Source organism: Neptuniibacter sp. 1_MG-2023, assembly GCF_030547185.1.
In the GTDB taxonomy this organism is placed as follows: domain Bacteria; phylum Pseudomonadota; class Gammaproteobacteria; order Pseudomonadales; family Balneatricaceae; genus Neptuniibacter.
The window spans coordinates 1-57,671 of sequence record NZ_JAUOQR010000005.1 but is presented as its reverse complement, the minus strand read 5'-3'; the positions used below and the strand labels follow the sequence as shown (position 1 = coordinate 57,671).

Genomic DNA, 57,671 nt, shown 5'->3' with positions numbered 1-57,671 from the left:
ATAGTGGTACTAATACAGTGACATCATTCATTGGCGGCGGTGGTAACTTTATATCTGAAGGCCAAGATATTCATCGTAATGTTTATAGTATTGGCTTTGGACTTGATATACAGCGCTCGGATAATTTTACGCTTTCATTGTTGCTTGATACTGAGCTAGCAGATGAGTATGAGAGTTATCAAGGCCAAATTGTTGGTAATTGGCGGTTCTGATAACGCGTACTTAAGCCGTACTAAGCCCGGTTAAGTACCGGGCTTTTTAATGGAAAATATTATATTACATCAATGCAGAATAGGTAATCGAGATGCGATGGGTAACACTTTTATTAACGCTGATCGTCAGTATGAACAGCGCTGTCGCTTTAGCGTCGCCGCTTGAAAATGGGATCAAGAAAGCTTCAGAGGGTGACTTTAAAACGGCTGTTGAGTTATTAGAGCCGCTCGCTGAAAAAGGTAATAGTGATGCTCAGTATAATTTAGGAGCGATCTATTATTCAGGGAGATTGGGTGTTGCTAATCCCGCTAAAGCGATTAAATTGTTTAATACTGCCGCAGAGGCAGGTCATGTAGAGGCCGCTCATAATTTAGGTTATATCTTTTACATGGGGGCAGGTGCTAAACAAGATCTGACGTTAGCGTTTAAGTGGTTTTCGCAAGCCGCCAATGCAGGACATATAGAATCCCAGGTGAGTTTAGCAACCCTGTATGTGAATGGGCAGGGCGTGACGAAAGATATTAGTAAAGCGGCCTATTGGTTTGAGCGAGCAGCTGAGAAAGATAACATGCAAGCGGCTTACAACTTGGGTATTATTTTTTCATCGGGTGAAGGTGTAGAAAAGGATTATCAAAAAGCGAAAAAATGGCTTCTGCATGTCGCTGAAAAGGGGCATGTTAATGCGCAGTTTTATTTAGGCAACTTATATCTGAATGGACGGGGTGAAAAAGCAAACCCTATTGTGGCAAAGCAGTGGTATAAAAAAGCAGCGAACGCTGGACATGCTGAAGCGCAATACGCGATAGCTATGCTAGATTTTATTGGTATTGATGGGCAACCCGACTATAAGGCGGCGTTAGCTATGTTCCATAAATCGGCAAATGGTTGGGATAGGAATGCACAGTATTATTTAGGCCATCAATATTATTATGGGCTAGGTGTGAAAAAAGAGGTGATGGAAGCTTATAAATGGTTTGATTTGGCCGCAGCTAATGGACATTCAGATGCACATTATATGCGCTCGATTGTGGCGCATCACTTAACGGAAAAACAGGTTGATACAGCGCATAAGAATGCATTGGAATGGTTTGATTCTAACCATGATAACCCGCACAAGCATTATGATTTAAAGCCTCACAGCCATTGAGTTAATTCCGTTGCATGTGAGTGACTATTTACCTGTTTGTAAACACTAAATAGCCTATAGAAACCAGCGTAACTGCTGGTTTTTTTGTTTATACCCCATTTTATTTAGAGGGGGGCCTCCCCACAACCAAGCAGAAGTGGGGGATATAGGTGTAAATAGAGAACTCGGTTTGTTGGTCGCTTGTGTTTTTTAGAACGGAATATCATCATCGAAGGATGCTGCTTCTGGCGCATAGTTGTCCAGTGGAGGCTGTTCTTGATTCATATGGCTATCAATAGAGGAGCCTGTTTCAACTTTCCAGGCTTGGAGATTGTTGAAGTAACGGCCGTTATATTCCCGGCCACGAATATCAAAAGTAACTGTGACATCCTGACCCACTTGGAGGTTGTCGAGTAAGCTCACCTTGTCTTGAACAAATTCAAGATTAATCTCCTGCGGGTACTTGCCATCTTCAACGATGACGACCATTTCGCGCTTAGTAAAACCGCTGTTAAATGTTTGAGGATCTTGAATTAATTTAACTTTACCTGATAGCTCGTAAGCCATTATTTCTTACCTTTAAGAAGACTATCGCAACGATTAATTAAACCAGAAAAGAGGAACGATTACCTCAGATTCGATCTATTTTTCACTGAATTATATAGTCACTGTTAGGTATATAACGTTGGAATCTCTATTTAGTTTCTCTTGGACGTTGTATCTATTTGGTAATAACGAATTGTATTAATCATAGATTTTTTTGTTATAAATCTTCTCCATCACCTTCACTTGACGTTCACTCTTGTTTAAGCTGAGGCGGATCTATGTGATGGGGTCTTAATGGCTAGTCTGTAGTGATCTTATGGCTTTCGCGAATGCTTCGTGGGAGGGGAGGTCGTTATCCCGTGATCTTGTATATATGTTGGAGAGTATGATGTCCCACATCGGAAAAAAAGTGCCTTTTTTTAATGGAGGTCGAATGGCTGGATTTAGCCAAATGATTCCCGGTTTTTTGCTTTGTATGGTTATAGGAATGGCTGCTACTTTTGTATCTGAACACTATGGCGGCCCAACTATTCTTTACGCGCTGTTGATTGGTATGTCCTTGAACTACCTATCATTGGAAGGGCGTTGTGTATCGGGTATTCAGTTTTCAGCCAAGTCAGTATTAAGATTCGGTATTGCTCTGTTAGGTGCAAGGATTACCTTTGAAGAACTGTTAGGGCTAGGTTTAACGCCCATTGCCATTGTTTTAGTGGGTGTGCCTTCAACGATTCTTTTTGCTGTTGTGTGTGGTCGTTGGCTCAAATTAGGTAAGTCTCAAAGTATTTTATCGGGTGCTTCTGTGGGGATCTGTGGTGCATCCGCAGCATTGGCTGTATCTGCTGTGTTGCCTGATGATGAAGAATCAGAGCGTAATCTGATTTTTACTGTTATTTGTGTAACCGCTTTAAGTACGATTACGATGATCGCTTATCCATTACTGGTAACTCAGCTTGGGTTTACAACCGATGAAAGTGGTATTTTCCTCGGTGCGACTATCCATGATGTTGCGCAAGTGGTGGGGGCTGGTTATATGATGTCTGACGATGTTGGTGATGTAGCGACCTTTACTAAGTTACTGCGTGTTGCTCTGCTTGTTCCAGTGGTTATTGTTATTTCATTGATGTTTGCTCGGAGCGGAGTTGCGAAGAAAGAGGGTGGTTCATCTCTTCCATTACCCGGTTTTTTGATCGCGTTTATGGTTATTGTAGTGATCAATAGTGCAGGTTACATACCTTCTTTGGTTTTAGAGGGTATGACTGAGTTATCACGTTGGTGCTTAATTATCGCGATGGTGGGCCTAGGCATGAAAGCATCCTTTAAAGAGCTTTCCTTAATGGGTTGGAAGCCGATTGTGTTGATGGTTTCTGAAACTATATTTCTAGCTATTCTTGTGGCTATTTGGCTTTTTAGTGTACGCACTTAAATATGTAGGATGTATCAGCTAACCACACCTCAAGTGAGGTGTGGTTACTGTATGCTAAACCTTACTACCGCCGTTAGGTTGGTGAGTAACGTCCTGAATCTACACACCTTAAATCAAGTGTATATGGATATTCTTTAGTGAAATTTTCATCTCCTATAGGTGCAGGTTTTGGTTTGGAGTGATCAGGACCAAACTCTCGTACGACTTGAGCACCTGTGGTTCCTGTTATGCTACCCGGTGTATGACCAAATTCATCGTAGCGATTTACACGACGAGATTCAGCTTCGTGACCGTTAACAGGGTAGGTATCATAGCTTCTTCCCCCTTGGTGGCTTACATGATAGACGCAACCGCCAATGCTGTGGCCATTCCATGTATCAATTAAGTCAAAGGTAAGGGGCGCATGAACACCAATCGTCGGATGTAATGCAGAAGGTGGTTGCCAAGCTCTGTATCTTACACCGGCGACATATTCACCATTGCGTCCAGTATTGTGCAGTGGCACGCGATGGCCGTTACAGGTTAGGACGTAACGACTTTCATCTAATCCTGTTAATTTAACTTGTAGACGTTCTACCGATGAATCTACATAACGAGATGTACCAAAGCTGCTGATCTCTTCACCTAGAACATGCCAAGGCTCGATCGCCCAACGCAGTTCCAACGCAACGTTATCAATTTGTACACGACCATAATGTGGATAACGGAACTCTTCAAACGGTGCTAACCAATCTAGTTGGAAAGGTAGACCGTGGGCTTGTAGATCATTAACGACATCTTTCAGATCAGACCATGCAAAGTGTGGCAGCATGAACTTATCATGTAGTCCTGTGCCCCAACGGGCGAGTGGCTTGTGGTAAGGCTCATCCCAAAAACGAGCGATGAGGCTGCGAATCAAGAGTGCCTGAACTAAAGCCATTCGTGAATGAGGGGGCATTTCAAAACCGCGGAACTCAAGAATACCTTGACGACCGCTAGCAGTGCCCGGGGCATAAAGTTTATCGATACAGAACTCTGCGCGATGGGTGTTACCCGTCATATCGACAAGTAGGTTTCGCAGAATTCTATCCACTAACCAAGGTTGATCAATAATGCCTTCAGGCATCTGATTAAAAGCGATCTCTAGTTCGTAAAGCATCTCATCTCGTGCTTCATCGACTCGAGGTGCTTGGCTGGTTGGGCCAATGAACATACCTGAGAACACATAAGATAGACCTGGATGATGCTGCCAATAGGTGACAATACTACGTAGTAGATCTGGTCTGCGAAGTAGAGGACTGTCGGCTGGAGTGTTACCCCCAATCGTAATATGGTTACCGCCACCTGTACCTGTATGGCGTCCATCAAGCATGAACTTTTCAGTTCCTAGACGGCATTCATGGGCGGCTTGATAAAGGCGTGTTGTATTATCGACTAGCTCTTCCCAGCTATAGGCTGGGTGAATATTGACTTCTATTACGCCTGGATCAGGTGTTACGAGTAGTTTCTTCAACCGGTGATCTTTGGGTGGCTCATAGCCCTCAAGAACAACAGGAATACCTAACTCTTCAGCGGTTTTTTCAATACTCGAAATGAGTAGGATGTAATGTTCTAAATATGAAACCGGTGGCATAAAGAGATAGAGCTTGCCGTTGCGAGGCTCAATACACAGTGCGGTTCTAATGACTTCCGTTTGCGATGTTTTGCTCAAATGAGTTGGGCGAGGAGGTGCCACTTGCTCAATGATGTCCGCCTGACCATCTCGGGTAGGAAGTGGACGAACTAATTCGAACGGATCAGCTTCCGGTTGTACTTTCTGTTCAGTTTCAGCTTGGTCTGGCAGTGAATCAAGCGGTAATCTAAACCCTAAAGGTGAATCACCGGGTATTAAGACAATTTGATCACGGCGCATAGGCCATAGGCTAGAGCGCCAGCCTGAATTAAAGTAATCCCATTCCAGCGGTAAAATAAAGCCCGTTGCTTTGCTTAAGCCACGTTGCATCAGTTGAGCAATACGTTTGCGTTCTAAATCGCCGTCAAAATCTCCTTTGACAGGATCTATATTATTGGGCAAGTTTTGCTCTTTCCATAGATAGTAGATTGCATCTTCATAGGCGGGTTGCATGAACTGGTCTTGCAACTTTAAATTGCTACATAGTTGTTCAAAGAAGCGTTCTGCTGTCTCTAAGTCATGCCCATAATCTTTATCTACACGTGCGAGTAAGGAAGGGTCATGCCATAAAGGTTCACCATCTTCTCGCCAGAAGCAGCCTAATGCCCAGCGAGGGATCTCTTCGCCGGGATACCATTTACCTTGCCCATAATGTAATAGTCCACCAGGAGCGTACTCCTCACGTAGACGTAACAGCAGGCTTTTAGCTAAGCTGAGTTTGTCATCGCCTAGTGCTTCGGTATTCCACTGTGGCGATTCCATATCATCAACCGACACAAAGGTAGGTTCGCCACCCATCGTTAAGCGAACATCTTGTTCATTTAGCTGTTCGTCTACAGCATGACCAAGCTGCATAATATCTTGCCACTGTTCATCGCTGTATGGCTTAGTTACGCGAGGGTCTTCAACAATGCGGGTGACAGAGTTTTCAAATTCAAACTCTACCTCACATTTACTAGTGGCTCCGGTAACAGGTGCGGCTGAAATAGGGTCAGGTGTACAAGCTAGAGGAATATGTCCTTCGCCTGCGAATAAGCCAGAAGTTGGATCTAAGCCTATCCAACCCGCGCCGGGAATATAAACTTCACACCAGGCATGTAGATCAGTGAAATCTTCTTCAGCTCCGGCAGGGCCATCAAGTGGTTTAACATCAGGTTTAAGTTGGACAAGATAACCCGATGTAAATCGTGCAGCTAATCCTATTTTGCGTAGAACCTGTACCATCAGCCATGCGGTATCACGGCAAGAACCTTTCTTTTTCGTTAAGGTTTCTTCGCAGGTTTGAACACCGGGCTCCATGCGGATACCGTAATCAATCTCTTTCTCTAAACTTTGATTGAGTGCAACAAGGAAGTCATTAATCGGTGTGGGTTCTAAGCTTATTTTAGTGACCCATTCATCCAATAGTGGACTTTCTTCTGTACATTCTCGGTAAGGCTTCAGCTCTTTTTTAAGTTGTTTGTCATACTTAAAAGGGAATTTTTCTGCATATTCTTCTACAAAGAAATCAAATGGGTTGATCACTGTCATGTCGGCAATGACTTCAACTTCAATGCTAAATTCATCGGCTTTTTCTGGGAAGACTAAACGTGCTTGGTAGTTCCCAAAAGGGTCTTGTTGCCAGTTTAGAAAGTGACCTTCAGGTTCAACCTTAAGTGAATAACCATGAATATGGGTACGGGAATGCGGGGCTGGCCGCAGACGTAGAACATGGGGAAATAGGTTTACTCTACGATCAAATTTATATTTGGTTTTATGATTTAAAGCTACCCGAATTGCCATTCCTTAATGCTCCTAAACTGAACGTACATTACTAAGTCATTAGATTAGCAGGCAGATATGAAAGTAACGTTGCCATATCATCTGACTTTATGGGTTTTATTAATGAAGCCTTTTTATAACAGGGGCTTTTTCTCAATGAGAGTCTTTATTACTAGTCAAAAAACGACTATGTCTAAATGTTATATCGTTAGTGAATTTATAAAGCAAAAACTAAGCCAGTTGAATTTATAAGGCTTATAAGCATCAGTATAGAATATAAAAGCCTGAGCGGTTATTTATTACTTACTTATGAGGAGGTAAGAGTCAGTCAAGCTTTTCTTAAAGGGTAAAAAGTGGTTAAACACCGATAAATATCGATGTTTAACCTATGCTTATAACGGAATTTAAGGCTGTTTATTCATCTGCATAGTTGATAATTGAAAGCAGTTGAATTGGGACCTCTACGAGTTTCTCTGGCCCGTGTGGTATCTCTGCGTCAAAGGTTAAGCTATCTCCAGCTTCCATCTCATATAGATGATTACCATGACGGTAGACTAATTTTCCGCTCACTAGATAGATAAACTCTTCACCAGGATGGGAGAATGTTGGGAACACCTCTGAAAGGTCATCCATGGTTATCATAAAAGGTTCAAATGCGGTTTTTCCGCCCCTTTTATAAGTTAAGAGTTGATATGTATGGCCCTTTTCTGTTCCGCGTCTGACGACCTCTAAGCCGGATCCTGCTTTAGTAAATTGTGCACCACCATCGGGCCTATCAAAATCATTAAATAGTTTGGATATAGAAAGTCCGATAGCGGAACATAGTTTATTAAGGGTTTCTAAGCTGGTTGATACCTGTGCATTCTCAATTTTACTGACCATTCCTTGGCTAATACCAGAAATCCTGGCGACATCGACTAATTTCAGGCCCTCATCTAGGCGAGCCTTCTTTACTTTCATGCCTATGTATTGGTCCAGATCGAATTGGTTGCCCTTAGAATCTGTCATTAATATTGCTCCATTCTAGTGCCTTGTGCTGCATAAGTGGGCGTTTTTATTAGAGTTGGTTTTTTTAATTTCAGGCACTTTATATTCCCATAAGTAAATATTTTTTACTAGATCCTTATAATTCAACGACTTATCTTAAAGGGAAATAAATATTCCTAAAGAGAAAATCGTTGGCACGCATTATGCTTTCCTGTTAGGCAAGTAAATTTACTAAAAAGAATATTTTATTAGTAGATGACGTATATAATGTTGGAGATTAAGCGGAGTACTAAGAATGTCTATAGATGTTGAGAAGTTTATTAGTGACAACGAGATTAAATATATCCTTGCCCAGTTCGTCGATATCCATGGTGTAGCCAAGACTAAGTCGGTGCCTGCGCATTGTCTGATGGACGTTGTTAACAAAGGGGCAGGTTTTGCTGGCTTCGCTGTGTGGGGTTTAGGTATGGAACCGCATGGGCCTGACTTTATGGCGCGCGGTGATCTCGATACGCTTTCTATTGTTCCTTGGCAGCCTGGTTATGCACGTATCGTTTGTGATGGATACGTTAATGAAGAGCCTTATATCTATGACAGTCGTGTAGTACTCAAAAGACAGTTGGCGCTATTGTCTGATCAAGGTTGGACCCTGAATACAGGGCTTGAGCCTGAATTTTCTCTGTTTAAGCGCGATGAGAATGGAGATCTTCAAACAGTAGATGATTCCGATGTACTTGCTAAACCTTGTTATGACTATAAAGGCTTGTCTCGTTCCCGTGAATTTCTTGAAACCTTAGTGGAATCCTTACAAAAGGTTGATTTTGATGTTTATCAAATCGATCACGAAGATGCGAATGGCCAGTTTGAAATTAACTATACCTATGGCGATGCACTTGAATCCGCTGACCGCTTCACATTTGTGCGTATGGCAGCAGGCGAGATTGCAAACGACCTTGGAATGATCTGCTCATTTATGCCTAAGCCTGCGTCTGATCGTACAGGTAACGGTATGCATTTCCACCTTTCTATTACCGATGATGAGGGTAAAAACCTTTTCAACGATGATAGCGATGTAAATGGTATGGGCTTGTCGAAAATGGCTTATCACTTTACCGCCGGTCTTCTTCATCATGCCAAAGCGCTATGTGCAATCGCGGCACCGACCGTTAACTCTTATAAGCGCCTTGTTGTTGGAGGATCCGCTTCAGGATCTACATGGGCGCCCGCTTATATTGCATACGGTGATAATAACCGATCTGCAATGGTGCGTATTCCTTATGGCCGTCTTGAATTCCGTCTTCCTGATTCCGGTTGTAACCCTTACCTAGTGCACGCTGCTTTGATCGCTGCGGGACTTGATGGTATCGAGCGCGAGCTTGACCCTGGTGAGCCGAAAAACATTAACCTTTACGCCCTGACTCCTGAAGAGCGTGAAGCTGAAGGTATTGAAATTCTTCCACAGAACTTAAATGAAGCTTTAGATGCATTGGAAGCTGACACTGTTTTGACTGAGCGTTTAGGTAAAGAAGTTGTGGGTGAGTTCCTGAAAATTAAGCGTGCTGAGTGGATCGACTATAGCCGCCATGTATCCGATTGGGAAACCAAACGTTACGCAGAATTCTTCTAAAAATTTTATGTGATTGGACAAGATTACGAGGGTTTATATATGTGTGGAATTGTCGGCCTTTATTTGAAAAACAAGGCATTAGAAAGCCAGCTGGGTGCGCTTTTTACACCAATGCTTATTGCGATGACAGATCGTGGCCCTGATAGCGCTGGCTTTGCAATTTATGGTGATGAGGTGCCGGATGGCTCAACTAAACTGACCCTAAGACATATTGATGAGAATTATGACTGGGGCAGTTTGGCGGGCAGTATTAAGGATGATCTAGACGTCACCGTAGATTGGTTTAAAAACAGCAAAGTTGCTGTGTTTAAAGTGGGATGCGAAGCGGAGGTTATTCAGAATTACCTTGCTGAAAAAGAGGCTGACATTCTTATTTTAAGTGCAGGTCAGTCTATAGAGATTCTTAAAGAGGTCGGTTTACCTGAAAATATCGCTGAGACATTTAACTTAGCGAGTATGAAAGGTAGCCACATTATCGGTCATACACGTATGGCGACTGAATCTGCGGTAACAATGGAAGGTAGCCATCCTTTTTCTACAGGCCAAGATCTTTGCTTGGTTCATAACGGCTCCCTATCTAACCATAACCGTTTGCGTGAAGAGTTAAAGCGGGAAGGTGTGACATTCCAAACGGAAAATGATTCAGAAGTAGCAGCGGGTTACCTGACTAATCGCTTACGTAAAGGCGATACGCTGAATGAAGCACTGCAAGGCGCACTTAAAGATCTGGATGGTTTCTTCACATTTACAATCGGTACACGAGATGGCTTCGCTGTAGTACGTGACCCTATTGCATGTAAGCCTGCAGTGATGGCTGAAACTGATGATTATGTTGCCATGGCTTCAGAGTATCAGGCGTTAACAACATTGCCGGGCATAGAGAATGCCAAGGTGTGGGAGCCAGAGCCTGAAACAATTTATGTTTGGGAACGTGATCAGTAAGTGTGGAATTAAGGAATAAGACGATGAAAACAATTGATTTGCAAAAACACACAGTTCGAGACCTTAACCAAGCCTTACATGATCAGGCGGTGGAATGCACGATTCGTGAGTGGGAAGTTCTAGAACCTAAAGGCCAACACAATATTGCCTGTGGACTCGATCAAAATTTAGCGGTCGATATTAAAGGTCATGCTGGGTATTTCTGTGCCGGTATGAACAAAAAAGCTCATGTCACTATTTTTGGTAATGCTGGCCAAGGTGTTGCTGAAAATATGATGTCAGGAACAGTTCGTGTTAAAGGTGATGCCTCACAAGCTGCAGGTGCTACCGCTCACGGTGGGTTGCTAGTGATTGAAGGTAATGCGGGAGCCCGTTGTGGAATCTCGATGAAAGGCGTGGATATTGTTGTTAAAGGCAATGTGGGCCATATGAGCTGTTTTATGGGACAAGCGGGTTCCCTTGTTGTGTGTGGCGATGCAGGTGATGCCTTAGGTGATTCACTGTATGAGACACATATCTATGTCAAAGGTAGCGTTAAATCTTTAGGCGCGGACTGCATCGAGAAAGAGATGCGTGAAGAGCATATTGAAGAGTTAACAGAGCTACTTAATCGTGCTGGTGTAGAAGAAGATCCAAAATCATTTAAACGCTATGGCTCAGCTCGCCAACTCTATAACTTTAAAGTCGACAACGCGTCTGCGTACTAACAGCTGAATCATCGAGGACAGAATTATGAGTGAAGATATTAATGTAAAAGATGGCCTACGCGAGTCAGCGACCTTTGATCGTACAACGATGACAGAGATTCGCCGTGCGGCTGAAACCGGCATTTACGATATTCGTGGTTTTGGTGCTAAGCGAAAGCTCCCCCATTTTGATGATCTGTTGTTTCTAGGCGCAAGTATGTCCCGTTACCCGCTGGAAGGGTACCGTGAAAAGTGTAATACCTCTGTTACTTTGGGCTCTCGTTTTGCTAAAAAGCCGATCGTAATCGATATACCGGTGACTATAGCGGGTATGAGTTTTGGTGCTTTATCCGCTAACGCAAAAGAAGCGCTAGGCCGTGGTGCCTCAATTATGGGTACATCGACCACAACCGGCGATGGTGGTATGACACCGGAAGAGCGTGGTCAGTCCAGTAAATTGGTGTATCAATACTTACCATCCCGTTACGGCATGAATCCTGATGACTTACGTAAAGCGGATGCGATTGAAGTTGTATTAGGACAAGGTGCAAAACCCGGCGGTGGCGGTATGCTGCTTGGTCAGAAAATCACTGACCGTGTAGCTAAAATGCGTACCTTACCTATGGGTGTAGACCAGCGTTCTGCCTGCCGTCATCCAGATTGGACAGGCCCTGATGACTTAGCCATTAAGATCCAAGAACTGCGTGAAATCACTGATTGGCAAGTGCCAATTTATATCAAAGTGGGTGCTACTCGTACTTACTATGATGTGAAATTAGCGGTTAAAGCGGGCGCTGATGTCATTGTTGTGGATGGTATGCAAGGGGGTACTGCCGCGACTCAGGATGTCTTTATTGAGCATGTAGGTATTCCTACATTGGCAGCGATTCCTCAGGCGGTTCAAGCACTGCAAGAGATGGGTATGCACCGTAAAGTTCAGTTGATCGTCTCCGGTGGTATTCGCAACGGTGCCGATGTTGCTAAATGTATGGCATTAGGTGCTGATGCGGTCGCAATTGGTACGGCAGCCTTAGTTGCCTTAGGTTGTAACCATCCTAAATATGACGATGAATTTAAGAAAATTGGTTCAGCTGCTGGTTTCTATGATGATTACCATGAAGGTAAAGACCCTGCAGGTATCTCGACTCAAGATCCAGAGCTAATGAAGCGTTTAGACCCTGTTGAAGCAGGTCGTAAACTCGCTAACTACCTCAATGTATTGACCCTGGAAGCGCAAACTTTAGCCCGTGCCTGCGGTAAAAATGACTTACGTAATTTAGAGCCTGAAGATTTAGTGGCACTAACGGTTGAGTCAGCTGCTATGGCCCGAGTTCCACTCGCGGGTACAAGCTGGATTCCTGGCCAGAAATACTAAATAAATCGAGTTTCAAATAAAGCTACCGCGAGGTGAAAACCCACCTCGCGAGGGCTGCGACATCTCAAAACAGCATTTAACAGACTTTAGGGAGGGTCCGCTCAGGGCCACTTTGAAAATGAAAAGTACAGATACTAAAGAATTTATTCTTAAAACCAATTGTGTCGCAGGTAGTGGAATAGTCGCTGCCGTATCCTCTTTTCTATCTGAAAGAGGTTGTTATATCAGCGAAATGAACCAGTTTGATGATCCTGAAAGCGGTCAGTTTTTTATGCGTATGAGATTCCATGTGGAATCGGGAGAGTATGAATTAGATCAGCTTTCAGCAGAGTTTGTAGCTATCTCTGAAAAGTTCAAGATGGATTGGCGGATGGTGGCCGCGAATGCACCTACCAAGACATTGATCATGGTGAGTAAGTTTGATCACTGTTTGGATGATTTGATGTACCGCTTACACAAAGGTGAGATCAATATGGAGATCACCGCCATTGTTTCCAATCACAAAGATTTACGTCCAATGGCCGAGCGAGAGGGTATCCGCTTCATTCACTTACCAGTGACTAAAGATAATAAACCCGAACAGGAGCAGGCATTGCTAGACGTTGTTGAAGAAACCGGCACTGAGTTGGTTGTTTTAGCACGCTATATGCAGATCCTTTCCGATAATTTATGTAAAGAGTTGAGTGGCCGTGCAATTAATATTCACCACTCATTCCTACCCGGTTTTAAAGGGGCTAAGCCTTATCATCAAGCCCATACCCGCGGCGTTAAATTAATCGGTGCTACCGCCCACTATGTCACGTCGGACCTTGATGAAGGGCCTATCATTGAGCAGTCGGTTCAGCCGGTTGATCACACCTATAGCCCAGAAGCGTTGGTTGCTGTAGGTCGTGATACTGAAACTGTCGCACTGGCGCGCGCTGTTAAGCTGCATGTTGATCACCGAGTTTTCCTTGATGGCAACAAAACTGTTGTCTTTAAGTAGGAGAGGTAAGCATGACCGTGTTAATTAATGGCAAGCTGATTTCTCAGCAAGTGGTCGATAAAACAGCAGAGGAAGTGGTTACTTTTGTCGAGCGTTTCGGCATAGCGCCGGGGCTTGCTGTTGTGCTTGTGGGTGAAGATCCTGCGAGTCAGGTCTACGTGCGGAATAAAGTGAAGCGTGCTGAAGAGGTTGGAATTAGATCGCTGGAGTACAAGTTACCAGCTGATAGTTCACAGGAAACCTTAAACGATCTTATCCAAACACTTAATGCTGATCCTAGTGTGCATGGCATTTTGGTACAGCTGCCGCTGCCTAAGCATCTGAATGAAGAGGAAGTTCTATTAGCTATAGATCCTGCTAAGGATGTTGATGGCTTCCACCCTCTAAATGTTGGCGCATTAGCCTGCGGGGAGGCATCGCTTGTTCCCTGTACGCCTATGGGCTGCATGATTATGTTGGAACATGTACATCCGGACCTTAGTGGCAAACAGGCCGTAGTGATTGGTCGATCCAATATTGTTGGAAAGCCTATGGCTGCTCTGTTGTTACAAGCTAACTGCACGGTAACTATTGTTCATTCACGGACTAAAGATATCGAATCTATCTGTTCACAAGCAGATATTGTTGTGGCAGCTATAGGTCGTCCAGAAATGGTTAAAGCTAGCTGGATTAAACCAGGGGCTACCGTGATTGATGTAGGTATTAATGCCATAGAGCGGGACGGTAAACGTAAGCTTGTTGGTGATGTGGATTTTGCAGATGTTGAGCCTGTTGCCAGTGCTATAACCCCTGTTCCTGGTGGTGTTGGCCCTATGACGATTGCCTGCTTAATGAAAAACACAGTACAAGCCGCGCTAAATCAAGAGTTGAAACGTTAATCTGCTCTGGAATTATTCTCTTCGAGCAGGCTTTTTTTAAGCAGCGGGTACCCAAGTAAAAGCATATATCGAGCTAATAGATAACCTATTGATTCGATTTTCTCACTGAGCGATATGACATTTAAGGAGGGAGAGGAATGCCTTTCTCACTATTAAAATATGGTCTAAATAAAGATTATCCGTTTGAGCAGCATGCGGACTTACCTAAGCCGACCGAGCTAAAACCTCATTATGATGTCGTTATTATCGGCGGTGGGGGACATGGTGTAGCCACAGCGTATTACCTCGCTAAATATCACGGCATCACTAATGTTGCGATCTTGGAAAAGAGTTACTTAGGTGGGGGTAATACCGCCCGTAATACAGCGGTTATTCGTTCAAACTATCTCACCTCAGAAGGGGTTAAGTTTTACAGCGAATCGGTCAAACTCTTTAAGGAGTTATCTAATGAGTTTGATTTCAACATTATGTATTCGCAGCGAGGACAGCTGACACTTGCACATACTGATGCGGCGGTGCGCGGCTTTCGTCAACGCGCAGAAGTTAATAAGCATTTTGGTGGCAAGACTGAGCTGATTGACCCTCAACAGATAAGAGAGCTTGTACCGACCTTAAATATGAACCCAGCAGATATGCCTGTATTGGCAGGTTTGTGGCATATGGATGGTGCAACAGCTCGCCATGATGCGGTGGCTTGGGGCTATGCAAAGGGCGCCACACAACGAGGCGTTGAGTTACATCAGTTGACAGAGGTAACTGATGTTATTGTCCAGCAGGGCAAAGTTACGGGCGTTAAAACGAACCGCGGCAATGTGAGCTGTGGCTGTGTAGTGCAAGCGGTGGCGGGTCATAGTTCGCTTTTAGCTGCAAAAGCAGGCTTTAAAATGCCGATCACAACTTTCCCATTACAGGCGATGGTAACTCAGCCGGTTAAACCGTTTTTAGACCCACTCGTCAGTTCTCCATCCTTACATTGCTATGTTCAGCAAACCGGTCGTGGAGAGCTGGTCTTTGGTGGAGGTTCCGACCCTTATCCTTTGTATAGCACGCGATCGACCATGGATTTAAAAGAGAGCTTATTAGCTAATGCGGTCGAACTTTTCCCCTTTATGGCGAATATGCGTTTGATGCGTCAATGGGCCGGTTTAACGGATATGACATCCGATTACAGCCCGATTATGGGATTGAGTCCAGTGGACAACTACTACCTAGATGCGGGTTGGGGAACGTGGGGATTTAAATCGACCCCTATTTGCGGCAAATCAATGGCTGAGCTGGTGGCGAGTGGCGGCAAGGTGCCTGAGCTTATTAAGCCTTTTTCTATGGATCGTTTTAACGCGTTCCGCCAAGTTAACGAAATGGGCGCGACTGCGGCTAGCCACTGATTGGATGAGGTAAGAATTATGAAAATGATGAATTGCCCATTAAACGGGCTACGAAATATAAGTGAGTTTGTGCATGGGGGCGAGGTGAAAGAGATGCCTGATCCCAATAGTTGCAGTGATAAAGAGTGGGCTGATTACGTTTTCTTCTCTGACAATGCCATCTCTGTAGTAACCGAGTGGTGGTTGCATGCACCTTCTGGTTATTGGTTTATTGCTGAACGGCATACCGGAAGCGATGAAATTTTAAAAACCTATGACCCTTCAGTACTTTTTAGTGAACGTGTTGAGTTTAGTGCACCTGCGACGGAGGTTAAGGCATGAGTGATACCAATATGCGCTTAAATGCCCCAATGGGGTTGTTGCTTAATCGTAATGAGCAGGTTGAGTTTCTTTTTGAAGGGCAGCGTTATCAAGGTTATGCAGGTGATTGTATTGCCAGTGCATTATTAGCTAATGATCGTTGGTTGATGTCTCGTTCTTTTAAATACCATCGTCCTCGTGGGCCTTTAACTATGGCGGGGCAAGATGCCAATACCTTAGTGCAGCTCGGTGGTGATCCAAATGCGTTGGCAGATAGAACGGCCATTGCACCGAATATGCAGATCGAAGGGCAGAATTACAACGGTACTCTAGATAAAGACCGTGATGCTATTCTGGGTAATTTTGGCCGTTTTATGCCTGTAGGTTTCTACTATCGCTCATTTTTTAAACCTATGGGTGTTTGGGATAAATGGGAAGGTTATATTCGTGAAAAAGCGGGTTTAGGTAAGTTAGATCTGAACTTTAAGCCAGAATATTATGATAAAAAATATCTCTTCACCGATGTTATGGTGGTTGGCTCAGGCCCTGCGGGTTTAAGTGCTGCGCTTAAGGCAGCGGACGGTGGTGCTAAGGTTTTATTGGTTGAAGAGATGCCGTTAATGGGTGGCGCTTTAGCCTATAACCGTTTTGATATAGAGGGCATCACGGCTGATCGCTTACGTGCAGAACTGATCGCAAAAGTAGAAGAGCATGACAATATCACCGTTATGGTCGATACCGTGTGTAATGCATGGTTTACCGATAACTATTTACCTTTGATTCAAGGTAAGCGCCTATTCAAGGTGAGGGCCAAAGAGTGCATTATCGCCTCGGGTGCTTACGAACAGCACGTTGTATTCCGTAATAATGACCTTCCGGGTGTTGTTATGTGTAGTGCAGCTACGCGAATGATGAAGCTTTATGCCATTAAACCGGGTGAGAGCTCTGTTGTATTAACCGGTAATGATGATGGCTATTTGACGGCCTTAGAGCTTAGCGATCAAGGGGTGAATGTTAAAGCGGTCGTTGATATGCGTGAAGGTGTCGCAACGCCTCAGTTAATCGATGCTTTATCTGAACGGGGTATTAGCTTACATCAAGGTTATACCGTGTACGAAGCGCTTGCGGAAAAGGGCAATAAACGCATTAAAGGGGTAGATGTTCGTAAAATCACCGCTAAAGGTGAGGTCGGTAACGCCAGCCGTATTATTGACTGTGATCTGCTCTGTATGTCGGCCGGTTATATGCCTGCTTACCAGCTGTTATGCCAAGCAGGTGCACAGCTTAGTTATGCGGATGAGTTGGCTGAATTTACTTTGTCAAAGCTGCCGGAGCATCTACATATTGCCGGTTCCGTGAACGGTATACACCAGTTAGATTCAGTAGTCGCCGATGGGCAACGGGCTGCTCAGCTTGCTTTGAATAACTTAAATCTTAGTGATGAACTGCCTGGCAAAGTTAGCTGTAGTGTTAAGCCGAATTTTGATTGGCCGATCTTTAGCCATCCTAAAGGTAAAGACTTTGTCGATTTTGATGAAGATCTACAGGCGAAAGATATAGTTAATGCTACGCGTTTAGGTTATCGCGATGTACAGCTGGTTAAACGTTTCTCCACAGTGGGTATGGGGCCTTCACAAGGACGGCACTCTGCGCTACCGACGGCTCGTTTAGTTGCAAACTCAACAGATAGAACGGTAACTGAAACCGGTGTGACAACGGCCAGACCTCCGTTTGCGCCGGAGAAACTTGCACATATTGCCGGTCGTATATTTGATCCTTACCGTCGCACACCTATGCATCATCGACACCTTGAATTAGGGGCCAAAATGATCCCTGCAGGTAACTGGAGGCGTCCGGCCTTTTATGGTGATCCCAATAAGCGAGATGCGTGTATCCATGCGGAATCGGTACATGTGCGGAATAAAGTAGGTTTGATCGATGTTAGTACATTAGGGGGTATTGAGTTAAAAGGCCCTGATGCGGCAGAGTTTATGAATCGTATCTATACCTTTGCTTTTTTAAAGCAGCCAGTCGGTAAAACACGTTACGCCGTTTATACCAATGAGCATGGTGTCGTTATTGATGATGGTGTTGCCTGTCGAATAGCTGAGGATCACTTTTATGTGACCGCGACGACCAGTGGAGTCGATCGTGTGTACCGAGATATGACCAAGTGGAATGCTCAATGGCGTTTAGATGTAGATATTCTGAATGTGACTTCAGCTTATTGTGCCGTGAACTTAGCGGGGCCTGACGCTCGTAAAGTGCTAGAAAAGTTAGTCACAGATACCGACCTTTCGCCGGAAGGTTTTCCATTTTTGGCATACGGTGAAGCTGATGTAGCAGGTATTCCTGCACGCTTGCTCCGTGTGGGCTTTGTGGGTGAATTGGGGTATGAGATTCATGTGCCATCCCGCTACGGTGAAGCTTTATGGGATCTGCTGATGGAAGCGGGCGAAGCGTTTGATATCAAACCTTTTGGTGTTGAAACCCAACGTTTATTACGTCTTGAAAAAGGCCACGTTATTGTTAGCCAAGATACGGATGGAATGAGTCATCCAGGAGAGCTATCAATGAATTGGGCGGTTAATAGGAAGAAACCTTTCTTTGTTGGTTGTCGCTCAGTGGATATTGTTATGGCGCAGCCTCAAACACGTAAATTGGTCGGTTTTACTTTACCGGCAGAGAGTAAAAAACCTGAGGAGGGACATCTTGTATTAGAAGGTGATGGGATTACCGGTAATGTCACTTCATGTGAATACTCTCCAGCGATGAAGAAAATAGTGGGTTTGGCTTTTGCTGGTATTAATTCAAGCGAACCTGGCGACAAAATTAGTATCCGTGTTGATGGTCAGATTGTCGAAGCAGAGGTGGTTAGTCTGCCGTTTTATGATCCAAACAATGCAAGACAGGAGATGTAGTGATGGAAGAGATAACGAAGAACATTATTACGCCAGAGACTTATCTTGCCCGTAGCCCATTGTATAGAGTACATGAAGCAGCGGGTGCACACTTTGAAGCGTGCGCTTCTGCAGCTCAAGTTGTCTCTTATGGTGATCAGTCTGAACCTCTTACTGCCTTAATTGACCTGTCGGTACAGCATAGGTTTGGAATACGAGGCGCCAATGCTATAGCCGCGTTGAGTGCGGCGGGTTTATCGGTTCCGGAAAAGCCAAACCAATGTTTGAATTCAGCTAATGGTGAGACTGTATTGCGTCTTGGCAAAACTGAGTTTTGGGTATTAGGGGCGATGGAGAGCGGTACCTGCTCGGCGGATTCTAGTGCATTTGCCGATTGTTATCCGGTTTATTGCCAAGATAGTCATGCATGCTTACTACTGAGTGGTGAGCATCTGCCTGATATTATGGCCAAGCTTTGTGGTGTCGACCTGTCTGAATCGGCGTTTCCTAAAGGCTCTATAGCGCAAACCTCTGTCGCAAGAATTAATGCGATTATCAGTCATCTACCGGATAAAGAAGGTACTCACTTTGTCATTTTGTGTGATAGCGCAGCGGCTGAATACCTTTGGGCTTGTCTGTTGGATGCAATGGATGAGTTTGGAGGTAAAGCAGCGGGTCTGAATTATCTTTTTTAAACTTAGGTTTTAAGTACTGCTTGTTAAAAATAAATTAGTAACCCCTTGGCAATTTATACATGTTGTTGAGGTGGATCTATTACCCCCAAATCGATTACTGGTTCCCAGCTGATGTCGATTTAACCCCCAACCGGCGCTCTGCCTCTGTGCATAGTGTCGGTTTTTTTATGTCTGCCATTTTATTTTTAAAAACCTACCCCTTTTGGGGTACCCAATGAAGAGAATTGTGTTGGCGTGGCTAATGGTAAATATTGTTCCTATTGAAACCTTAATTAATCGTCACCAGAAGGTGGCGGTAAATCTTAATTGGATTGTTACTTGGAGGTCATTATGGAGCCTGAAAGTGTTTCTGTTGTTACAAGTAAGCCTATTTATAGATCTGAGATAAGTGATGCTCCTTGTGCTTATAGCCTGTTTATTTGTGAACAATTAAGCACTGCTTTTTCAGACCTATATCAGAGCAAAACCGTAGCTAAAAGAGACCTTGTTGATGACGGGGATCTAGAAAGTGTTAAGGATCAATTAGTGACGTTGTTAGCCGATGCACCTGCGGCCACCTTGGTTTACTTATCAGGTACAGAAAAGTACATGTGGTTAGTGGGGGAGCAGTTAAAAGCTTTAGGCGTGACAGAAGATCAGATGGTTATGCTGCCGCCTTTGAATACGGAACGTAGTGTTTTTTGCTGCCACTGTTATACGGTAACCGATCATGTAGTAACAGCCCCAGCAACCTGCGCAGGATGCGGAAAACTGTTAGCTGTTACCGATCATTTTGCTAAATCACATGCCGCGTATTTTGGTTATCAAGTCAATGCAGAAAACGCGACTGAGATCCCAGAAAGTGTGGAGTTAAGCTAATGAGTAATCAAATAAAAGTAGAAGTAGCCAGTATTTGCCAAGTAGCTCCAACCATCCGCGAATTTACCTTAGAAGCTATAGATGATGAGCTCTATCCTTTTTCGCCGGGTGCACATGTTGTTGTTGAGATGCCGAGCGCAAAGAAGATATATAAAAACGCATACTCCCTGTTGAGTGACCCTGCGGATACCAATCGTTACCGTATAGCGGTTCGTTTACAGGAGACGTCTAGGGGCGGCTCTATCTATATGCATGAGCAGGTAAAGGTTGGCGATCAATTACTAATTAGCCCACCTTCAAATTTGTTTTCTCCCTTCTGGCTAGCTAAAAAACACTTGATGTTAGCTGGGGGCGTTGGGGTGACACCGTTTATGTCATATATCCCTGAAATGCTTCGTCGTAACACTGATTTTGAACTTCATTATATGTATCGCAGTTTGCAAACAGGCGCTTATAAAAATGAGCTTTCTGAGCAGTTAGGCGATAAGTACTTTGGTTATGACTCTGACCGTCATACGCGCTGTGATGTGACAGAACTCTTAAGCCAGCAGCCTTTAGGCACGCATATCTATATTTGTGGCCCCGAATCGTTAATTCAGGCGGTGGAGGAGGCAGCACAAACCTTAGGCTTACCTGCCAGTGTTATTCATTCAGAAGAGTTTGCGGCACCTAAACCAGGGATGCCCTTTATTGCTGAAATTAAATCCAGTGGGAAGCAAGTAGAAGTCAGTGCTGAAGATAGCTTGCTAGAAGCGCTAGAAGCATCGGATATTTCCGTACCTAACTTATGTCGAGGCGGCGTTTGTGGTCAGTGTGTTTGTACTGTTGAAGAGGGCGATATAGATCACCGTGATCAATACCTCTCGGACGATGAGAAAGCAGCAGGTAACGCAATTATGCCCTGTGTCTCTCGTGCTGCGGGTGAACGTCTGGTCTTAGATATTTAAGGAGAACTAATAATGCGAGTTGCACCCAAAGAAGTTGAAACGTTCCGTGATGATTTTACCTACTCAAACAGCCCTGAGGCGATAAAACGTTTTCCTTTTCCCTTTCCTGAAGATGAGTACCGCTATTCCGTTAATATGGAGCCACATACTCCGAAAGGTGGTGAGGGCTCAGCCTATGAGCATTTTCTTGATATTGATGAGCACTACCTATCAGAAATGACTGAGCGCAAGTTAGTACTTGATGCTATGCCCCATCGTTGTCTTGCGATGGATCATATGGAGCTTGCGTGTTGGGATATGCTTGAGCGGTTAATGACGTCTTTAGCTGAGGACTACTCTGATTACTTCAAACTGACCATTGAGGGTGATCAGTGGACATGGGAAAATAAACTACTCAATATTCACGATACTTTTACCTTTGGTGATAGTAGTACGTTACCTAAACCACCGCTGGAATATATTGGTTGTCAGGTACAGGGTGACTTTGCGCTTTTAGATCAGCGCGATGGCGATCTTTTTCTCGATGCAGGAATGGTCACTTGTCCAGCAGATTGGTCGCTCGCGTTTGATGCTGGTATGAGCTTCAAGGAGTGGCATGGTCCTGTACCCATGGCTCACAACGAAGGTATTTTTGAGCGCGCATTGAAATATCTGACGGCCATGCAAGTGGGGAGTCCCATCCGCCGTCTAAACTGGACATTAACCGTCAATGCTCGGATGGACACTTCGCCTGAGACTTATCATGAGTGGGGCCATGAAAGGACCTCTGTGACACCCGATAACGTAGGTGAAAAAGTTTATCTGCGTGTTGAGGTACAAGTGATGGATCGCATGCCGCGCAGTAATGCACTGATGTTTATTATCCGTACTTATCTGATTAGCTTGGAGGATATTGCCACTAATCCAGAATGGGCAAAACGGATGCATCGGACGATGAAAACACTACCCGCACCGTTGATCGAGTATAAGGGATTAAGCCGTTATCATTCGATGGTGGTTGATTACCTATCTCAATTTGATCCTGCTAATTAATCAGGATCTCCATTATAGCCCTCTTTTGAGGGCTCTATTATAAAGAAAAAATGCGTCTATCAAGGCGATTAGTGATGGGCTGAAGAGCTGATCTATTTCTATCTGTATGAAAGAATATTTATTTAGAGGGTGAACTCAATGGGATGGGTCTATTTAGCGATAGCTGGATTGATAGAGTGTGGTTGGGCTATAGGTTTAAAGTATAGCGATGGCTTTACAAAGTTGTGGCCTTCATTGATAAGCGCAGTGCTTGTAGTTGTGAGTTTAGGTCTCTTATCTGTCGCTATGCGTACTATTCCTGTTGGTACAGCTTATGCTGCATGGTCAGGGATTGGTGCTGTGTCTTTAGCGACTTATGGGATTTTCTTTCTTGGGGAATCTGGCAGTATCACACGTATTATCTGTATATTACTGATTGTAGCGGGTATCGCAGGGCTTAAGTTTTTTGAGTGAGAATGTTTTTATCAATACTGGGGAATAAACATTGAAAGAGATTAAAGTGGATCTGGTTGATTACACATGTAATCAAGACACTAAGGATATGATGGATCTGCTGGCGTGCTATGCGCTCGATATTATGGGGGGAGGTGATCCTCTCAGTGAATATACTAAGGTTAACTTGGCGTCGGAATTAGCTAAGTTGCCTCACGCCTTCTCTTTTATCTGTTACGTGGATAAGAAGCCAGCTGGTCTTATCAATTGCTTCGATGCTTTCTCTACCTTTAAGTGTAAACCCGTTATCAATATCCACGATGTAATTGTGCTGCCAGAGTATAGAGGCTTAGGGCTTAGCCAAATAATGCTAAAAAAAGTGGAAGAGATGGCTAAATATAAAGGTTGCTGCAAACTTACACTTGAAGTTCTCGAGGCTAATCAGCCCGCACAAGCAGCCTATACAAAATTCGGGTTTTCTGGTTATGAGTTAAATCCTAAGATAGGTAAGGCCCTTTTTTGGGAAAAAACACTTTAATAGACCTCTCTCCTATTTAGCTGAACCTAAGTTCAGCTACCTTTCTCGCGCCATATAAAGTATGCAAAATAAAGTAATGTTGATCACATATTAAAACCTATTCATGAAAAAGTTTTATGCTAATGTTAAGTGGGCTTATAAGTTGTCCCTTAATGTTAGCCTTACTCAAGTGTGTAGGAGGTGTTATGTCTGACCGTAATCAGAGTGAAATCCCACAGGAAGCGTTCGATTGGTATGATGATTATGCCCATGGAGGTATGGATCGCCGCACCTTTTTGAAAAAGTTAGGAACATTAACGGCTGTTGGTTACTCAATGACTGTATTGACCTCTGCGTTATTACCTAACTATGCCTTAGCTGAACAGGTCTCTTTTAATGATCCTGAAATATTGGCGACTTATGAAACCTTTGATTCGCCTTTAGGCCACGATGAAGGGCAGGGTTACTTAGTGGTACCTAAAAACATCTCAGGGCCGTTGCCTGTTGTGTTGGTTATCCATGAGAATCGAGGTCTTAATCCCTATATTAAAGATGTTGCTCGCCGTTTAGCTAAAGCTGGTTTTATCGCCTTTGCGCCGGATGCTCTGTTTCCTTTAGGCGGCTACCCAGGAAATGATGATGAGGGTAGGGCGATGCAGAAAAACCTTGAGCGTTCGAAAATAGAACAGGATTTTTTAGCCGCGGCTAAATTTATCAAAGCCCATCCGAACAGTAATGGCCATCTCGGCGCGGTAGGGTTTTGTTTTGGCGGTTATATTGTGAACTATTTAGCAGCCGTTGAATCTAATCTCCTTTCTGCAGGCGTGCCGTTTTATGGCACGCCTGCAGCAGCGGAACTAAGAGAGAATATTAAAGCGCCGTTGTTGGTTCAATTAGGTGAGTTGGATGAACGGGTTAATAAGACGTGGCCTGATTATGAAAAAGACCTGAAGCGTTTACATGTTCCTTATGAAGTACATGTTTATAAAGGCGCTAATCATGGCTTCCATAATGACTCAACTGCTCGGTATGATAAGCCAAATGCTGAGTTAGCATGGCAACGAACCATCGAATTTTTCCAAAACAAGTTAAGTTAGTTTAGCTTATTAAGATAATCGTAAAGGTAAAATAAAAATGATAAAAGTAAGTGTGATGTACCCAAATAGTTCAGATGCGAAGTTTGACATGGATTACTACAATTCAACCCATGCACAACTTGTATTAGACCGTTTAGGCGATACGCTAAAGAGCTTTACAGTTGATGCTGGTATCGCTGGTGGAGCACCAGGTGAGGCCGCTGGGTTTATTGCTATGGGGCATTTGATATTTGATTCTGTGGATGCATTTGAAGCCGCGTTTGGTCCTCATGCTGAAGAGTTGTTAGGTGATATACCTAATTTTACTAATGTGCAGCCTCAGGTTCAGATTAGTGAAATTAAGCGTTAAGTAATCTCTACATTAACGCTTTTTTTGTATAAGCCTGATCTGAACTTAAATGTCCAATCAGGCTTTTTTTAACAGAGTAGCTTAGAGTTTAATCGTAAAGTGTTTAAATACTTTCTCTTCTATCTCCCAAACTCCAGTAAAGCCAGCTTCAATAACAAAAGAGTCTCCAGGCAATAGCGTAACGCTCTCTTCGCCATCGGGTGTTATTGTTACTTTACCTTCAATAAGATGGATATATTCCCAGCTTTTGTATTCAGCTCGGTAGCTACCTTCTGTTGCTTCCCAACATCCCGCAATCATACTGCCATCTTCTGATGTGTATTCGATCCAGGTTTTCATCGTAGGTGTGCCAGATATTTTTTCCCAGCCTTCTAAATCTGTATCAATAGAGGTCACTGTTTTATCGATAATCTTTTTTATGTAGCTCATTGTGTGATTCTCATAAATTTTAAGTGTTGGCGAATGTCTTTCCTGTACAGAAAGGCAACCTAGGGAGTGCGCTATTCATAGGTTGCTTTGTTTTTACTGTACGTTGCGAGTCCTGTTATTTAGCCCGCTTTTTTTACTTCCATGGTCTCTGATAGATAGGCCTCTAATGAATCATCCAAAGCGTCAATCCATGGTGTATGGTGTGGAGGAGACATAGTGCCGGTCATCAATGAGCGGTATGAGTGATCACGGAAAGTCATGATGTTTTCTTTCTTATGGTGTTTCCATTCAAGGAAGGTCTGTCTAACACCTTCAATATCGAAGGTTGGGTAATCGGTTGCTTCGATCAGTTCTAGAATGTAATCCCCTTGGAAAGTGAACATATCTTCAGCTGTTTCTTGAAGGAGTTCCCGTTCGCGCCACTCCATTGAGTTTTTGGTCATCTCCTCTTTGGATGGCAGAGGGATTCTGTCCATAATAATGTCGCGGACATACCAGGCCTGAGCATCAAACATATTGAATGTGTACCACTGATCTTGCATGCCGAGGTAGAACATCTGCGGATTATTTTCCCAGACAACACCTTTATAGAGATCTAAAGGCCATAGGCGATTGTCTGTTTTAAGGCGAAGGTCTTCAGGTAAAAATGGGAAATGGTGGAGGTAGCCGGTGCATAGAATAATAGCGTCGATCTTGTCTGAACTGCCGTCTTCAAAGTAAGCGGTGTCTGTATCAACATGAAGGAGATTGGATTTCTCTTCCCAATTTTCAGGCCATTTATAACCCATAGGATTTGTTCTATAGCAGCTAATGAGTTTTTTTGCGCCGTATTTATAGCATTGTGAACCTATATCTTCGGCGGAGTAGCTACTACCCACAAGGAGGATTGTTTTATCTTTAAACTCTAAGGCATCGCGGAAGTCGTGAGCATGGAGTATACGCCCGCCAAATTTCTGGAACCCTTCAAATTCAGGCACCCGAGGTGTAGAAAAATGGCCCGAGGCACAGATCACATAATCAAACTCTTCGGTATAAACTTCATCGGCATTATGGTCATGTACTGTGATAGAGAAAGTCGAAGTATCAGAGTTAAAGATAACGTCGCGTACAGGGGTATTAAAGCGGATGTAATCACGTACCCCAGCTTTTTCTACACGGCCTTTAATGTAATCCCACAATACCTCACGAGGAGGGTAGGATGCGATCGCTTTACCGAAATGTTCTTCAAAGCTGTAATCTGCAAATTCTAAACACTCTTTAGGTCCGTTAGACCATAAATAGCGATACATGCTGCCATGTACAGGCTCACCATTTTCATCGAGTCCTGTCCTCCAAGTGTAGTTCCAAAGGCCGCCCCAATCGCTTTGTTTTTCAAAACAAACGATATCTGGAATCTCGGCTCCTTTTGCTTGTGCAGATTGGAAGGCTCTAAGTTGTGCTAGCCCACTTGGGCCTGCACCGATAATGGCAATGCGTTTAGTCATAAGTTTCTCCATGAAACGTCAGAATCAATGAGGAGGCTGTTGTTGATACAGCGTTATGATCTAAATTAATCAGCTTTTGGGGTTTGGAACATTCCCTTCTGTGGGTAATCAAAAAGGGGTAAGACGGTAGATATAAGTTGTCATCAGGGTTTTGGGACTGTTATTTTGTGTTTATTCAAACTGGAACACAAAGCCTTCTACGCCTAGAATCATGCCGCTTTCAGAATAGAGTCCGCGTCCTTTTTCTTTGACAGTGATGCACTTACCGTTTGCTTGGTTTAAACGATATTGCAGCTCAAAAACCTGTTGGGTTTGTAGGCAAAACTGTACTTGATTCCACACATAACCTGCATCCTCTTCGTGGATTAATTCGCCATAGGATATTTGTGGTTGGTTGATAAGCTCTTCAGAACTAAGGCCTGTGAGTTCTTTGCAGCCGCTACTCACATATTCCATGCTCCAACTGGTATTATTTCGAGAACGGTAAAGCATGGCAGGTAAACGGTTTACTAAGCTTTGCAAACTTCGGTGGCTGGCGTTACGTATCTGTTCGTTACGGATCTGAGGAGTAATGTCACAAAGGGTTGCACTGAGCGGGTAATGTTCATTAGGTCTCAGTTGTTGCACTCTCATTTCGCACCAATGAATATTGCCATCGGCGCTAATGATCCGGAACCAAACGAGCTCGCTTCCATGGCTATTGAAAACTTTACGAATAATGTCGTTCCAGATTTTTACATCTTCAGGGTGAAGGAAGTCCGTAAACAGTAAATTATGGGAGCTGCTGGCGGCGACGCCGGTGATTTTTTCCCAGCAGGTATTTACTAGAGATATGCGGTGGTTTTGATCGATGATCATAACTACATCGCCAAGGCTGTTGAATAAGGTCTCATGAAGATTGCTGTCATCAAGATTAAAGCTGTTGTCCTTATTAAAAACAGATTGAGGCCATTTTAGTAAGTTCATGGGATTAATCCTTATCCAGATCAAAATGCTCTTTCGCGTTATTTGTATGGGCCCAGGCTGCTAACTCTAAACGTGAATGAAGGTTTAGTTTTCTTAATAGGTTTTTTACGTAGACTTTGACGGTGCCATCACTGATACCTAATTCTCGGGCGATCAGCTTGTTATTAAGTCCTTGGGCAATATAGGACAACGTTTCTAGTTCGCGCTCGGTCATTTCCGAAAAGATGGCATCCGCTTGATTAACCTCTGTTTCGTGAGTTTCGCGTAGCTGGTGGGCTAATGAGGTTACCGCGTCTTCGTTGAGGGCGGTCTGGCCATTGAGAACATTGACCAAATGTTTAATGATCTCATCGGGTGGGGTATCTTTTTGTAGATATCCATTTGCACCACTTTTCAAGGCGGAAAAAAGCTGATCATGATCGCTACAGGCGGTTAAGATAATAATTTTTAGTTGATCATCTGTTTTGCGGATGAGCTGTAATATATCTAGACCGCTGGTTTCAGGCATTTGTAAATCAAGCAATAGAATATCTGGATAAAGGTCATCCAATTGTTCTAAAAGGTCGGTTGCGCCATCAAACTCGGCAATAACATTAAATTGCTCGCTGTCATTTAGCAGCTCTACTACCCCCCGCCGAAACAAAGGGTGGTCATCTACTACAATCACTGAATGTATGGGATTACTCATGGTTATCTCCAACCTTCAATGTGAGTATGACCTGTGTTCCTTGGTTGGGATGGGGTTGGATAAGGAGTCGTGCATCAATTCGTTCTGCTCGTTCATGCATGATTTTTAAGCCAAAGCTGTCGTTACGTGCGTTTTTGGTATCTAAACCTATACCGTTATCTTCTATAAATATCTCTATTTGCGTACTTAATGTTTCTTTAATGACAATACGTGCGTGGGTGGCGTGTGAGTGCCTGACGATGTTGGAGAGGCACTCTCTAACGATATAAAGCAGCTGCATAGATTGTTTAGGGCTTGTGATATTTTTCTTTAGCCGGTTGTCGTATTCAAAAACAATAGCTGATTGCTGTTCAAATTCTGATACAGAATCGGAAATCGCCTGGGTTAAATTATCGCCCTTCATTGATAAACGTGATGAGGTGATTAATTCTCGTGTTTGACGGTAGGCATAATGGGTATAAGCCGCCAGATCTTCTGTGACGGGCTTTAATTCATGGTAGGTATTGCTTTGGCAGAGGCTATCTAGCTTAGCGCTTTTAATTCTTAAATAACCGAGTACTTGTGCTAGAGAATCATGTAGTTCCGCTGCATGGATGGCACGTTCTGATGTAACCGCTTTACTTATCTTTTTCTCTTGCTGCGCCCATGCTGAAAAGCCTTTTTTTAAAGCGTTTTCTACGGCAGTGAGCTTCCAGCGGACCTGGTTAGCGCTAGGTACTTTATTGGGGAAGATAGCTAATAGCCAAATATTCATCTCTTTACTTTCAGTTAATTTATAACCATAGAGCGGTTCGGGAAAACAGTGGTTAGATAGCGCATCTAGATAGAGTGTGTCGTGGATTAAATCATTGTGCCCATTAGTAAAAAAACGATGTAACGCATGCAGTATTTTACTGTGTGGGGTGCTATCAGATGGATGGTGGACAAAGGTTTCTGCGGTACTCGGTGAACTGAATACTATCTTTAGGCGGCACTGCTCATCGGCTGAAAAGCTTTGGCTTAGTTGTGCTTCAAGCTTCTTTAATAAGGGAGGTAAGGTTTTATTGATTTCGTCAGTTGTTGCTATATCAAAAGCAATATCGCCTAGGGAAAACAGATCCTCACTTACAGGATTGGATGGTTGGCTGGGGTTTTCAGTGTAAGCGTTAAAAAATTGTTCTAGCCATGTTTTGATGTTTATCGCCATATGTCCTCCCCTTGATTCCAATCGTTTGTGTTGAGGTCGCTTTCCCCACTCTCTGGTTAAGCAGTATTTATGCCACTTGAATGCCTGTTACCGCAATTACCCCCAATGGAGTATGCCTTCAAGAGGATTGTTTGAATTCTAGTGATGGTAAATATTTATAACCACCAGGAATTATAAAAAAGACAACATTCGATTGAGATATGCGTGCACTAGAGTCGACCTTTAATAGACCCAGCGCACCAATCTTGAACTTTAAAAGACGGTTTTAGTAAGGGTGTGGAGATGTTAGTAAATCAGAAAAATGATCTGCCGGATGCTTGCTATCTTAATATGCAAAATGACAATAGCGTTCGATTATTTCGTGTTGAGGCCCATCAAGCCATCCGATTAGATCTGAAAAGGGGCGATCATTTTCAGATTTTTAGCCAAGATGGTGAGCAGTTGGCGGAACTGATTGTGCGGGATCGTCGAGGCTCGTCTGCAAATCACCTTTTAGCAACAGCCTTAGATTTAGATGGGGTTAGTGGCTTACCTGCTGAGGGTATCAATGCTCAAATTGCTGAGAATAAATTGGCAGGGCAGGCGTTACAGGCGCAACTCAAGGGTTGGGGTATTAATGATTATCATCTATCTCAGGTGATCTCCGTTGGAGCCGAAAGAGTAGGGGAGGGGCAAAGTACGACACCCGAGCCTACATACTTTGAGGCCTTAGATGATATCAATATTATCGTTGCAGCCGCTGGTTTATCTATGCCAATAGAGGGCCATGTACCGGTTACTGAGTTAGAAGTTAAAGTTAATTATTTAGATGCATCAGCAGCATTACTTCCTGAACCTTTGGCACCATCTCAATTGGAACTGCGTATTCCCCGTGCAAGTGCACGTGTCTATGAAGTTAAAGCGGGAGAGTGGATCCAAATTATTGATGTTGCGGGTAAGCAGTGTTCAGATTTTTTAGCTTTTGATAAAGCGGCGTTAGAGCAAGGGGAAGAGTTAGCTCTCGATGCTGTTGCGACTCGGACCCTGTTAGGTATGAGTAATCCTCAACCAGGTATCCATTCCCGTTTTTTAGGGGCCGATATGCAATCAATGGTCGAGGTGGTACAAGATACTGTTGGTCGCCACGATAGTTTTTTAATGGCCTGTAATCCGAAATATTATGAAGATAGCGGTTATTTTGGACACATTAGCTGTAGTGATAATTTCAACCGTGTATTGGCTCCATATAAGGTTAAGCCACGTCCAGCTTGGCCTGCAATAAACTTCTTTTTTAATACCCATGTTGAACCGTGCGGATCGGTATCAATGGATGAGCCTTGGTCTCGAGCCGGAGATTACGTATTGCTACGTGCCACCCGTGATCTGATCTGTGCATCATCAGCTTGCCCCGATGATATTGACCCGGCTAACGGTTGGCAGCCTACTGATATTCATGTGCGAATTTACTCCGCTGATAATCATTTCCCTCGTTCTATCGCTTACCGGACCTCTCCTCAGGAGCTACCACGTATGACTAAAACAACAGGCTTTCACAGTCGTGTTTCTGCACTGACTAAACAGATGACTGAGTACCGTGGGTACTGGGTCGCTTCGGAGTATGAGGGATGGGGGGCTCAAGCTGAATATTTAGCCTGTCGGGAACGGGTAGCCGTAATTGATTTAACGCCTCTTAGAAAGTTTGAGGTGACAGGGCCAGATGCTGAAGCCTTTTTACAATTTGCTTTAACACGAAATGTTAGGCGCTTAGCTATTGGTGAGATCGCGTACTCTGCTATCTGCCATGAAACGGGTGGAATGATTGATGATGGCACTATCTTTCGTATGGGTGAACAAGCCTTTAGATGGGTTTGTGGTGATCCGTACACCGGCTTGTGGTTAAAGAATCAAGCGCAAGAGCAAGGTTATAAAGTAAGTGTTAGGAACTCCACTGACCAATTACATAATATCGCAGTTCAAGGCCCGAAAAGTCGTGAGTTATTGAGCCAGATTATTTGGGCGCCTGAATGTCAGCCGAGTATGGATACTCTTGCTTGGTTTCATTTCATGATTGGTCGATTAGGTGGGCCCGATGGCATCCCTGTAATGGTGTCCCGCACAGGTTATACCGGTGAATTAGGGTTTGAGGTTTGGTGTCACCCGGATGATGCCGAAGCGGTTTGGGATCAAGTATGGGAGACAGGTCAGCCATACAAAATTGCACCTTTAGGTTTTGACGCTTTAGATATGTTGCGTATTGAAGCGGGCTTAATCTTTGCTGATCACGAGTTTTGTCCTGAAACTAACCCTTATGAAGCGGGTATAGGTTTTACCGTACCAATGAAAACTAAAGCGGAGAACTTTATTGGCCGTGAGGCGATGGCCCGTCAAACACCAGAAAGTCGACAACGCTTAGTTGGCTTGGTACTGCAAGGGAATGAGCCGGTGGCTCATGGGGATCTTATCTATCACGGTCGTTTTCCTGTCGGCGTAGTGACCAGCGCTACTACATCGCCCTTATTAAGCAAACAGATCGCACTTTGTCGCGTTGCGCCAGATTTTGCAGCACCTGAAACACTTTTAGAGGTCGGCAAGTTAGATGGCCTCCAGAAACGGCTGCCCGGAGAGGTGGTTGGACTTCCTTTTTATGATCCCGAACGAACGCGTGTTCGTTCATAAATTCACGTTATTTGAAAACGCATTTTAACTAATTGAGGTATTTAACATGTCTACAGCGATGACTTACTACCAGCAAGCGATTAAAACAGAACTCCCGAGCATGGAAGTACCGGGTAGTAACGCATTTATCGGCGATATAGCGGTGTCTGATGATCCTGATAAAACAATTGCTAGCGGTTTTTTTCGTATGGAAAAATCAGATGAGCCTCTGGTCTATGAGTACACATATCACGAGATGAAAATCATCGTTGAGGGTGAAATGATCATCACCGATAAAGAGGGTAATACGGTACATGCGAAGGTGGGTGATGTGCTTTATTTCCCTAAAGGTAGTGTTATTACTTTCCAGTCTCCTAGCTACGGTATTGGTTTCTTCTGTGGCCAGCGTAAAGAAGGCGAGGCTTAGTTTTTTAGCGTCCTATTTTTGAATCATCTTGAAGCGCGTTGAGTTAAAAATGATCAATTCTAGTGCTTCTTCTTTATGCCTAATACCGTAATTAATTTATAAGTATTTGAAATTAAATGAAAATATTGTATTGGGCATAAATTATGCATTTCCTGATAGGAAATAAAATTTACTGAAGAGTAACTTTATATCCTTCGTTACTTAAGGGATTAAGCAGGTCAACGAAGGTGATTGGATAGGCTTAACGGTAGGGTTACATACCGTTAAACCTATCAAATTACAGAATTGTATAACCTAATAGGGGGGTCTTATGGACCAGGTCGAAACTGCTCAGAAAATTGCAGAACTGCAAAACCTGATTGAGATGTCCGGCACAATCAATATGGAAGTATTTTATTGGTGGTGTACCGGTTTGATGGTAATTATCCATGCGGGTTTTTTAGCCTACGAGATGGGTGCTTCCCGTTTAAAAAATGCCCTGGCTTCAGGCGTTAAAAATATATTGGCGTTTGCCTTTATTATTCCTACGTTCTTTTTCTTTGGTTGGTGGATCTATTTGGCCATGTACAATGGCTTTACTCCAGACTTTGAAGCGGGTGCAGCAGGCCTTCCTTGGTCGAGTAATATGGGACCTAACCTAGCGGATAATGCGAGCGGTATTTTCTGGGGAGCCTTTGTATTGTTTGCAGCGACGACTGCTTCAATCTTCTCCGGTGCTGTGATTGAACGTATCCGTATGAGCTCGTTCATTATACTGGCCATTATTCTTGGCTCTGTTGTATGGATCTTGGCGGCATCTTGGGGATGGCATCCACAAGGCTGGTTAACAGTTGATTGGGGTTTTCATGACTTCGGTGCAGCGGGTGCAGTTCATATGGTCGCAGGGTTCTTTGCTCTAGGTGTAACCATTAACTTGGGTGCACGTATTGGACGCTTCGCGCCTGATGGCACGCCACTCGCAATTACAGGTCACAGTGTACCGATGAGTATTATCGGTCTGATGTTGATTATTGTTGGCTTCTTCGGTTTCCTTGGCGGCTGTATTATCTATACAACCGGCGGTCAGTGGACGACTATCTTCGGTACGCCAACAACGTTGTCATCTATTAGCTTCAATACATTAATGGCTTTCTCGGGCGGTATTATCGGTTCTTACGTGATCACACGTCAGCCATTCTGGATGATGTCTGGTGCACTAGCAGGTATCTTCTCTGCTGCGCCAGGTTTAGATCTGTACTACCCACCATTAGCCTTCTTGATGGGTATAACTGGCGGTATTGCTGCGCCTCTAGCTGATAAATTCCTAACTAATAAATTTAAGATTGATGATGCTGTAGGCGCCTTTGCTGTGCATGGTGTCGGTGGTCTTATCGGTATTGTTGGTTTAGGTATTTTCAGCGGCTTCCCTAATGTTATTGAAGGTGCACCTGCGATTAGTTTCATGGGTCAGCTTAAGAGCGCATTAGTGATGGCTTCTCTAGGGTTTATCCCAGGTTTTGGTTTGTCATATGTGATGGCCAAAATGGGAGCTTTACGAGTACCACCAAAAGCAGAAGAAGCGGGTTTGGATTTAGTCGAAGTTCCATTAGCGGCTTATCCGGAATCAGTGCCTGCAACAGCACAAGAGACTACACCTACTAACACTTCAACTGTTACTGTTTAAGGAGATTTATTATGAATGTAAGTCCTATTACGTCGTGGGAAGGTGCTGAAGCAGTCTTTACTTTCGCTGATAGCCCAACAGCCATTATGGTTATACTTTCACTATCTATTGCGGTAACTTTGGGAACAATTATCGCTTCAGTTAAACATGAGAACGATACTTATATAGATTATAAGTGACCTTGTATGACTGACTAGGATTGTTGATTCCGTCCTAGTAATAAGACATCTTAGCAAGATGGCTGAAAGAAATAGCGCCCGCTTTGTGGGCGTTATTTTGTTATGACTGGAGGGGGAGATAACAGATGAGTTATTCGATTTCTGCTGGAGGCAACCATTGGGTGTTTCCTGATCTGAAGACAGTAATGGCCAAAGCCAGCCCTGATCGTTCGGGTGATCGTTTAGCCGGCGTTGCGGCTCAAACATCACAGGAACGAGTAGCGGCACAGATGGTATTAGCTGACCTTCCTCTGAAAACCTTCCTCACTGAAGCACTCATTCCTTATGAAGAGGATGAAGTGACCCGCCTGATAATCGATAAGCATGATCAGACCGCTTTCCGGCCCATCTCCTCTTTTACAGTGGGTGATTTTCGTAATTGGTTATTATCTGATTTAGCGGATACTACCCAGTTAAAAAATATATCTTTAGGTTTAACGCCAGAGATGGTTGCCGCTGTATCGAAAATTATGCGGATTCAGGATCTTATTCTCGTCGCTAAGAAATGCTCAAATCCTACGGCTTTTCGCAATAGGATTGGTTTACCTCAGCGATTATCTACACGTTTACAACCAAATCATCCGACGGATGATCCTACAGGCGTGGCGGCCAGTGTACTTGATGGGCTTTTATATGGCAGTGGTGATGCGGTTATTGGAATAAACCCTGCAACTGACAATATAAGTTCAGTTATCACGTTGATGAAGCTATTGGATGATATTATTCAACGATATGATATCCCTACTCAATCTTGTGTATTAACTCACGTAACAACCCATTTAGAAGCGATTAATCGCGGCGCTCCTGTTGATCTGGTTTTTCAATCGATTGCGGGAACTGAAAAAGCTAATAAGAGTTTTGGTATAGATTTAGCTGTCCTCAAAGAGGCACATTCTGCGGCCCTGAGCCTAAACCGTGGCAGTTGTGGTGACAATGTTATGTATTTTGAGACGGGGCAAGGGAGTGCTCTATCGGCGGATGCTCATTTTGGTTTAGATCAGCAAACCTGTGAAACTCGTGCTTATGCAGTGGCTCGTGAGTTTTCGCCACTGTTGGTAAATACGGTGGTCGGGTTTATCGGGCCTGAATATCTTTATAACGGTAAGCAGATTATTAGAGCGGGTTTAGAAGATCATTTTTGTGGCAAGTTGTTGGGTTTACCTATGGGCTGCGATATCTGTTACACCAATCATGCGGAAGCGGATCAAGATGATATGGATATGCTGCTGACGCAATTAGGTGCAGCAGGCGTAAACTTTATTATGGGTATTCCCGGTTCCGATGACATTATGCTTAATTATCAAACCACCTCGTTCCATGATGCCCTGTATATTCGTAAAATATTAGGTTTAAGACCAAGTCCTGAGTTTGAGCAATGGTTGATAAAAATGGGCATAACGACTGAGCAAGGGCTGTTGTTAGATGGTTTACCTGCAGCATTTTCGCACCTACAAGCGCGTATTGGAGGTTGATATGGCCGACTCTAAATTATCATCTAATGGTTTATCCAATAAGTTGTCTGAGGGATATTTAACCGAGAATGATTGGGCTGGGTTAAAACGTTATACCGATGCTCGGATCGCTTTAGGTCGTGCCGGAACGAGCATCCCCACTCAAGCGATGCTCTCCTTCCAGATGGATCATGGGAACGCGAGAGATGCGGTTCACCTTCCTTTAGATGTAGATAAATTGTGTAGTGAATTGCAGGATCAAGCGATTACGCCGATTTTACTTAAAAGTCGGGCGCAAGGGCGAACTGAGTATTTGCAACGGCCTGATTTAGGGCGTCGGTTGAGCGTAGCTTCTGCGGCTACCTTAACGTCTTTCGCCGAGACTATTGAACCATCGATGCAGGCTTGTATTACTATTGTTGATGGCTTGTCATCGTTTGCGATTCAGTCCCATGCCGCTAACTTTTTTAAGCAGATTAGTTTACGACTTAAAGAGGAGGGCATTACGCAAATGCCCCCTTGTCTTGTCGAGCAGGGACGGGTCGCTGTTGGTGATGAGATTGGCGACATTCTCAATGCTCAGTTAATGATTTTGTTGGTCGGTGAACGACCTGGATTAAGCTCTCCCGATAGTCTCGGTGTTTACTTCACCTATAAGCCTAAACTAGGTTTTTCTGATGCCAATCGAAACTGTATTTCAAATATCCGGCCCGCTGGTATGTCTTATGAAGCAGCGGCTGATAAGCTTATCTGGCTCATTAAACAGTCTTTACAGCTTGATTATTCAGGGGTCGAGTTAAAAGATCAGTCTGATTCTATTGAATCCCTTGAAGAGCCAAAGTTAGGTAATTTCTTACTCGATTAGAGAGGAAACCGGATTCAGAGAATCCGGTTTGTTTTATGACTAGAAAGCTCAACGGCGATGGCCTTGGATGTGGGGGTTCTACTGTCGACACCATAGCTATCTAATGGCACTAATGGATTAGTTTCAGGGTAATAAGCTGCAATATTACCGGCAGGTATACTATAACCTACCAGTTTGAACCCTTTTATCTCTCGGGTACGACCGTCATCCCAAAGACTCTTAATATCGACTAGCTGCCCCTCTTTAAATCCAAGGCGTTGAATATCTGCTGGGTTGATAAACAGTACATCCCTTTCACCTTTAATACCTCTATAGCGATCGTTCATTCCGTAAATAGTGGTGTTATATTGATCGTGGGATCGAAGGGTTTGTAAGACTAAGACTTTCTCATGTAAAAGTTTGGCTGACTTATCCGGTAAGATACTGTCCGGAAGAGGGTGGCTGTGAATAATCGCTTTGCCCCCTTGAGTTACCCAATTTCTGTCTCTTGCTGTATTGCCCAAATAGAACCCTCCGGGTTGTTCAATTTTGCTATTGAATTCGGAGAAACCAGGAATGGTTTGAGCGATTAATTCCCGTATGGCACTGTAGTCCTCAACTACCTTCAACCAATCAATAGGTTTGCTGCCTAACACAGCATTCGCTATACCTGCGATGATGGCCGGTTCTGAGCGCATCTCTGTCGAACTGGGTTCAAGTACGCCGGCTGAGGCGTGCACCATGCTAAAGGAGTCTTCAACGGTTATCTTTTGAGGGCCTTTTGCTTGTTGATCTATATCGGTTCGGCCAAGGCAGGGCAGAATAAGTGCATCTTTGCCGGTAATGAGATGCGAGCGATTTAGCTTAGTGCTGATCTGTACGGTTAAATCACATTGGCTTAGGGCGTGCTCTGTTACTGCTGTATCAGGAGAGGCTGCAGCGAAGTTACCACCTAGGCCGATAAATACTTTACAGTCGCCTGACTGCATAGCCTCAATCGCTTCGACTGCGGAATGGCCGTGTTGGCGAGGCATCGCTATTTTAAATTGTGCTTCTAATGTGTCTAAAAACTGATCTGATGGGCGCTCGTTAATCCCCATCGTTCTATCGCCTTGTACATTACTATGCCCTCGAACAGGACAGAGGCCCGCGCCTGGGCGGCCTATATTGCCTCCTAATGTCATCCAGTTGATAAGCTCATGGAGTGTGGCAACTGAGTGATGATGTTGCGTTAAACCCATAGCCCAAGTGCTAATGACCTTATCCGCTTCAATGTAGATGCTAGCAGCCTTATCAATCTCATCCCGTGTCAGGCCTGACTGATCAAGAATCTTTTCCCAGGGTGTCTCTTTAACCGTTTGTAAGTACTCATCCATTCCTTGGGTATGTTCATTAATAAAGGCCTGATCAAGGAGTGTGCCTAGCTTGCTTGCAGAACCTAATTCGAGGATTGATTTAGTCATGCCTCGAATCGCTGCCATATCACCCCCAATTTTGGGTGATAGGTAGAGGGAGTTCATCGTTGTGGCGTTATTGGTAAGCATCTCTACAGGGTTTTGCGGGTGTTGAAATTTTTCCAGTCCACGCTCTTTGAGTGGATTAAAAATCACAATTTTAGCACCACGTTTGATTGCACTACGCAATGTATCCAACATACGAGGATGGTTAGTGCCGGGATTTTGGCCAAAGACAAAAATTGCATCAGCATCTTCGAAATCATCTAAAGTAACGGTGCCTTTACCAATCCCAATACTGCTAGTTAACGCAAATCCGCTGGCTTCGTGACACATATTTGAGCAATCAGGGAAGTTATTGGTACCAAAGCTTCGACCAAAAAGCTGATATAGGTACGCCGCTTCATTACTGGCGCGTCCTGAGGTGTAAAGCTCAAGCTGATCTGGGTTATCAAGTTTATTTAGATGATCGGCTATTAATCGATAAGCTTCGCCCCAGCTAATCGGTTGATATTTATCGCTCTCTTTGTTGTAGCGCATAGGGTGGGTTAAACGACCTTGATACTCAAGGTAGTAATTACTTTGCTTCTTTAGCCAACTCAGTGTGTATTGGTTGAAAAAGTCAGCACCGACCTGTTTAGAGGTGGCTTCCCAGTTGACGGCCTTTGCACCGTTTTCACAAAACTTTATTTTGTTGGGTGTTTTTTCTTCTCCCCATGCACAGCCGGGGCAATCAAAACCATCACTTTGATTGGTATTTAGTAGTGATTTAATGTTTTTAACTGCATTTTTGCTGCCTAACAAATGGCGTGTTGTGCTTTCTAATGCTCCCCACCCCCCAGCAGGGGCCTTATAAGCAGGCGATGTGGAAATATCAGTCTTTTTATCGCTCATGAATGGAATCCTTTAGCTTATAGAATAGGTGGCTGGGAAAAGGTTTTTAATTCGCCCTTACGGGTGATTTGAATAAGATTGAGGTTGTAGTGGTGTGCCATTTGAGTCGCTAAGTGGCTCGGGCTGGATATATGGATCAGTGTAGATAGCTTTGCTTTAACCGCTTTTTGAATCAGTTCTACACTGCAGCGGCTGCTCATTAGAATACTGAAGCCATTTAGTTTGATGTTGTTTTTTAGTGCGAAACCAATGGTCTTGTCCAGCGCGTTATGCCTACCAATATCTTCATGACATGTTACAACTTCACCTTCTGGGGAGAGCAACAATGCTGCATGTACCCCTTTTAATTTCTGTAGACTAAACAGCGTATTAGGTAGGTGAAGTAGCTGCTTTTTTGGTGGTAAAGCAGAATGCGGAAGGCTGTTTAGATCAGGGATCGCTACGTCGAGAGCTGCTGTTCCGCAAATACCACAGCCGGTTAATCCTTGTCTAAAACTATGCTGTTTTTTATAGCGTATAGATTGTCTCGGACTAATTTTCATAGCTATGTTGTAGGCGGGCAGCTGAAAACCCTCTCCTTGTTGCAGCGCGACGTTATGCTGGTAAATATCGAGATCTCGAAGATCCGAATAATGATCAATAATACCTTCACTAAATGCAAAACCGATTGCGAAATACTCAAGGTCGATGGGAGTCAACATCATTACCGCGTGAGAAATATCATTGACTGATATGGCGACAGGGATCTCCTGCGCTAGATCGCTTGCAGTATAGGGGTGTTCAATGTTGAGTAAGTTTGCGGAGTTATGTGGGCTAGATTCCATAAGCCAAAAATAGATTTGTCTGTTTCATATAATATATACATGAATCATAGCGAATGGGGTAGTAATTTAACAGTGGTAAATATAGTTTCCTAATAAGAAATTAAAAAATTATATCTACTTATGGGTGTAATTCCGGCTGGGCTGAATTACTGTCGCTGATAAGAAGGCGGCTTTAGTGCTACAAGTCGCCCACCTTCTGTGGCTGAAGCTATCAAATTAAGCTTTTAACGTTATTGTTCTAAGCGTCGGACATCTACAGATACGCTTAGTTGATGGCTATTGCCACCATCAAATATAACGCCTTTAAGTGGCGTGACATCAGAATAGTCACGTCCCCATGCCGTTGTAATATGCTGCTCTTTCGGTATGTCGTCATTAGTTGGATCGAATTCGAACCACCCTTCGCCGGGGGAATAAATAGCAAACCATGCATGGGATGCGTCGGCACCAACTAGTTTTTCTTGGCCAGGCGGAGGTAGTGTTTCAAGATAGCCACTAACGTAACGTGCGGGGTAGCCTAACGCCCGTAAACAGCCAATCGCTATATGTGCGAAATCTTGGCAAACACCACTTTTTCGTTGTAACACTTCATCTAAAGGGGTGGCTACCGTTGTAGAACTTGGATCGTATTTGAAGTCGTTAAATATTTTCGTGGTGAGCGCGCGAGCAGCAGATAAAAGAGGTATATCATCCTGAAAAAGTGATTCAGCGTAGGATTTTAAGTTAGCGTTTGGGCGGATCATCGGTGAATCTAAGATATATTCTTTGGCCTGAATTGTATCTGCATCTTGGTTGTACATAAGCATATCGCGTGCAGCTTTACAGCTGATGCCAAGCTCAAGGGCAAATGCAGCTCGTTCATTTTGGCTATTAATCTCTGTTGTTACGTCGATCACAAGTTTTGTGTGAGGTTTTTGTAGAGAGAAATAAATATAGTGATTGCCAAAGTAGTCGCTATGTTGGGCCATGTAATTAGGTTTTGGTGTAATAACCACATTACTCGGTGCGCAGTTTTGTTCTAGCGTGTCCCGTGGAAGCAGGTGAGCCTGGTTGTAGCATAGAGATACTGGGCTATGGTATTTATACTCGGTAATATGTCTTATTTTATAGATCATATGGAGATAATTTCCTGTGTTTCTGCCAGCTGTTGAGGCCCTGCACTATGGTCAAAATATTGGTCGCTAAGAAGGACTGAAAACTCTTCTACTTGCTTGCGGACATCAGTTAATAGACGGTCTAACTCAATGCGTTTTTTACTTTGAGGATCCGCTTTTGCTAAGTCATTTAAATCAGCGAGCTGAATCTCATTAAGTGATTTAATAATCGTTTTTTGTGCAGGGTTTAAGCCGGGTTTCTGCGGTGATATTGCCTGCGGTAGTTCTTCAAAATGTGTTTGTAGACGCTTAATCTGGAAAAAGACTGAACGCGGATTTGTTTCATCAAGCATCAACAGTTCTAATCCGTGGGCTATATCATTATAGGTTCTATAACGACGCCTAAAGGTGATTAATGCCTCGACGCTTAGCAGAACAGCCTCTAACATTTGCGGTTGATCTGCATTAGCTAATTCAGGTGTTAATAGGGATTGAATTAGGCGCGATGTTTGTAGTGAACGTTCGACACGACGGCCAATTTCTTGGAATTTCCAGCCTATACCTCTCAGCATGCTTTCATGACTGAGCCCAGAGAGGGCTAGTAGTGTTGTCACTAATGGATCGAGTGTCTCTTCCGGTGCTGAAGGCATGCCGCCGACATAGGCACGTTCTAAGTCATAAAGGTTATCACGTAGATCGTTGACGATACGGTGAGTATCTGCCGAAAGCATCTCTTTAACCTCTTCTGAACAGGTTAAGACAGACAATAAGCAGGATTTAATGCTATCAGGACGTTGTGTATCTAATATGAGTTTAATTAATTCCTGATCTTGATTTAATAACGCGCTGCTTGCCATAAAGCCCGGCAAACAGTTTGTTTGTTTAGAGAGTGCTTGTAATAGCAGATTTTTACTGGCCGTCGGAAGAGGGTCAATACTATTTAACTGCATAAAGACAGTACGTATTAAGCGTATGGTTGATTCCGCCCGTTCAGCATAGCGACCTAACCAGAAGAGGTTTTCAACGACACGGCTAGGTAGATTTGATTCTTGCGCGATGCTTCTATCTTCGACCAGAGATAGTTGTTTTTCAGGCTCTGAAGCTAATATCCATGTATCTTTACTTTGCGACCCGACTTGATTTGATACAAAACTATCTTGTCCTGACAGCCCTACGCGGGTGAGCCCGCCAGACATAACGGCGTAGGTACTTTCACTTGCAACGGTAAATGTACGGAATATAGAAGGGCGTGTTTTTAATTGCTGCTCTTGCCAAGCGGGTATATATGACGGCGATATATAGCTTTGCGCCACAAAGTTATAGGGTGCTTTTTCAATACGTGCGAGTACTTTTTGTTTATCTGAGTCTGATAAAGTGTGGCCGTGTATGCTTGGGCTTTTTGTTTGTCGCATTGCCGGTTTTATAATCAGAGAGTCAATATTCTCTTTGATATAAAGCATATCTTGCGGGTCACCACACCACCATGTATTTACAGAAGGTAGTTTTAGCTCATGCCCAAAAAAATGCTGGCTAATTGCAGGCATAAATTTCAGGAGGGCTGGTGTTTCTAATATGCCAGAACCTAAAGGGTTAGTGACGACAACATTACCAGCCCTTACAACTTCAACTAGGCCTGGAATGCCAAGATAGGAATCTGATTTAAGTTCGACTGGATCACAATATATATCGTCTACACGGCGCAGAATAACATCGACTTTACGAAGACCATTGAGTGACTTTAACCATACATGCCCATCTCTAACGGTTAAATCACTGCCTTGAACAAGCGGATAGCCGAGATAGTTTGATAGGTAAGTATGTTCAAAATAAGTTTCGCTATAAGCACCAGGTGTCAGAATTACAATTTGTGGATCATCACCCGAGGTTGGCGATAGAGCGTTCAAGGTCACGCGTAGCGACTGAAAGAATAGGGCTAAACGGTGAACTTGACTGTCGCGAAAAAGGCTCGGTATTACACGGGTGAGTACAGTTCTGTTTTCTAGCGCATAGCCAGCGCCACTGGGAGCTTGAGTACGATCACCAATAATAATCATATTACCATCGGGACCGCGAGTCATATCGGCAGCATGTAGTGTTAGGCTGCGTTCTCCAGGCATTGGTATGCCTTTGCATTGGCGGAGAAATCCAGGGTGGCTGTAGATGACTTCAGGAGGGATGACCCCTTGTCTTATGAGTTCTTGAGGCCCATAAATATCTTTTAGAACTAAGTTTAGGAGTTCTGCTCGTTCTATTAAGCCTTGTTCAACTTGGCTCCATTCGTCACTGGAGATCAACATAGGAATGGGATCAAGTTCCCAAGTGTTTTTTCCTAGTGGATCACTGACTAGATTATAAGTTGCACCATCATCACGCAAAATACGTGATGCTTTTTGGTAACGGTCTTGTAAGCCGGATGAGCCGAGTGCATTAATACTATTGAGTAGATACTCCCAGTGCGCACGAGGCTGACCAAACTCATCATAAGCTTCGTTGTAATGCCCATTAGGCGATAAAGACCAATGTAAATTTTGGCCTTGAACGCCCTGAGTTTGCGATTGCGATTGCGTCTGCTTGCTTTGCACTGGTTTACTCTTTAATTAACAAATTCGGGCTCATTATAGCCCCTATCTGATGATAAAGGGCTATGCCTGGCAAGCAAACTGATATTCTTTTTGAACTAGTTTCTTAGGAGTAACAATTTCTTCCTGTGGATCACCCATATTGAAGGCAAACCAATTGGTCATAAGGGCAGTATGTAGTTCGGAAATACTGATCTGCAGTTGATTGAGGTAATCACGAAACTTCTCATCAAGTGGGTTGCCATTGGCAAGAGAGTAATGAAGCTTTTTAAACTCGCTCATATCTTTCAGAATATTTTTTGAACGAGGTAGTTTTTTGGCTGCGGTTTCCATCTCATTAATGCAGAAGTTAATGGTTCTAGGGAAATATTCATCTTCTAATAGGAAGCGGGCCACTTTTTTTGACTCAATGGCGGTACGAACGCTTCGTCTGTAGTTCATATAACCACTGAGTGAGCGTAAAACATTCCCCCATACCACTTGGCTGAGATTGATTCGGGTACCTTGATTGGGTTGTAGCATAATGGATACGCCCGCATCGAGAATACGGGTTGTCATATCAGCCCGTTCAAGGTTACGCCCGAGGGTCATAAACTGCCAAGAGGCATCACGGCTCATAGCGCCTTCAAAAAGGCCGTTAATCTCTTGGCAACGTTGGATGATATTGTTGAGAAACTTATGACGATCCGTGCGGTTAATACCTTGGCGGATATTGTTGCGTGCGTATAAGTCTAATTCGTTTATCTGCTCCCATGTATCTTGTGGGAGTACATCTCGAGTGGTTCGGATATTTTCTTTAGCGTGTTTTAATGAGGATAGCATTGAGCTTGGGTTGGTATCATCAGCCAATAAGAATTTAACAACGTTGTGCTCAGTTTGTACTTTGTAGCGTTCTGAAAATGTATCAGTACAGCTATTTATTCTAATAAGATTAAACCAACTAATATTGGTATCACGGGGTAAATCGAATAAAAGGTTATCGTATACCCCTACTAATCTTGCTGTATTTTCGACACGTTCTAGGTAACGTGCGCTCCAATAAATTCTTTCTGCAACTCGAGATAGCATAATCATTTATCCTCTGTATCGACGATCCAAGTATCTTTACTGCCACCACCTTGTGATGAGTTGACAACCAATGAGCCTTTTTTCATGGCAACACGGGTAAGGCCTCCCGTGGTGACATAAGTATTTTTTCCTTGGAGAATGAAAGGGCGCAGATCTAAATGCCTAGGTTCCATTGTGTTAGAGCTAATTAATGTTGGAGCTGTAGATAAGCTTAGTGTAGGTTGAGCAATATAGTTACGTGGGTTTTCTTGAATTAACTCTGCAAAGGTTGCCTGCTCTTTTTTAGTCGAGTGAGGCCCAATGAGCATTCCATATCCGCCAGATTCATTGGCTGGCTTAATCACCAGTTCATCTAGATGCTCTAAAACATAAGCTCTTTGCTCTGGATCTTCACAGAGAAAAGTTTCTACATTAGGCAATATTGGCTTCTCATTGAGGTAATACTCAATAATTTCAGGTACATAGGCATAAATAACTTTGTCATCGGCTACGCCCGCGCCAGGTGCATTGGCCAGTGCAACGTTGCCTGCTTTCCAAGCTCTCATCATGCCCGGAACGCCTAGAACTGATTCTTTATCGAATACTTCTGGGTCGATGAAAAGATCATCAATACGACGATAAATTACATCGACTCTTTCAGGGCCGGAGATTGTTTTCATATAAACACAATCATCATCGTCAACAAACAGATCGCTGCCTTCAACGAGCTCGACCCCCATCTGTTGTGCTAGAAAGGCATGTTCAAAATAAGCGGAGTTAAAAATACCTGGTGTAAGGACAACAATTTCTGGCTCTTCTATCTCTCGGGGTGAGAGAGATAGCAGCATATCAAATAGTTGTTCAGGGTAATCATCTAAGGGCAAGATGTTTTCTTTTTCGAACATTTCAGGCAGGACACGTTTAGTTATTGCTCTGTTTTCGAGCATGTAGGAAACGCCGGAGGGGACCCTTAGGTTATCCTCTAAAACGTAAAATTGTCCGTCGGCATCTCTGACTAAATCGGTTCCGCATATGTGCGCCCATACACCATGTGCTGGGTTCACGCCTACGCACTCAGGTCTAAAGTTTTTTGACTCTTTGATTATATGTTCAGGAATGATGCCATCTTTAATTACATTTTGATCGTGATAGAGATCATCAATAAACATATTGAGGGCTTTCAAACGCTGTTTTAAACCATCTGCAGTTGTTTTCCATAGAGGAGCAGGAATTGTGCGGGGGATGATGTCAAAAGGCCAAGCTCTATCTATGTTTCCTTCTTCAGTATAAACGGTAAATGAAATCCCCATCTCTTGAATTGTCACCTCAGCCATTTGGCGGCGTCTATCAAGATCTTTTTCGTCCATTTCGGAGATATGTTTCACTAATTTATTTGCGGAATCTCTAGCACGTCCTGTGGGGGTGATGAGTTCGTCATAATGCTGCTTAGATTGATAATTATCCCAAATCATACCTATACCCAGATTATTGATCTTAATGTTGAGCGCTATCGAACGTTAAATACGCACCAATTTATACTGACTGCACCAATATTGTGCTTAAACCGTTTGCATATCTTATCTAAGCGTTTAATTCGCCGTATATATAGGGATCAGCAAGTTTCAGGCCAGTATTGGTGCATGATCATATATGGGGCGTTTGGCAAAATGATGACATGATCGGTAAGCCATTATGATTATAGGACATTCTCAATATTACGTTATGTTTACTCAACTATTTGTTGAGTAGGTAGATAATGATGCAGGTTAGTAGAGCGGTTATGGCTTGCCAAACGAGTACGGGGTTGCGCTCCATTAAGGGGGGACGGCTTTTATTAAGGAATGTTTTGTTGGGGTGTCTAAGGTCAAATATGAACTCTGATAGCTCTTCATATCGTTTATAGGGATTTGGATGTACAGCTTTCTTGAGTGTCTCATCGATCCAGGCGGGTATTTCTCTATCCTCGTCTAAGACCGAGTTGTAGTTGAGCTTCTTTTGCGCAGAGGGAGTGCGGGACTTAGAAACTTGAGTGCCGTAAGGGAAACGACTAGATAGCATGTGATAGGTTAAGACACCGAGTGAATAGAGGTCTGAGCGGCTAGTGCCTATGTCGCCCAAAAAGTATTCTGGGGCGGTATAGAGTGCTGTGCCTAGTATTTCGCACTGCTCCTGAGTTGCAGAAGATTCTACAATGCCGGCTATTCTAACTGAACCAAAGTCAATGATTTTTACTGTGCCGGATGGATCGATCATAATGTTATCGGGTTTTATATCTTGATGAAGAATATCCATTCTATGCAGAGCCCGTAACCCTTTTGCAACTTGCTCTATAATAGCTCTGACTGCTTCAATACTTGGTTTAGGGTTATCAATCATCCACTGTTTTAATGTTTGTCCTTCTATATATTCAGTCGTGGTGTAGAGGAAGTTCCTTTTTCTTGTTTGCCTGCCTGCTTTTAACACGTGGGCGCTATTGACGCGGCGAGCGACCCATTCTTCCATTAAAAAGCGCTCAAGGTAATCGGGATCACCGCGTAGATCTATCGATGGGATTTTTAGAATAACGTGCTCATTAGTTTCATCATCTACCGCAAGGTAAACATGACTGCGACTGGTTGCATGTATTTCGCGAATAATCTTATACCCATCAAACTGTTCGCGGGCCACGAGTATGGGGGGGAGAGGGAGATCATCAACCTGAAGTTGTATCTCATTTGTATCTTGCTGTGGTACAGAATCAATACGGATAATTTGGATAGTTAAGTTATCCTCACTACCCAATTCAAATGCATGTTCAACAATGTTTTTGGCTGCTTGGTTTAAGTCGTTACTGTTTTCTTTTAATGCGTTGTCTATAAAGGTGGCGTCTACATGCTCATAAACGCCATCGGTTGCTAAGATGAAGATGTCGTTTTTTACGATTGGTACCGATAAAAAATCAAGTTCTAGTTGTGGCTCAATACCGAGTGCACGACTGAGGTAGCTTTTGTTTTGGGAGATCCATAATCGGTGGTCTTTAGTGAGTTGCTCTAAAGCATGATCATGAAATTTATAGATTCTAGAATCACCAATGTGAAATAGATAAGCCGTCGTACTTTTAATGATCATTGCACTAAAGGTACAGACATAACCTTTATCTTTATCGTAGCGGAAATCGCTGTTTCTCGTTTGTGCGTAAAGCCAAGCGTTTGCTGCAGATAGCACTCTCTCGCCTGATGTTTGTACTGACCAAGCATCGGATGTGCAGTAGTAATCATCGAGAAAGCTTTTTATCGCTGTTTCGCTTGCTATATGACTGACTTGGCTACTACTGATGCCATCGGCAACGGCGCAAGCAATACCTTTAAGGTTCAATTGGGCATTGGTTGGGATAACAAAGCCGTGGAAGTCCTGATTGCTCTCTTTGCGGCCTTTGTCAGAATACTGCCCAATTGATACTTTAAGTTTGGCTATCATCATATCCACCAAAAAGCCCCTTCATGTAATGATAGGGGCTTTTATTATTTTATGTATCGTTGCACAAAACGCTAAGCAAAAAAGTACAAGAAATTAAGCGATAGTACGTTTTTTGGCTGTTTTAATATGAGTTGTGTACAGGGTTAAGCCAGTGAATGCTAAGCCGCCGACTAAGTTACCTAGTGCTGTAGGAATTTCGTTCCAGATAAAGTAATCCATAACTGAGAAATCACCACCCATAATAATGCCTGATGGGAAAAGGAACATATTAACTACAGAATGCTCGAACCCCATAAAGAAGAACAGCATAATTGGCATCCACATTGCGATGACTTTACCGCTTACTGATGTAGATATCATTGCGCCAACAACACCCATAGATACCATCCAGTTACATAGCATACCGCGTATAAAAATAGTGAACCAACCGGCTGCGCCATATTCGGCATAACCTAAAGTACGGGCTTCACCTACGCTGGCAATTTTTGCACCGACAGCACCAGGATCTGTATTAAAACCATAGGTGAAAACAAAGGCCATCATGACAGCTACAGTTAATGCGCCAGCAAAGTTACCAAGGAAAACAAGTCCCCAGTTTCTTAATACACCGTTGACGGTTACTCCAGGACGTTTATCAAGTAAGGCTAGAGGAGTGAGGACAAAAACCCCTGTAAGTAAGTCAAAGCCCATAAGATAAAGCATACAAAAACCAACGGGGAACAACATGGCGCCAATTAGAAAGACACCAGTTTGAACGGCGATAGTAATTGCAAATACAGCAGCGAGCGCCAAAATTGCGCCTGCCATATAGGCTCGGATCAATGTGTCACGTGTTGACATATGAACCTTAGATTCACCAGCGTCCACCATCTTCGTGACAAATTCGGAGGGGAGTAAGTAAGCCATATTTATTGCCTCATTCAATGTTTAGAATTTTTTAAATCGAGTAATTACACGTTTTTTTGGCCAAAAAAAAGCGCACACTATCTATCTCTCTTAAAGAGTAGCTAGTGGACGCCATTGTCCTAGTTCACTGTAATATTGGTTCGTTAGAGAACCATCTGAATTTATTTAAAGCATAAGCTGTGCCTATTTTATTATTATCTTTTAAAACAGATGGTTATGCTTGTTTTTAATTTATTTATTTATGTTTTTTCGAGGTAAATAAAATAATAGTTGCTAGCTAATAGTGCTTGCTTGAGGTTTGTGCGCTTTTGTGGGGCAAGGATTGGGTGTTGCTTTGATATTGAGATTGATAGGTAGGGAGTATTGGTTTATTAAGACTTGTAAGGCGTAATTTTCGCCTTACAAGTCATAGGGGAAATCTATTTAAATACTCTATAAAAGCTTCACTTCATTGATTGAAGTGCGGCGATACGTTGATCTAAAGGAGGGTGGCTTGCCATGAGTGCCATCAACCCAGATTTCATATGGCTGCTTATTCCAAATGCGGTGAGCTGTCCAGGCATCTGATCTGGCATATCATATTCAGCTTTTAGACGTTGCAAAGCACCGATCATTGCGTGGTTGCTTGATAGGTGCGCGCCAGCTGCGTCTGCTCTGTACTCGCGATAACGGGAGAACCAAGCAACAATAAACGAAGCCAGAAAAGCGAAGATCATTTCAAAGATAAATACAGTGATGTAATAGCCGATACCGCTACCTGCTGGGCTGTTATCGTTACTGTTCTTTAAAAAGCTATCTACAGCGTAACCAGCAATACGAGCGAAGAACATAACAAAAGTATTAATAACCCCCTGCACTAAGGTCATAGTTACCATATCACCATTGGCAACATGGCCAATCTCATGGGCCATAACTGCTTTTACTTCTTCTCGTTGGAAGCGCTGTAGTAATCCTAAGCTTACGGCAACTAAAGCATTATTTTTATTCCAACCGGTAGCAAATGCATTAGCTTGTTGGGCAGGGAAGATGCCAACTTCAGGCATTTTTATACCTGCTTTTTCGGACAGTTCAGCTACTGTATCAAGTAACCATTGCTCATCAGCGTTACGGGCATGAGTTATGATCTCCGTACCTGTGGACATTTTGGCCATTTTTTTGGATAGGAAAAGGGAGATAAAAGAGCCAATAAAGCCAAATACAGCACAAAAAATAAGTAGGCTGGTTAAGTTTAGGCCGGAACTTGAGATGTAGTGCTCCACACCGAGTAAATTCAGTGTGATACTGGCTACAATTAGTACGGCAATATTAGTGAGTAGAAAAAGGCCGATACGCATCATCTGTGTCTATGTTCCTATGATAAAAAGTTGTTACTTAGATTAGGGCGCAAGGGAAAAGTTTCAAGTGAATTAATCCTGTTTGTTTGCATAGTTTTTTCGATTGATTAGGTAAATATAATAACTTTGATCATCGCTGGTGTAGAGCGCAACACACGCATATAATGCGTGATTTTTTTGATCCTCATTATCTAGGAATCTTAATGCATACAATCTTGAGCGAAGTTAAAAAGCAGTTGTCTAATTCAGACAATGAAGCGCGTAGAATTTTTCACGGGCGTGGGCACTGCTTTGAAGGCTTTGAGCATTTGGTTATTGATTGGTTTCCTCCTTACGCGGTTGCTAGATTTTATCGTGATGTAGAGCCTGATTGGATTGAAACGTTAAGTGAGGCACTTAAAGCGCTGCCGGAGATTAAGGGACTGGTCGTGCAGCGACGCTCGCGTGGCAAAGGGGCAAACCAAGATGTGGCTTGGGGAGAGGTTCCAGAGTTAATGGAAACTCAGGAACTTGGATTGTCTTATTATGTTAAGCCGCAACGCAATCAAAACAGTGGCTTGTTTTTAGATATGCGTGAAGGCCGACGGTGGATTAAAGAGAATGGGAACCAAAAGCGTGTGCTTAACCTTTTTTCCTATACCTGTGCCTTTTCTGTTGCTGCTATTGCTGGGGGTGCAGATCATGTTGTTAATGTAGACATGTCTAAAGGGGCGATAAGTACTGGGCGTGATAACCACCGTTTAAATCGTATTAAAGGTGATAGAGTCACGTTTCTGGCTTATGATCTATTTAGATCTTGGAAGCGTGTACGTCAACTGGGGCCTTATGATGTGATTGTTATAGATCCACCTAGTTTTCAGCCAGGCAGTTTTGTCGCAGAAAAAGATTATCGTAAAGTGATCCGACGTTTGAGTGATCTTACTGAATCGGGAAGCCAAGTTTTGGCATGCCATAATGACCCTAAAAATGGCACTGAGTTTTTAAAACAGCTGATGTTAGACGAATGCCCAGACTTTACGTTTGTTGAGCGTTTAAGTAACCCTGAAGACTTTCCAGAAGCTGAGTTAGAAAAAGGGTTAAAAGTGTTGTTGTATGTTAGGGAGAGATGAGTGGAATTAATTTGTATTGATCTAGAAGCAAGTGGATTGGGCGCGGAGTCTTATCCCATTGAGATTGCTTGGATTAATGATAAAACCGGTGAACAGGATAGTTTTCTAATTAATCCTGAATCAGCTGCTGGCTGGCATTATTGGGATGAGCATGCGGAAGAGGTGCATGGTATAGATCGTGATGATTTGGTCAGCAAAGGTTTAGATATAGTTAATGCCTGTAAGCGTATGAATAAAATGCTGACAGGAAAAACGTTGATTAGCGATGCCTTTGAATTTGATCTGTTTTGGCTAAGCCGTTTATTTGAGGCTACAGGTATTCAGCCGAGTTTTAGAATGGCGGGTTTAGATCGAATATTAAATAAAGAGCAGCGTATTCAGTTCAGCTTTTTAGCAAAAGCACAGTTAAGACGTCATCGTGCGTTGCAGGATGTTGAAGATATTATTAAATGTATTAAAGCGGTGACGCTACAAGGGCCTGAAACTGCCTGATCGATTTTGATTGGTATAAAAAAGCGACAAGAATAATCTGTTATCCGTCGCTTTATTTACCGCGATATAAATTAAGCTAGACTGCTTAAGCCTGAGTCTAAAATCAGCGCTTCTTCGAGCACATCGCAAGTATTAGATGAAATTCCAGCTAAAACGGCTATATCTTCAGGAAATTTTGCTTGTAAAATTTCCGCCGATTCACCTTTGTGTGTGGCTAAATGCACTAATGTCGCTAAGTTTACAATAGCTGCAAGAGGTGAGGGGTTGTCAGCGCTGGCAGGATGTTTATATTGCAGTACTGCTTCGCCTAGTTCTTTAGGAAACTTCCACATATTAAGCAGTGCTTGCCCCGCTTCTTGTGAGGTAAAGCCAAAACACTCTTTCTCTGCCTCATCACGACTACAGTTCGATTCTTCAATTAAAGCTTGGATTGCTTGAGCTTTTATGGGGTCGGCTAGATGAAGTAAGAGTTGCCCGATGTTATGAATTAATCCAGCAGTAAACGCTACGTCAGGGTTAATTTGAGAACCTTGTTCCGCAAACCATTTTGACAATGCGGCAACTTGAAATGCATCGCTCCAGAATTTTTTAAGGTCGATACCTTTTACTTCTTGAACTGAACCGGCGATGCCTGATGCAATGACGAGTGTTTTGAGGCGAACCATACCTAGCATGACTACAGCTTGCTCAATGGATGACACTTTGCGGCTTAAACCAAAATGGGCGGAGTTGACGAGTCGAAGAATTTTTAAAGAGAGGGTTTGGTCGTTAGATACTTTTTTAGCAATTTCACCGTAATCAGCTGCGGGATTGTTTAACTGCTGTATTAGTTGTCTAACTACGTCTGGAACGTTAGGTAATCTATCCGTTTGTTTGAGTAGTTCACGAATCTCCATAATATCCCTTAGAGCTCAGATTTTTATTAGGTACTTCAAGCGGAGGTTAAATATATTTTGATGTACGCTATTTTTATTAGTCGGGGAGGGTTCACAAGAGGGCGGTGCTGAGAAAAAGCGGCTAAGTTAGCCGCCTTTTGATTTCTCATTGCTGATTGAGAACTAAGCCTTCAATCTGCTCACGAATCTCTTCGTATTGCCCCATCTCTTCAGGCATGAAGTACAGCTTGTAAAAGCAGCGGTCAATTAAGCGCGCTTTTTTATCATTAACTGTTTCTTTGTATGAACCGTACAGGTAATTCATCTGGAGGTGAATTACACGAGTGTGAGGTGGTACAGTCACTTCATGGTGTTCAAGATCAAAGCGAACCTTGCTTTCTTTAATCGTGTAAAACGATATTTCTGCTACATGCGTAAGGTTAATAAGAAAGTTCGATGTAACAGGCACTAAGTGACGCTGCTCCAAACCATTATGTTCCATGTAGATGCCGCAGTTTTTTCTTACCTTAATAAACATGTTTAGTTCCACTAATTCAAAAGGCTTATTTATATTACGATTTTAGTATAAGACGGTTTCGTGACAATGTCTTTACAAAATAGGCCACTCAATGAGTGGCCTAGTTGATTATTGCTTATAGGTTTTCAGAAAAACCCCAATACGTTCAATAGCATCTTCAAGCACATCTTCTCTAGGTAAAAAAACTAACCTAAAGTGTTGAGTGTCCGGAACATTAAATCCGCTACCTTGAACAATTAATACTTTTTGTTGAAGGAGAAGATCAAGCGCCATTTTTTCGTCATTCTGAATCGGGTGTATTTCTGGATCCAGCTTTGGAAATAGGTATAGAGCCCCTTCGGGTTTTGCGCAGCTGACCCCTGGAATGTCGTTAAGCATCTCCCAAGCTAAGTTACGCTGCTCATATAAACGGCCACCGGGAGTGATTAATTCATTAATGCTCTGGTATCCACCTAAGGCTGTTTGGATTGCGTGCTGCGTAGGTACGTTTGAGCATAAACGCATGCTTGATAGCATATCTAAACCATCAATGTAGTCTCGTGCATGATACTTAGGCCCGCTGACAATCATCCAACCAGAGCGAAAACCTGCGGCGCGGTATGATTTTGATAAACCATTAAAAGAGATAAACAGAACATCTTCCGCCAGTGAAGCGAGCGAAGTGTGTTCCACCTCATCATAAAGGATCTTGTCGTATATCTCGTCAGCAAAAACAATAAGGTTATGTTCGCGAGCGAGATCAACGATCTGCTCAAGCACTGCTTTGGGATAGACCGCACCTGTAGGGTTGTTTGGATTGATAACCACTATGCCTTTGGTGCGCTCAGTTATCTTGTTGCGGATATCTTCGATGTCCGGTGCCCAGCCTTTTTCCTCATCACAGTGGTAGTGCACTGGGGTCCCGCTACTTAAACTAACTGCGGCGGTCCATAGTGGGTAATCGGGTGCAGGGATTAGCATCTCATCTGAATCGTTAAGCAGGCCTTGCATGGCCATGACGATCAGCTCTGATACACCATTGCCTATATAAATGTCTTCTATGCCTACATTACGGATTCCGTTTTTCTGACACTCTTGCATCACCGCTTTACGGGCGGAAAACAAACCTTTTGAATCGATATAGCCTTGGGAGGCGGGTAGGTTGTAAATTACATCCTGTACGATCTCTTCTGGCGCATCAAATCCCCATGGGGCTGGGTTGCCAATGTTTAATTTAAGAATTCGTTGGCCTTCCTCTTCAAGGCGTTTTGCTTCTTGAAGAACAGGTCCGCGAATGTCATAGCAAACATTGATTAGCTTGTTTGATTTACGGATTACTGGCATTTTTATGTCCTGCGGAACATCAGCTGGAATCTATAGAGCTGTATGTTGTCCTATTACAATGTGGCTAAATCGGTATGATTAGCCTCTAAAAAAAGAGAATAATCATACGCCTTTTATTTCGCGAAACCTATAGATACAGGGCTCTGTAGCATTATTAGTTGTAGATTATTTAAGGTTCTGGAGAAGTTATGAGTGATAAAAAAGAAAAAATAAGTCGGACAGATGATGAATGGCGCGAAGTTTTATCGCCAGCTGAGTTCAATGTGTGTCGTGAAAAAGGAACTGAACGGCCATTTACCGGTGAATATTATAATAGCCACCAGAAGGGTACTTATTTATGTAAATGTTGCGGTGAGGCTTTATTTAGCTCGGAGCATAAATACGATTCAGGCTGTGGATGGCCTAGTTTTTTCCAGCCTAATATGGAAAGTGTTGTAGCAGAACATCATGATGTTTCTCATGGCATGGTGCGAACAGAGGTTACTTGTGCGCGGTGTGATGCCCATTTAGGGCATGTTTTTACTGATGGGCCGCAGCCTACAGGGCTTCGTTATTGCATTAACTCAGCCTCATTGGATTTTGATGAGGAGTCTGTTTAAAACCATGAAGAGTTTTCAATGGATTTATGAGCATGCAAAGCAGCATAAGCTGGAGGATGATATAGAGTTTTTACTCCCTCAGCCTTTAGAAACAGAAGAGCTTGCTTTGATAGCAGATGATCGCTTGTTGAGTGTTATGTCACGAAGGGTGTTTCGCGCTGGATTGAAACACGCTTTAGTTGACAGTAAATGGCCTGAATTCGAGAAAGCTTTCTTTGGCTTTGATCCTGAAAAGATTAGTTTGATGAGTGATGAGCAGCTCGAAAAACTGATGCAGAATGATAAGATTATTAGGCATTGGGGTAAGATTAAAGCGACTCGCAATAATGCGTTAATGGTCCATGAGTTAGCTCTAAATAAGGGTAGCTTTGCACGATTTTTAGCTGATTGGCCCACTTCAGATATTGTTGGTTTGTGGGCTTACCTTAAAAAACATGGTCAGCAGCTTGGTGGTAATTCAGGTGCTTATTTTTTAAGAATGGTGGGGAAAGATTCTTTTATTCTAACCGATGATGTGGTCGCAGCATTGAAAGCTCAAGGGATTATCGATAAAAAGCCGACGGCCAAACGTGATCTGCAAAAAGTGCAGGATTGTTTTAATCTTTGGCAAGTAGAATCGGGGCGGCCTTTAAGTCAAATTAGCCGTTTATTATCATTTACTGTCGGTTGGTAGTTGTTGCGTTTTAGTAGGGATATCAGAGACTTTACCCCCTGAGATCCCTATTTTTAGGTTTAGTTGAATTGAATAAAGTCCAGCAGTTGTTTGTCATTCACGACTAGATTCATATTTTCAGTCACTAGCTCATTAATTATTTTAATATTTTCTTGTTCTGATGGAGTGCCAACAAATGTGTGCTGTTTCTCATTTGTATAGCTGCCTGTGTAGCGTTTACTGCCTTTTGTTAGGTCTACATTAATTTTCATATCTAAATTAACGATTTGCTTGAGTCCATGTTTTTCTACTTGGTAATTTAGACTGATAAGATTCACTTTCATTGTATATTCGCCTTTAAAGAAGCGGCGAATCCCCATATCCTCTAAAGCGTGTTCGGTGGAGTGTTTGAGTAGGGCTACACTGTCTTTTAGGATGATTTCAGGGGATGGTGTTTTGTCTGTTGCTCGGTAACCTACGACTTTGTTTGCTCTTAGATCTTGGGCTTGGACGTCTATACGTATCTCTTTATCCAGCTTTCGCGAGACTTGCAGTTCGGGGTGGATATCTATCACTTGTGAATTTAAGGATGCGCAGCCTGTGAATAGCATTAGTAATGCTGCAGGAATCATCATTTTTAAAGAATAAGTCGATAGCATTAAATTACTCCATATCCGTTATAGGGCGTGGGCTTAGGCCGTTAATAAAAGCGGCTAAAGTATCTTCTAGTTTTCGTATTGGTGGTTTGCCTGGTTTCTCTAGCCATACTTCACCACTGTAATTATCGACGCTGATAAAGTAATCATTATCAGGTTCTGGGCATGCAATAAAAAAAGTCAGTGGCCGTTTTTGCTGTCGTTTAGAGAGTGCATGACCTATTAAGTTGCCTCGTAGCCGTTCTAAATCTTCTTCATTCCAGGATTGCAGTAAGCTTAAATCGCCATCCGCTGATTTTGCAGGGATAGGATCAGACCAGTAGCGACTGTAGTAATCAATAATATCTTGATGTATCTCTTCTTCAAGTGCTGCGCTTAAACGAGTAAACATATCATTGGCTTTTAGTTGGCGTGTTGGACGCCAATCGACTAAAGATCCGTCACTGCCTTTATTTAGATAGCAAAGGGAGGGCCAGTCCTCATCAAATCTCATCTTTGGAGGTGTGGGCTGTATGGCTATCAATTTGTTAATAAACTGATCCATTGCATAACTAACAGAGCTTTCTGACATGCGATACCTTAGTTGTTATTCGAACGTTATTAAGTGTTACTGATCGGGTTAAGTTAAACGCTATTTTAACGTATTTGATTTATAAATACCGATATATGGGGATTGGTGCTCAGAATGAGTATATTGGTTTATTAGCTAGAGGTTAGGTCTGGGTGGATAGCTTGGTTTACTATTTATGGGAACATAATGATTTCATTAAAGTTTCTATTTAACTTACTGATTTTGTACAAAGAATAAGCAGTAATGATCTTTTTCTTTTTTTTTATTTGAAACGTTTGACATGCACATTAAAACCCGTAAAATTCGCACTCCGTTTGAGGCGCTAAGTTAATGTCTTTGGCGGGTTTGGGATCACGGTCGTCACTTAAGGTGGAGATCGAGGTCGCGGGTTCGAGTCCCGTAGATTGTGGAGTGGTAGTTCACTTCGTTGGGATAGCGGTCTGTCACTTAAGGTGGAGATCGAGGTCGCGGGTTCGAGTCCCGTATTACGGAGTGGTAGTTCAGTTGGTTAGAATACCTGCCTGTCACGCAGGGGGTCGCGGGTTCGAGTCCCGTCCATTCCGCCA

At 43.2% G+C, this 57,671-nt stretch carries 52 protein-coding genes and 1 tRNA gene (1 of these 53 running past the window's edge); 31 read left to right on the top strand and 22 right to left on the bottom strand.

Annotated elements, in window-relative coordinates; all coding sequences use genetic code 11:
- Together Q4492_RS07615 and Q4492_RS07610 are read left to right on the top strand one after the other, a co-directional pair.
- A protein-coding gene (locus Q4492_RS07615) for an autotransporter outer membrane beta-barrel domain-containing protein (protein WP_303416647.1) crosses the window boundary here: on the top strand, positions 1-212 show its end. The gene continues 1,426 nt to the left of window position 1, outside the view; 212 of the gene's 1,638 nt are visible here — the last part of the coding sequence; its start codon lies beyond the left edge, outside the window; its stop codon occupies positions 210-212.
- 92 nt (positions 213-304) lie between these two features.
- Positions 305-1,360: an SEL1-like repeat protein gene (locus tag Q4492_RS07610; RefSeq protein WP_303416646.1), complete on the top strand. Its 1,056-nt coding sequence runs from the start codon at positions 305-307 to the stop codon at positions 1,358-1,360.
- Positions 1,361-1,549: 189 nt separating this feature from the next.
- Here the strand turns inward: Q4492_RS07610 and Q4492_RS07605 are convergent, their stop codons facing one another.
- Positions 1,550-1,906, bottom strand: coding sequence for a DUF3127 domain-containing protein (locus Q4492_RS07605; protein ID WP_303416645.1), 357 nt, complete (start codon positions 1,904-1,906; stop codon positions 1,550-1,552).
- Positions 1,907-2,318: 412 nt separating this feature from the next.
- Between Q4492_RS07605 and Q4492_RS07600 the strand changes: the two genes are divergently transcribed.
- On the top strand, positions 2,319-3,308 hold the full coding sequence (locus Q4492_RS07600) for a YeiH family protein (protein WP_303416644.1): 990 nt from the start codon (positions 2,319-2,321) through the stop codon (positions 3,306-3,308).
- A 73-nt stretch (positions 3,309-3,381) separates the two neighbouring features.
- Here the strand turns inward: Q4492_RS07600 and Q4492_RS07595 are convergent, their stop codons facing one another.
- A complete protein-coding gene (locus Q4492_RS07595; protein WP_303416643.1) occupies positions 3,382-6,741 on the bottom strand; it encodes a DUF2126 domain-containing protein in 3,360 nt (1,119 codons plus the stop codon).
- Positions 6,742-7,134: 393 nt separating this feature from the next.
- Positions 7,135-7,728, bottom strand: coding sequence for a cupin domain-containing protein (locus tag Q4492_RS07590; RefSeq protein WP_303416642.1), 594 nt, complete (start codon positions 7,726-7,728; stop codon positions 7,135-7,137).
- Between the two features lie 274 nt (positions 7,729-8,002).
- On the opposite strand from Q4492_RS07590, the gene glnT reads away from it, so the two are divergent.
- From glnT to Q4492_RS07505, 17 genes are all read left to right on the top strand, one after another.
- Positions 8,003-9,334, top strand: coding sequence for a type III glutamate--ammonia ligase (gene glnT, locus Q4492_RS07585; protein ID WP_303416641.1), 1,332 nt, complete (start codon positions 8,003-8,005; stop codon positions 9,332-9,334).
- A 39-nt stretch (positions 9,335-9,373) separates the two neighbouring features.
- Positions 9,374-10,276 carry a glutamine amidotransferase family protein gene (locus tag Q4492_RS07580; RefSeq protein WP_303416640.1) on the top strand — a complete coding sequence of 301 codons (903 nt, stop codon included), beginning with the start codon at positions 9,374-9,376 and terminating at the stop codon, positions 10,274-10,276.
- Between the two features lie 23 nt (positions 10,277-10,299).
- Positions 10,300-10,983: a protein glxC gene (locus tag Q4492_RS07575; protein WP_303416639.1), complete on the top strand. Its 684-nt coding sequence runs from the start codon at positions 10,300-10,302 to the stop codon at positions 10,981-10,983.
- Positions 10,984-11,008: 25 nt separating this feature from the next.
- Positions 11,009-12,337 (top strand): FMN-binding glutamate synthase family protein, encoded by a 1,329-nt coding sequence (locus Q4492_RS07570; protein WP_303416638.1) that lies wholly within the window; start codon positions 11,009-11,011, stop codon positions 12,335-12,337.
- Between the two features lie 118 nt (positions 12,338-12,455).
- Positions 12,456-13,322: a formyltetrahydrofolate deformylase gene (gene purU / locus Q4492_RS07565; RefSeq protein WP_303416637.1), complete on the top strand. Its 867-nt coding sequence runs from the start codon at positions 12,456-12,458 to the stop codon at positions 13,320-13,322.
- A gap of 11 nt (positions 13,323-13,333) precedes the next feature.
- On the top strand, positions 13,334-14,200 hold the full coding sequence (folD, locus tag Q4492_RS07560) for a bifunctional methylenetetrahydrofolate dehydrogenase/methenyltetrahydrofolate cyclohydrolase FolD (RefSeq protein ID WP_303416636.1): 867 nt from the start codon (positions 13,334-13,336) through the stop codon (positions 14,198-14,200).
- A gap of 137 nt (positions 14,201-14,337) precedes the next feature.
- Entirely contained in the window at positions 14,338-15,585 is a 1,248-nt protein-coding gene (locus tag Q4492_RS07555; protein WP_303416635.1) for an FAD-dependent oxidoreductase, read from the top strand.
- A gap of 18 nt (positions 15,586-15,603) precedes the next feature.
- Positions 15,604-15,906, top strand: a complete 303-nt coding sequence (locus tag Q4492_RS07550; protein ID WP_067866880.1) for a sarcosine oxidase subunit delta — start codon at positions 15,604-15,606, stop codon at positions 15,904-15,906.
- Complete coding sequence (locus Q4492_RS07545) at positions 15,903-18,806, top strand: 2Fe-2S iron-sulfur cluster-binding protein (RefSeq protein ID WP_303416634.1); 2,904 nt, start codon at positions 15,903-15,905, stop codon at positions 18,804-18,806. The genes Q4492_RS07550 and Q4492_RS07545 overlap by 4 nt, the downstream gene beginning before the upstream one ends.
- Before the next feature lie 2 nt (positions 18,807-18,808).
- The gene (locus Q4492_RS07540; RefSeq protein WP_303416633.1) at positions 18,809-19,480 is read left to right on the top strand and encodes a sarcosine oxidase subunit gamma; all 672 of its coding nucleotides are present in this window, start codon (positions 18,809-18,811) and stop codon (positions 19,478-19,480) included.
- A gap of 330 nt (positions 19,481-19,810) precedes the next feature.
- Positions 19,811-20,338 (top strand): dimethylamine monooxygenase subunit DmmA family protein, encoded by a 528-nt coding sequence (locus Q4492_RS07535; protein WP_303416632.1) that lies wholly within the window; start codon positions 19,811-19,813, stop codon positions 20,336-20,338.
- Positions 20,338-21,285: a PDR/VanB family oxidoreductase gene (locus tag Q4492_RS07530; RefSeq protein WP_303416631.1), complete on the top strand. Its 948-nt coding sequence runs from the start codon at positions 20,338-20,340 to the stop codon at positions 21,283-21,285. The genes Q4492_RS07535 and Q4492_RS07530 overlap by 1 nt, the downstream gene beginning before the upstream one ends.
- A 12-nt stretch (positions 21,286-21,297) precedes the next feature.
- Positions 21,298-22,317 (top strand): DUF3445 domain-containing protein, encoded by a 1,020-nt coding sequence (locus tag Q4492_RS07525; RefSeq protein ID WP_303416630.1) that lies wholly within the window; start codon positions 21,298-21,300, stop codon positions 22,315-22,317.
- A 138-nt stretch (positions 22,318-22,455) separates the two neighbouring features.
- Positions 22,456-22,770, top strand: coding sequence for a multidrug efflux SMR transporter (locus Q4492_RS07520; protein WP_303416629.1), 315 nt, complete (start codon positions 22,456-22,458; stop codon positions 22,768-22,770).
- Between the two features lie 31 nt (positions 22,771-22,801).
- Complete coding sequence (locus Q4492_RS07515) at positions 22,802-23,287, top strand: GNAT family N-acetyltransferase (RefSeq protein WP_303416628.1); 486 nt, start codon at positions 22,802-22,804, stop codon at positions 23,285-23,287.
- Positions 23,288-23,472: 185 nt separating this feature from the next.
- A complete protein-coding gene (locus Q4492_RS07510; protein WP_303416627.1) occupies positions 23,473-24,363 on the top strand; it encodes a dienelactone hydrolase family protein in 891 nt (296 codons plus the stop codon).
- A 37-nt stretch (positions 24,364-24,400) separates the two neighbouring features.
- The gene (locus Q4492_RS07505) at positions 24,401-24,712 is read left to right on the top strand and encodes an EthD family reductase (RefSeq protein WP_303416626.1); all 312 of its coding nucleotides are present in this window, start codon (positions 24,401-24,403) and stop codon (positions 24,710-24,712) included.
- Between the two features lie 81 nt (positions 24,713-24,793).
- Here Q4492_RS07505 and Q4492_RS07500 read toward each other — a convergent pair whose 3' ends face one another.
- The 5 genes from Q4492_RS07500 to Q4492_RS07480 form a co-directional block, all read right to left on the bottom strand.
- On the bottom strand, positions 24,794-25,141 hold the full coding sequence (locus tag Q4492_RS07500; protein ID WP_303416625.1) for a cupin domain-containing protein: 348 nt from the start codon (positions 25,139-25,141) through the stop codon (positions 24,794-24,796).
- Positions 25,142-25,260: 119 nt separating this feature from the next.
- Positions 25,261-26,625: an NAD(P)-binding domain-containing protein gene (locus Q4492_RS07495; RefSeq protein ID WP_303416624.1), complete on the bottom strand. Its 1,365-nt coding sequence runs from the start codon at positions 26,623-26,625 to the stop codon at positions 25,261-25,263.
- Between the two features lie 171 nt (positions 26,626-26,796).
- Positions 26,797-27,591, bottom strand: coding sequence for a PAS domain-containing protein (locus Q4492_RS07490; RefSeq protein WP_303416623.1), 795 nt, complete (start codon positions 27,589-27,591; stop codon positions 26,797-26,799).
- Positions 27,592-27,595: 4 nt separating this feature from the next.
- Positions 27,596-28,279, bottom strand: a complete 684-nt coding sequence (locus Q4492_RS07485; RefSeq protein ID WP_303416622.1) for a response regulator transcription factor — start codon at positions 28,277-28,279, stop codon at positions 27,596-27,598.
- Positions 28,272-29,465: a sensor histidine kinase gene (locus Q4492_RS07480; protein ID WP_303416621.1), complete on the bottom strand. Its 1,194-nt coding sequence runs from the start codon at positions 29,463-29,465 to the stop codon at positions 28,272-28,274. Before Q4492_RS07480 ends, Q4492_RS07485 begins: the two co-directional genes overlap by 8 nt.
- 282 nt (positions 29,466-29,747) lie before the next feature.
- Between Q4492_RS07480 and Q4492_RS07475 the strand changes: the two genes are divergently transcribed.
- The 6 genes from Q4492_RS07475 to eutC all read left to right on the top strand — a co-directional run bounded on the left by Q4492_RS07475 (position 29,748) and on the right by eutC (position 36,723).
- Positions 29,748-32,120: a DUF1989 domain-containing protein gene (locus tag Q4492_RS07475; RefSeq protein WP_303416620.1), complete on the top strand. Its 2,373-nt coding sequence runs from the start codon at positions 29,748-29,750 to the stop codon at positions 32,118-32,120.
- A gap of 46 nt (positions 32,121-32,166) precedes the next feature.
- Positions 32,167-32,526, top strand: coding sequence for a cupin domain-containing protein (locus tag Q4492_RS07470; protein ID WP_303416619.1), 360 nt, complete (start codon positions 32,167-32,169; stop codon positions 32,524-32,526).
- A 310-nt stretch (positions 32,527-32,836) separates the two neighbouring features.
- Positions 32,837-34,189: an ammonium transporter gene (locus Q4492_RS07465; protein WP_303416618.1), complete on the top strand. Its 1,353-nt coding sequence runs from the start codon at positions 32,837-32,839 to the stop codon at positions 34,187-34,189.
- Positions 34,190-34,200: 11 nt separating this feature from the next.
- Positions 34,201-34,368: a hypothetical protein gene (locus tag Q4492_RS07460; RefSeq protein ID WP_197468053.1), complete on the top strand. Its 168-nt coding sequence runs from the start codon at positions 34,201-34,203 to the stop codon at positions 34,366-34,368.
- A 125-nt stretch (positions 34,369-34,493) separates the two neighbouring features.
- Positions 34,494-35,879 (top strand): ethanolamine ammonia-lyase subunit EutB, encoded by a 1,386-nt coding sequence (locus tag Q4492_RS07455; protein WP_303416617.1) that lies wholly within the window; start codon positions 34,494-34,496, stop codon positions 35,877-35,879.
- 1 nt (position 35,880) lies between these two features.
- The gene (eutC, locus tag Q4492_RS07450) at positions 35,881-36,723 is read left to right on the top strand and encodes an ethanolamine ammonia-lyase subunit EutC (RefSeq protein ID WP_303416616.1); all 843 of its coding nucleotides are present in this window, start codon (positions 35,881-35,883) and stop codon (positions 36,721-36,723) included.
- 14 nt (positions 36,724-36,737) lie between these two features.
- Here eutC and Q4492_RS07445 read toward each other — a convergent pair whose 3' ends face one another.
- The 9 genes from Q4492_RS07445 to htpX form a co-directional block, all read right to left on the bottom strand.
- Entirely contained in the window at positions 36,738-39,050 is a 2,313-nt protein-coding gene (locus Q4492_RS07445) for an FdhF/YdeP family oxidoreductase (RefSeq protein WP_303416615.1), read from the bottom strand.
- Positions 39,051-39,067: 17 nt separating this feature from the next.
- A complete protein-coding gene (gene fdhD / locus Q4492_RS07440) occupies positions 39,068-39,874 on the bottom strand; it encodes a formate dehydrogenase accessory sulfurtransferase FdhD (protein WP_303416614.1) in 807 nt (268 codons plus the stop codon).
- Positions 39,875-40,104: 230 nt separating this feature from the next.
- Positions 40,105-40,989: a transglutaminase family protein gene (locus tag Q4492_RS07435; RefSeq protein WP_303416613.1), complete on the bottom strand. Its 885-nt coding sequence runs from the start codon at positions 40,987-40,989 to the stop codon at positions 40,105-40,107.
- Entirely contained in the window at positions 40,986-43,550 is a 2,565-nt protein-coding gene (locus tag Q4492_RS07430) for a circularly permuted type 2 ATP-grasp protein (RefSeq protein ID WP_303416612.1), read from the bottom strand. The genes Q4492_RS07435 and Q4492_RS07430 overlap by 4 nt, the downstream gene beginning before the upstream one ends.
- 60 nt (positions 43,551-43,610) lie before the next feature.
- Positions 43,611-44,615 carry an alpha-E domain-containing protein gene (locus Q4492_RS07425; protein WP_303416611.1) on the bottom strand — a complete coding sequence of 335 codons (1,005 nt, stop codon included), beginning with the start codon at positions 44,613-44,615 and terminating at the stop codon, positions 43,611-43,613.
- Positions 44,616-44,617: 2 nt separating this feature from the next.
- Entirely contained in the window at positions 44,618-46,072 is a 1,455-nt protein-coding gene (locus Q4492_RS07420; RefSeq protein WP_303416902.1) for a circularly permuted type 2 ATP-grasp protein, read from the bottom strand.
- Positions 46,073-46,328: 256 nt separating this feature from the next.
- Positions 46,329-48,053 (bottom strand): protein kinase, encoded by a 1,725-nt coding sequence (locus tag Q4492_RS07415; protein WP_368389437.1) that lies wholly within the window; start codon positions 48,051-48,053, stop codon positions 46,329-46,331.
- A 90-nt stretch (positions 48,054-48,143) separates the two neighbouring features.
- Complete coding sequence (locus tag Q4492_RS07410) at positions 48,144-48,956, bottom strand: formate/nitrite transporter family protein (protein WP_303416610.1); 813 nt, start codon at positions 48,954-48,956, stop codon at positions 48,144-48,146.
- A 443-nt stretch (positions 48,957-49,399) separates the two neighbouring features.
- A complete protein-coding gene (gene htpX, locus Q4492_RS07405; protein WP_303416609.1) occupies positions 49,400-50,293 on the bottom strand; it encodes a protease HtpX in 894 nt (297 codons plus the stop codon).
- Between the two features lie 200 nt (positions 50,294-50,493).
- Between htpX and Q4492_RS07400 the strand changes: the two genes are divergently transcribed.
- Both Q4492_RS07400 and Q4492_RS07395 read left to right on the top strand, forming a co-directional pair.
- Positions 50,494-51,399: a class I SAM-dependent methyltransferase gene (locus Q4492_RS07400; protein ID WP_303416608.1), complete on the top strand. Its 906-nt coding sequence runs from the start codon at positions 50,494-50,496 to the stop codon at positions 51,397-51,399.
- Positions 51,400-51,891 carry an exonuclease domain-containing protein gene (locus Q4492_RS07395; protein ID WP_303416607.1) on the top strand — a complete coding sequence of 164 codons (492 nt, stop codon included), beginning with the start codon at positions 51,400-51,402 and terminating at the stop codon, positions 51,889-51,891.
- Positions 51,892-51,962: 71 nt separating this feature from the next.
- Here Q4492_RS07395 and Q4492_RS07390 read toward each other — a convergent pair whose 3' ends face one another.
- From Q4492_RS07390 to Q4492_RS07380, 3 genes are all read right to left on the bottom strand, one after another.
- The gene (locus Q4492_RS07390; RefSeq protein WP_303416606.1) at positions 51,963-52,787 is read right to left on the bottom strand and encodes an HDOD domain-containing protein; all 825 of its coding nucleotides are present in this window, start codon (positions 52,785-52,787) and stop codon (positions 51,963-51,965) included.
- A gap of 145 nt (positions 52,788-52,932) precedes the next feature.
- Positions 52,933-53,304 (bottom strand): hypothetical protein, encoded by a 372-nt coding sequence (locus Q4492_RS07385; RefSeq protein WP_067866935.1) that lies wholly within the window; start codon positions 53,302-53,304, stop codon positions 52,933-52,935.
- A gap of 108 nt (positions 53,305-53,412) precedes the next feature.
- Positions 53,413-54,627: a pyridoxal phosphate-dependent aminotransferase gene (locus Q4492_RS07380; RefSeq protein ID WP_303416605.1), complete on the bottom strand. Its 1,215-nt coding sequence runs from the start codon at positions 54,625-54,627 to the stop codon at positions 53,413-53,415.
- A gap of 188 nt (positions 54,628-54,815) precedes the next feature.
- On the opposite strand from Q4492_RS07380, the gene msrB reads away from it, so the two are divergent.
- Together msrB and Q4492_RS07370 are read left to right on the top strand one after the other, a co-directional pair.
- A complete protein-coding gene (gene msrB, locus Q4492_RS07375) occupies positions 54,816-55,226 on the top strand; it encodes a peptide-methionine (R)-S-oxide reductase MsrB (protein ID WP_303416604.1) in 411 nt (136 codons plus the stop codon).
- Positions 55,227-55,230: 4 nt separating this feature from the next.
- A complete protein-coding gene (locus Q4492_RS07370) occupies positions 55,231-55,899 on the top strand; it encodes a DNA-3-methyladenine glycosylase I (RefSeq protein WP_303416603.1) in 669 nt (222 codons plus the stop codon).
- 59 nt (positions 55,900-55,958) lie between these two features.
- Here Q4492_RS07370 and Q4492_RS07365 read toward each other — a convergent pair whose 3' ends face one another.
- Positions 55,959-56,537 carry a YajG family lipoprotein gene (locus tag Q4492_RS07365; protein ID WP_303416602.1) on the bottom strand — a complete coding sequence of 193 codons (579 nt, stop codon included), beginning with the start codon at positions 56,535-56,537 and terminating at the stop codon, positions 55,959-55,961.
- 4 nt (positions 56,538-56,541) lie between these two features.
- Positions 56,542-57,105 (bottom strand): SecY-interacting protein Syd, encoded by a 564-nt coding sequence (locus tag Q4492_RS07360; RefSeq protein WP_303416601.1) that lies wholly within the window; start codon positions 57,103-57,105, stop codon positions 56,542-56,544.
- Positions 57,106-57,594: 489 nt separating this feature from the next.
- On the opposite strand from Q4492_RS07360, the gene Q4492_RS07355 reads away from it, so the two are divergent.
- Positions 57,595-57,671: transfer RNA gene (locus tag Q4492_RS07355), tRNA-Asp, on the top strand.

Coding starts and splice junctions, on each gene's coding strand:
- Q4492_RS07540 (WP_303416633.1), top strand. CDS start 18,809: ATGGAAGAGATAACGAAGAACATTATTACGCCAGAGACTTATCTTGCC.
- Q4492_RS07505 (WP_303416626.1), top strand. CDS start 24,401: ATGATAAAAGTAAGTGTGATGTACCCAAATAGTTCAGATGCGAAGTTT.
- Q4492_RS07475 (WP_303416620.1), top strand. CDS start 29,748: ATGTTAGTAAATCAGAAAAATGATCTGCCGGATGCTTGCTATCTTAAT.
- Q4492_RS07600 (WP_303416644.1), top strand. CDS start 2,319: ATGGCTGGATTTAGCCAAATGATTCCCGGTTTTTTGCTTTGTATGGTT.
- Q4492_RS07470 (WP_303416619.1), top strand. CDS start 32,167: ATGTCTACAGCGATGACTTACTACCAGCAAGCGATTAAAACAGAACTC.
- Q4492_RS07380 (WP_303416605.1), bottom strand. CDS start 54,627: ATGCCAGTAATCCGTAAATCAAACAAGCTAATCAATGTTTGCTATGAC.
- purU (WP_303416637.1), top strand. CDS start 12,456: ATGAAAAGTACAGATACTAAAGAATTTATTCTTAAAACCAATTGTGTC.
- msrB (WP_303416604.1), top strand. CDS start 54,816: ATGAGTGATAAAAAAGAAAAAATAAGTCGGACAGATGATGAATGGCGC.
- Q4492_RS07495 (WP_303416624.1), bottom strand. CDS start 26,625: ATGACTAAACGCATTGCCATTATCGGTGCAGGCCCAAGTGGGCTAGCA.
- Q4492_RS07445 (WP_303416615.1), bottom strand. CDS start 39,050: ATGAGCGATAAAAAGACTGATATTTCCACATCGCCTGCTTATAAGGCC.
- Q4492_RS07525 (WP_303416630.1), top strand. CDS start 21,298: ATGCGAGTTGCACCCAAAGAAGTTGAAACGTTCCGTGATGATTTTACC.
- Q4492_RS07460 (WP_197468053.1), top strand. CDS start 34,201: ATGAATGTAAGTCCTATTACGTCGTGGGAAGGTGCTGAAGCAGTCTTT.
- Q4492_RS07535 (WP_303416632.1), top strand. CDS start 19,811: ATGGAGCCTGAAAGTGTTTCTGTTGTTACAAGTAAGCCTATTTATAGA.
- Q4492_RS07545 (WP_303416634.1), top strand. CDS start 15,903: ATGAGTGATACCAATATGCGCTTAAATGCCCCAATGGGGTTGTTGCTT.
- fdhD (WP_303416614.1), bottom strand. CDS start 39,874: ATGGAATCTAGCCCACATAACTCCGCAAACTTACTCAACATTGAACAC.
- Q4492_RS07390 (WP_303416606.1), bottom strand. CDS start 52,787: ATGGAGATTCGTGAACTACTCAAACAAACGGATAGATTACCTAACGTT.
- eutC (WP_303416616.1), top strand. CDS start 35,881: ATGGCCGACTCTAAATTATCATCTAATGGTTTATCCAATAAGTTGTCT.
- Q4492_RS07500 (WP_303416625.1), bottom strand. CDS start 25,141: ATGAGCTACATAAAAAAGATTATCGATAAAACAGTGACCTCTATTGAT.
- Q4492_RS07530 (WP_303416631.1), top strand. CDS start 20,338: ATGAGTAATCAAATAAAAGTAGAAGTAGCCAGTATTTGCCAAGTAGCT.
- Q4492_RS07465 (WP_303416618.1), top strand. CDS start 32,837: ATGGACCAGGTCGAAACTGCTCAGAAAATTGCAGAACTGCAAAACCTG.
- Q4492_RS07485 (WP_303416622.1), bottom strand. CDS start 28,279: ATGAGTAATCCCATACATTCAGTGATTGTAGTAGATGACCACCCTTTG.
- Q4492_RS07575 (WP_303416639.1), top strand. CDS start 10,300: ATGAAAACAATTGATTTGCAAAAACACACAGTTCGAGACCTTAACCAA.
- Q4492_RS07425 (WP_303416611.1), bottom strand. CDS start 44,615: ATGCTATCTCGAGTTGCAGAAAGAATTTATTGGAGCGCACGTTACCTA.
- Q4492_RS07520 (WP_303416629.1), top strand. CDS start 22,456: ATGGGATGGGTCTATTTAGCGATAGCTGGATTGATAGAGTGTGGTTGG.
- Q4492_RS07360 (WP_303416601.1), bottom strand. CDS start 57,105: ATGTCAGAAAGCTCTGTTAGTTATGCAATGGATCAGTTTATTAACAAA.
- Q4492_RS07490 (WP_303416623.1), bottom strand. CDS start 27,591: ATGAACTTACTAAAATGGCCTCAATCTGTTTTTAATAAGGACAACAGC.
- Q4492_RS07480 (WP_303416621.1), bottom strand. CDS start 29,465: ATGGCGATAAACATCAAAACATGGCTAGAACAATTTTTTAACGCTTAC.
- Q4492_RS07590 (WP_303416642.1), bottom strand. CDS start 7,728: ATGACAGATTCTAAGGGCAACCAATTCGATCTGGACCAATACATAGGC.
- Q4492_RS07365 (WP_303416602.1), bottom strand. CDS start 56,537: ATGCTATCGACTTATTCTTTAAAAATGATGATTCCTGCAGCATTACTA.
- Q4492_RS07385 (WP_067866935.1), bottom strand. CDS start 53,304: ATGTTTATTAAGGTAAGAAAAAACTGCGGCATCTACATGGAACATAAT.
- Q4492_RS07510 (WP_303416627.1), top strand. CDS start 23,473: ATGTCTGACCGTAATCAGAGTGAAATCCCACAGGAAGCGTTCGATTGG.
- Q4492_RS07455 (WP_303416617.1), top strand. CDS start 34,494: ATGAGTTATTCGATTTCTGCTGGAGGCAACCATTGGGTGTTTCCTGAT.
- folD (WP_303416636.1), top strand. CDS start 13,334: ATGACCGTGTTAATTAATGGCAAGCTGATTTCTCAGCAAGTGGTCGAT.
- Q4492_RS07595 (WP_303416643.1), bottom strand. CDS start 6,741: ATGGCAATTCGGGTAGCTTTAAATCATAAAACCAAATATAAATTTGAT.
- htpX (WP_303416609.1), bottom strand. CDS start 50,293: ATGATGCGTATCGGCCTTTTTCTACTCACTAATATTGCCGTACTAATT.
- Q4492_RS07410 (WP_303416610.1), bottom strand. CDS start 48,956: ATGGCTTACTTACTCCCCTCCGAATTTGTCACGAAGATGGTGGACGCT.
- Q4492_RS07570 (WP_303416638.1), top strand. CDS start 11,009: ATGAGTGAAGATATTAATGTAAAAGATGGCCTACGCGAGTCAGCGACC.
- Q4492_RS07370 (WP_303416603.1), top strand. CDS start 55,231: ATGAAGAGTTTTCAATGGATTTATGAGCATGCAAAGCAGCATAAGCTG.
- Q4492_RS07415 (WP_368389437.1), bottom strand. CDS start 48,053: ATGATGATAGCCAAACTTAAAGTATCAATTGGGCAGTATTCTGACAAA.
- Q4492_RS07400 (WP_303416608.1), top strand. CDS start 50,494: ATGCATACAATCTTGAGCGAAGTTAAAAAGCAGTTGTCTAATTCAGAC.
- Q4492_RS07605 (WP_303416645.1), bottom strand. CDS start 1,906: ATGGCTTACGAGCTATCAGGTAAAGTTAAATTAATTCAAGATCCTCAA.
- Q4492_RS07435 (WP_303416613.1), bottom strand. CDS start 40,989: ATGATCTATAAAATAAGACATATTACCGAGTATAAATACCATAGCCCA.
- Q4492_RS07555 (WP_303416635.1), top strand. CDS start 14,338: ATGCCTTTCTCACTATTAAAATATGGTCTAAATAAAGATTATCCGTTT.
- Q4492_RS07580 (WP_303416640.1), top strand. CDS start 9,374: ATGTGTGGAATTGTCGGCCTTTATTTGAAAAACAAGGCATTAGAAAGC.
- Q4492_RS07610 (WP_303416646.1), top strand. CDS start 305: ATGCGATGGGTAACACTTTTATTAACGCTGATCGTCAGTATGAACAGC.
- Q4492_RS07550 (WP_067866880.1), top strand. CDS start 15,604: ATGAAAATGATGAATTGCCCATTAAACGGGCTACGAAATATAAGTGAG.
- glnT (WP_303416641.1), top strand. CDS start 8,003: ATGTCTATAGATGTTGAGAAGTTTATTAGTGACAACGAGATTAAATAT.